Annotated in this window: 72 protein-coding genes, 1 rRNA gene and 1 pseudogene (1 of these 74 only partly in view); 46 read left to right on the forward strand and 28 right to left on the reverse strand. The window is 38.9% G+C overall.

The annotated features are described in order from the left end of the window. Nucleotides 1-2: 2 nt before the first annotated feature. The 7 genes from rrf (at nt 3) to mscL (ending at nt 5,757) form a co-directional block, all read left to right on the forward strand. Nucleotides 3-118 (forward strand): 5S ribosomal RNA (rrf, locus tag DPV81_RS04805). A 122-nt stretch (nt 119-240) separates the two neighbouring features. Beyond that, complete coding sequence (def, locus tag DPV81_RS04810; protein WP_049384351.1) at nt 241-750, forward strand: peptide deformylase; 510 nt, start codon at nt 241-243, stop codon at nt 748-750. A gap of 59 nt (nt 751-809) precedes the next feature. Next, nucleotides 810-1,766, forward strand: coding sequence for a methionyl-tRNA formyltransferase (fmt, locus tag DPV81_RS04815; protein ID WP_111387043.1), 957 nt, complete (start codon nt 810-812; stop codon nt 1,764-1,766). Then, nucleotides 1,766-3,103: a 16S rRNA (cytosine(967)-C(5))-methyltransferase RsmB gene (rsmB, locus tag DPV81_RS04820; RefSeq protein ID WP_111387045.1), complete on the forward strand. Its 1,338-nt coding sequence runs from the start codon at nt 1,766-1,768 to the stop codon at nt 3,101-3,103. The genes fmt and rsmB overlap by 1 nt, the downstream gene beginning before the upstream one ends. Beyond that, nucleotides 3,104-3,919 (forward strand): glycosyltransferase family A protein, encoded by an 816-nt coding sequence (locus DPV81_RS04825; protein ID WP_111387046.1) that lies wholly within the window; start codon nt 3,104-3,106, stop codon nt 3,917-3,919. After that, nucleotides 3,916-5,292, forward strand: coding sequence for a Trk system potassium transporter TrkA (gene trkA / locus DPV81_RS04830; RefSeq protein ID WP_070582861.1), 1,377 nt, complete (start codon nt 3,916-3,918; stop codon nt 5,290-5,292). The genes DPV81_RS04825 and trkA overlap by 4 nt, the downstream gene beginning before the upstream one ends. 78 nt (nt 5,293-5,370) lie before the next feature. Beyond that, the gene (gene mscL / locus DPV81_RS04835; protein ID WP_111387048.1) at nt 5,371-5,757 is read left to right on the forward strand and encodes a large-conductance mechanosensitive channel protein MscL; all 387 of its coding nucleotides are present in this window, start codon (nt 5,371-5,373) and stop codon (nt 5,755-5,757) included. A gap of 58 nt (nt 5,758-5,815) precedes the next feature. Here the strand turns inward: mscL and ispF are convergent, their stop codons facing one another. Genes ispF through ftsB form a run of 3 tightly spaced genes read right to left on the reverse strand, consistent with a single transcriptional unit; the run spans nt 5,816 to nt 7,250 of the window. Beyond that, on the reverse strand, nt 5,816-6,292 hold the full coding sequence (gene ispF, locus DPV81_RS04840) for a 2-C-methyl-D-erythritol 2,4-cyclodiphosphate synthase (protein ID WP_111387050.1): 477 nt from the start codon (nt 6,290-6,292) through the stop codon (nt 5,816-5,818). Then, a complete protein-coding gene (ispD, locus tag DPV81_RS04845; RefSeq protein WP_111387052.1) occupies nt 6,289-6,972 on the reverse strand; it encodes a 2-C-methyl-D-erythritol 4-phosphate cytidylyltransferase in 684 nt (227 codons plus the stop codon). Before ispD ends, ispF begins: the two co-directional genes overlap by 4 nt. Continuing rightward, entirely contained in the window at nt 6,972-7,250 is a 279-nt protein-coding gene (gene ftsB, locus DPV81_RS04850; protein WP_111315217.1) for a cell division protein FtsB, read from the reverse strand. The genes ispD and ftsB overlap by 1 nt, the downstream gene beginning before the upstream one ends. Before the next feature lie 250 nt (nt 7,251-7,500). On the opposite strand from ftsB, the gene DPV81_RS04855 reads away from it, so the two are divergent. Beyond that, nucleotides 7,501-8,319, forward strand: a complete 819-nt coding sequence (locus DPV81_RS04855; protein WP_111387053.1) for a 5'-nucleotidase, lipoprotein e(P4) family — start codon at nt 7,501-7,503, stop codon at nt 8,317-8,319. Nucleotides 8,320-8,386: 67 nt separating this feature from the next. On the opposite strand, the gene fabR is transcribed toward DPV81_RS04855, so the two are convergent. After that, nucleotides 8,387-9,010 carry an HTH-type transcriptional repressor FabR gene (gene fabR, locus DPV81_RS04860; RefSeq protein ID WP_014064558.1) on the reverse strand — a complete coding sequence of 208 codons (624 nt, stop codon included), beginning with the start codon at nt 9,008-9,010 and terminating at the stop codon, nt 8,387-8,389. Nucleotides 9,011-9,035: 25 nt separating this feature from the next. Then, nucleotides 9,036-9,941, reverse strand: coding sequence for a DNA-binding transcriptional regulator OxyR (gene oxyR, locus DPV81_RS04865; RefSeq protein WP_049364684.1), 906 nt, complete (start codon nt 9,939-9,941; stop codon nt 9,036-9,038). Nucleotides 9,942-10,072: 131 nt separating this feature from the next. On the opposite strand from oxyR, the gene pgdx reads away from it, so the two are divergent. Then, entirely contained in the window at nt 10,073-10,798 is a 726-nt protein-coding gene (pgdx, locus tag DPV81_RS04870) for a hybrid peroxiredoxin PGdx (RefSeq protein ID WP_049364685.1), read from the forward strand. Nucleotides 10,799-11,171: 373 nt separating this feature from the next. Continuing rightward, nucleotides 11,172-13,232 (forward strand): LacI family DNA-binding transcriptional regulator, encoded by a 2,061-nt coding sequence (locus tag DPV81_RS04875; RefSeq protein ID WP_070712539.1) that lies wholly within the window; start codon nt 11,172-11,174, stop codon nt 13,230-13,232. A gap of 2 nt (nt 13,233-13,234) precedes the next feature. On the opposite strand, the gene galT is transcribed toward DPV81_RS04875, so the two are convergent. The 5 genes from galT to DPV81_RS04900 form a co-directional block, all read right to left on the reverse strand. Continuing rightward, nucleotides 13,235-14,284: a galactose-1-phosphate uridylyltransferase gene (gene galT / locus DPV81_RS04880; RefSeq protein ID WP_232087613.1), complete on the reverse strand. Its 1,050-nt coding sequence runs from the start codon at nt 14,282-14,284 to the stop codon at nt 13,235-13,237. Nucleotides 14,285-14,328: 44 nt separating this feature from the next. Next, nucleotides 14,329-15,048, reverse strand: coding sequence for an MgtC/SapB family protein (locus tag DPV81_RS04885; protein WP_070712536.1), 720 nt, complete (start codon nt 15,046-15,048; stop codon nt 14,329-14,331). A 42-nt stretch (nt 15,049-15,090) separates the two neighbouring features. Then, a complete protein-coding gene (locus tag DPV81_RS04890) occupies nt 15,091-16,293 on the reverse strand; it encodes an MFS transporter (protein WP_070712534.1) in 1,203 nt (400 codons plus the stop codon). A 16-nt stretch (nt 16,294-16,309) separates the two neighbouring features. Continuing rightward, the gene (locus DPV81_RS04895; protein WP_005695075.1) at nt 16,310-17,131 is read right to left on the reverse strand and encodes an MBL fold metallo-hydrolase; all 822 of its coding nucleotides are present in this window, start codon (nt 17,129-17,131) and stop codon (nt 16,310-16,312) included. Between the two features lie 313 nt (nt 17,132-17,444). Next, nucleotides 17,445-17,762: a DUF5389 domain-containing protein gene (locus DPV81_RS04900; RefSeq protein WP_111382918.1), complete on the reverse strand. Its 318-nt coding sequence runs from the start codon at nt 17,760-17,762 to the stop codon at nt 17,445-17,447. 49 nt (nt 17,763-17,811) lie between these two features. On the opposite strand from DPV81_RS04900, the gene DPV81_RS04905 reads away from it, so the two are divergent. Both DPV81_RS04905 and DPV81_RS04910 read left to right on the forward strand, forming a co-directional pair. Next, on the forward strand, nt 17,812-18,438 hold the full coding sequence (locus tag DPV81_RS04905; RefSeq protein ID WP_070712531.1) for a rhomboid family intramembrane serine protease: 627 nt from the start codon (nt 17,812-17,814) through the stop codon (nt 18,436-18,438). A gap of 21 nt (nt 18,439-18,459) precedes the next feature. Beyond that, nucleotides 18,460-19,215 (forward strand): DeoR/GlpR family transcriptional regulator, encoded by a 756-nt coding sequence (locus DPV81_RS04910; RefSeq protein ID WP_049373094.1) that lies wholly within the window; start codon nt 18,460-18,462, stop codon nt 19,213-19,215. A 425-nt stretch (nt 19,216-19,640) separates the two neighbouring features. Here DPV81_RS04910 and trmL read toward each other — a convergent pair whose 3' ends face one another. Both trmL and rsmD read right to left on the reverse strand, forming a co-directional pair. Next, nucleotides 19,641-20,117 (reverse strand): tRNA (uridine(34)/cytosine(34)/5-carboxymethylaminomethyluridine(34)-2'-O)-methyltransferase TrmL, encoded by a 477-nt coding sequence (trmL, locus tag DPV81_RS04915; protein WP_005695079.1) that lies wholly within the window; start codon nt 20,115-20,117, stop codon nt 19,641-19,643. Between the two features lie 9 nt (nt 20,118-20,126). After that, a complete protein-coding gene (gene rsmD / locus DPV81_RS04920) occupies nt 20,127-20,711 on the reverse strand; it encodes a 16S rRNA (guanine(966)-N(2))-methyltransferase RsmD (protein ID WP_111387056.1) in 585 nt (194 codons plus the stop codon). A gap of 98 nt (nt 20,712-20,809) precedes the next feature. Between rsmD and ftsY the strand changes: the two genes are divergently transcribed. The 31 genes from ftsY to rplQ all read left to right on the forward strand — a co-directional run bounded on the left by ftsY (nt 20,810) and on the right by rplQ (nt 37,917). Further along, nucleotides 20,810-22,267, forward strand: a complete 1,458-nt coding sequence (gene ftsY, locus DPV81_RS04925; protein ID WP_111387058.1) for a signal recognition particle-docking protein FtsY — start codon at nt 20,810-20,812, stop codon at nt 22,265-22,267. A 14-nt stretch (nt 22,268-22,281) separates the two neighbouring features. Further along, complete coding sequence (gene ftsE / locus DPV81_RS04930) at nt 22,282-22,938, forward strand: cell division ATP-binding protein FtsE (RefSeq protein WP_049364690.1); 657 nt, start codon at nt 22,282-22,284, stop codon at nt 22,936-22,938. Nucleotides 22,939-22,947: 9 nt separating this feature from the next. Then, entirely contained in the window at nt 22,948-23,880 is a 933-nt protein-coding gene (gene ftsX / locus DPV81_RS04935; protein WP_005698904.1) for a permease-like cell division protein FtsX, read from the forward strand. A 320-nt stretch (nt 23,881-24,200) separates the two neighbouring features. Continuing rightward, nucleotides 24,201-24,512 carry a 30S ribosomal protein S10 gene (gene rpsJ, locus DPV81_RS04940; RefSeq protein WP_001181005.1) on the forward strand — a complete coding sequence of 104 codons (312 nt, stop codon included), beginning with the start codon at nt 24,201-24,203 and terminating at the stop codon, nt 24,510-24,512. A gap of 16 nt (nt 24,513-24,528) precedes the next feature. Next, a complete protein-coding gene (gene rplC / locus DPV81_RS04945) occupies nt 24,529-25,155 on the forward strand; it encodes a 50S ribosomal protein L3 (protein ID WP_005632753.1) in 627 nt (208 codons plus the stop codon). Between the two features lie 15 nt (nt 25,156-25,170). Next, nucleotides 25,171-25,773, forward strand: a complete 603-nt coding sequence (gene rplD / locus DPV81_RS04950) for a 50S ribosomal protein L4 (RefSeq protein ID WP_005695085.1) — start codon at nt 25,171-25,173, stop codon at nt 25,771-25,773. Then, the gene (gene rplW / locus DPV81_RS04955; protein ID WP_005632756.1) at nt 25,770-26,069 is read left to right on the forward strand and encodes a 50S ribosomal protein L23; all 300 of its coding nucleotides are present in this window, start codon (nt 25,770-25,772) and stop codon (nt 26,067-26,069) included. The genes rplD and rplW overlap by 4 nt, the downstream gene beginning before the upstream one ends. A gap of 17 nt (nt 26,070-26,086) precedes the next feature. Continuing rightward, the gene (rplB, locus tag DPV81_RS04960; RefSeq protein ID WP_005640979.1) at nt 26,087-26,908 is read left to right on the forward strand and encodes a 50S ribosomal protein L2; all 822 of its coding nucleotides are present in this window, start codon (nt 26,087-26,089) and stop codon (nt 26,906-26,908) included. A 24-nt stretch (nt 26,909-26,932) separates the two neighbouring features. Continuing rightward, nucleotides 26,933-27,208, forward strand: coding sequence for a 30S ribosomal protein S19 (rpsS, locus tag DPV81_RS04965; protein ID WP_005539416.1), 276 nt, complete (start codon nt 26,933-26,935; stop codon nt 27,206-27,208). 11 nt (nt 27,209-27,219) lie between these two features. Beyond that, complete coding sequence (rplV, locus tag DPV81_RS04970) at nt 27,220-27,552, forward strand: 50S ribosomal protein L22 (protein WP_005625897.1); 333 nt, start codon at nt 27,220-27,222, stop codon at nt 27,550-27,552. 17 nt (nt 27,553-27,569) lie between these two features. Further along, the gene (gene rpsC / locus DPV81_RS04975) at nt 27,570-28,277 is read left to right on the forward strand and encodes a 30S ribosomal protein S3 (protein WP_005640982.1); all 708 of its coding nucleotides are present in this window, start codon (nt 27,570-27,572) and stop codon (nt 28,275-28,277) included. Nucleotides 28,278-28,290: 13 nt separating this feature from the next. Beyond that, a complete protein-coding gene (gene rplP / locus DPV81_RS04980; RefSeq protein WP_005695088.1) occupies nt 28,291-28,701 on the forward strand; it encodes a 50S ribosomal protein L16 in 411 nt (136 codons plus the stop codon). After that, the gene (rpmC, locus tag DPV81_RS04985) at nt 28,701-28,892 is read left to right on the forward strand and encodes a 50S ribosomal protein L29 (RefSeq protein ID WP_005695090.1); all 192 of its coding nucleotides are present in this window, start codon (nt 28,701-28,703) and stop codon (nt 28,890-28,892) included. Before rplP ends, rpmC begins: the two co-directional genes overlap by 1 nt. After that, nucleotides 28,892-29,149, forward strand: coding sequence for a 30S ribosomal protein S17 (gene rpsQ / locus DPV81_RS04990; protein ID WP_005695091.1), 258 nt, complete (start codon nt 28,892-28,894; stop codon nt 29,147-29,149). The genes rpmC and rpsQ overlap by 1 nt, the downstream gene beginning before the upstream one ends. A 238-nt stretch (nt 29,150-29,387) precedes the next feature. Next, nucleotides 29,388-29,759, forward strand: coding sequence for a 50S ribosomal protein L14 (rplN, locus tag DPV81_RS04995; RefSeq protein ID WP_005619403.1), 372 nt, complete (start codon nt 29,388-29,390; stop codon nt 29,757-29,759). A gap of 13 nt (nt 29,760-29,772) precedes the next feature. Next, nucleotides 29,773-30,084, forward strand: coding sequence for a 50S ribosomal protein L24 (gene rplX / locus DPV81_RS05000; RefSeq protein ID WP_005695092.1), 312 nt, complete (start codon nt 29,773-29,775; stop codon nt 30,082-30,084). Between the two features lie 17 nt (nt 30,085-30,101). Continuing rightward, nucleotides 30,102-30,641 carry a 50S ribosomal protein L5 gene (rplE, locus tag DPV81_RS05005; protein WP_005695093.1) on the forward strand — a complete coding sequence of 180 codons (540 nt, stop codon included), beginning with the start codon at nt 30,102-30,104 and terminating at the stop codon, nt 30,639-30,641. Between the two features lie 11 nt (nt 30,642-30,652). After that, entirely contained in the window at nt 30,653-30,958 is a 306-nt protein-coding gene (gene rpsN / locus DPV81_RS05010) for a 30S ribosomal protein S14 (protein ID WP_005695094.1), read from the forward strand. 36 nt (nt 30,959-30,994) lie between these two features. After that, nucleotides 30,995-31,387, forward strand: a complete 393-nt coding sequence (gene rpsH / locus DPV81_RS05015; RefSeq protein WP_005625877.1) for a 30S ribosomal protein S8 — start codon at nt 30,995-30,997, stop codon at nt 31,385-31,387. 15 nt (nt 31,388-31,402) lie between these two features. Then, nucleotides 31,403-31,936: a 50S ribosomal protein L6 gene (rplF, locus tag DPV81_RS05020; protein ID WP_005695095.1), complete on the forward strand. Its 534-nt coding sequence runs from the start codon at nt 31,403-31,405 to the stop codon at nt 31,934-31,936. Nucleotides 31,937-31,949: 13 nt separating this feature from the next. Then, complete coding sequence (gene rplR, locus DPV81_RS05025; protein ID WP_005695097.1) at nt 31,950-32,303, forward strand: 50S ribosomal protein L18; 354 nt, start codon at nt 31,950-31,952, stop codon at nt 32,301-32,303. Nucleotides 32,304-32,317: 14 nt separating this feature from the next. Beyond that, a complete protein-coding gene (gene rpsE, locus DPV81_RS05030) occupies nt 32,318-32,818 on the forward strand; it encodes a 30S ribosomal protein S5 (RefSeq protein WP_005695098.1) in 501 nt (166 codons plus the stop codon). 6 nt (nt 32,819-32,824) lie between these two features. Then, nucleotides 32,825-33,004, forward strand: a complete 180-nt coding sequence (gene rpmD / locus DPV81_RS05035) for a 50S ribosomal protein L30 (protein ID WP_005543631.1) — start codon at nt 32,825-32,827, stop codon at nt 33,002-33,004. A 4-nt stretch (nt 33,005-33,008) separates the two neighbouring features. After that, a complete protein-coding gene (rplO, locus tag DPV81_RS05040) occupies nt 33,009-33,443 on the forward strand; it encodes a 50S ribosomal protein L15 (protein WP_005695100.1) in 435 nt (144 codons plus the stop codon). Between the two features lie 7 nt (nt 33,444-33,450). After that, entirely contained in the window at nt 33,451-34,776 is a 1,326-nt protein-coding gene (secY, locus tag DPV81_RS05045; RefSeq protein ID WP_005695101.1) for a preprotein translocase subunit SecY, read from the forward strand. 28 nt (nt 34,777-34,804) lie between these two features. Beyond that, entirely contained in the window at nt 34,805-34,918 is a 114-nt protein-coding gene (gene rpmJ / locus DPV81_RS05050; protein ID WP_005625868.1) for a 50S ribosomal protein L36, read from the forward strand. Nucleotides 34,919-35,059: 141 nt separating this feature from the next. After that, nucleotides 35,060-35,416, forward strand: coding sequence for a 30S ribosomal protein S13 (gene rpsM / locus DPV81_RS05055; RefSeq protein WP_005548758.1), 357 nt, complete (start codon nt 35,060-35,062; stop codon nt 35,414-35,416). A gap of 16 nt (nt 35,417-35,432) precedes the next feature. After that, on the forward strand, nt 35,433-35,822 hold the full coding sequence (gene rpsK, locus DPV81_RS05060; RefSeq protein ID WP_005543603.1) for a 30S ribosomal protein S11: 390 nt from the start codon (nt 35,433-35,435) through the stop codon (nt 35,820-35,822). 29 nt (nt 35,823-35,851) lie between these two features. After that, entirely contained in the window at nt 35,852-36,472 is a 621-nt protein-coding gene (gene rpsD / locus DPV81_RS05065; RefSeq protein ID WP_005625866.1) for a 30S ribosomal protein S4, read from the forward strand. A gap of 31 nt (nt 36,473-36,503) precedes the next feature. Next, complete coding sequence (locus tag DPV81_RS05070; protein ID WP_005695102.1) at nt 36,504-37,493, forward strand: DNA-directed RNA polymerase subunit alpha; 990 nt, start codon at nt 36,504-36,506, stop codon at nt 37,491-37,493. Nucleotides 37,494-37,533: 40 nt separating this feature from the next. Continuing rightward, on the forward strand, nt 37,534-37,917 hold the full coding sequence (gene rplQ, locus DPV81_RS05075) for a 50S ribosomal protein L17 (RefSeq protein ID WP_005695104.1): 384 nt from the start codon (nt 37,534-37,536) through the stop codon (nt 37,915-37,917). 58 nt (nt 37,918-37,975) lie between these two features. On the opposite strand, the gene rluA is transcribed toward rplQ, so the two are convergent. Together rluA and rapA are read right to left on the reverse strand one after the other, a co-directional pair. After that, nucleotides 37,976-38,635: a bifunctional tRNA pseudouridine(32) synthase/23S rRNA pseudouridine(746) synthase RluA gene (rluA, locus tag DPV81_RS05080; protein ID WP_111387060.1), complete on the reverse strand. Its 660-nt coding sequence runs from the start codon at nt 38,633-38,635 to the stop codon at nt 37,976-37,978. Nucleotide 38,636: 1 nt separating this feature from the next. Beyond that, entirely contained in the window at nt 38,637-41,399 is a 2,763-nt protein-coding gene (gene rapA, locus DPV81_RS05085; protein WP_111387062.1) for an RNA polymerase-associated protein RapA, read from the reverse strand. A 198-nt stretch (nt 41,400-41,597) separates the two neighbouring features. Here rapA and pnuC point away from each other — a divergent pair, with 198 nt between their 5' ends. Next, nucleotides 41,598-42,281, forward strand: a complete 684-nt coding sequence (pnuC, locus tag DPV81_RS05090; protein WP_111387064.1) for a nicotinamide riboside transporter PnuC — start codon at nt 41,598-41,600, stop codon at nt 42,279-42,281. A gap of 34 nt (nt 42,282-42,315) precedes the next feature. Here pnuC and DPV81_RS05095 read toward each other — a convergent pair whose 3' ends face one another. Beyond that, the gene (locus DPV81_RS05095) at nt 42,316-43,014 is read right to left on the reverse strand and encodes a tRNA1(Val) (adenine(37)-N6)-methyltransferase (RefSeq protein ID WP_165818964.1); all 699 of its coding nucleotides are present in this window, start codon (nt 43,012-43,014) and stop codon (nt 42,316-42,318) included. A 70-nt stretch (nt 43,015-43,084) separates the two neighbouring features. On the opposite strand from DPV81_RS05095, the gene srmB reads away from it, so the two are divergent. Then, on the forward strand, nt 43,085-44,413 hold the full coding sequence (gene srmB / locus DPV81_RS05105; protein ID WP_014064578.1) for an ATP-dependent RNA helicase SrmB: 1,329 nt from the start codon (nt 43,085-43,087) through the stop codon (nt 44,411-44,413). 42 nt (nt 44,414-44,455) lie between these two features. Here the strand turns inward: srmB and DPV81_RS05110 are convergent, their stop codons facing one another. Beyond that, nucleotides 44,456-44,659, reverse strand: coding sequence for a YMGG-like glycine zipper-containing protein (locus tag DPV81_RS05110; RefSeq protein WP_049369905.1), 204 nt, complete (start codon nt 44,657-44,659; stop codon nt 44,456-44,458). 212 nt (nt 44,660-44,871) lie between these two features. Here DPV81_RS05110 and DPV81_RS05115 point away from each other — a divergent pair, with 212 nt between their 5' ends. Further along, nucleotides 44,872-45,681, forward strand: a complete 810-nt coding sequence (locus DPV81_RS05115) for a transferrin-binding protein-like solute binding protein (RefSeq protein ID WP_111387068.1) — start codon at nt 44,872-44,874, stop codon at nt 45,679-45,681. Nucleotides 45,682-45,705: 24 nt separating this feature from the next. Here the strand turns inward: DPV81_RS05115 and DPV81_RS05120 are convergent, their stop codons facing one another. The 12 genes and pseudogenes from DPV81_RS05120 to DPV81_RS05175 all read right to left on the reverse strand — a co-directional run. After that, on the reverse strand, nt 45,706-46,029 hold the full coding sequence (locus DPV81_RS05120; RefSeq protein WP_049369903.1) for a DUF4298 domain-containing protein: 324 nt from the start codon (nt 46,027-46,029) through the stop codon (nt 45,706-45,708). Between the two features lie 79 nt (nt 46,030-46,108). Next, entirely contained in the window at nt 46,109-47,563 is a 1,455-nt protein-coding gene (gnd, locus tag DPV81_RS05125; RefSeq protein WP_111387070.1) for a decarboxylating NADP(+)-dependent phosphogluconate dehydrogenase, read from the reverse strand. Between the two features lie 82 nt (nt 47,564-47,645). After that, complete coding sequence (locus DPV81_RS05130; protein WP_111387072.1) at nt 47,646-48,077, reverse strand: toxin-antitoxin system YwqK family antitoxin; 432 nt, start codon at nt 48,075-48,077, stop codon at nt 47,646-47,648. A 157-nt stretch (nt 48,078-48,234) separates the two neighbouring features. Beyond that, a pseudogene (locus DPV81_RS05135) lies at nt 48,235-48,393 on the reverse strand (GNAT family N-acetyltransferase); the annotation flags it as partial. Between the two features lie 16 nt (nt 48,394-48,409). Continuing rightward, complete coding sequence (locus tag DPV81_RS05140; protein WP_111387074.1) at nt 48,410-48,742, reverse strand: avidin-fold protein; 333 nt, start codon at nt 48,740-48,742, stop codon at nt 48,410-48,412. Between the two features lie 32 nt (nt 48,743-48,774). Continuing rightward, nucleotides 48,775-49,191, reverse strand: coding sequence for a hypothetical protein (locus DPV81_RS05145; protein ID WP_165818965.1), 417 nt, complete (start codon nt 49,189-49,191; stop codon nt 48,775-48,777). A 26-nt stretch (nt 49,192-49,217) separates the two neighbouring features. Next, nucleotides 49,218-49,610: a GNAT family N-acetyltransferase gene (locus tag DPV81_RS05150; protein WP_111387078.1), complete on the reverse strand. Its 393-nt coding sequence runs from the start codon at nt 49,608-49,610 to the stop codon at nt 49,218-49,220. 33 nt (nt 49,611-49,643) lie between these two features. Continuing rightward, on the reverse strand, nt 49,644-50,342 hold the full coding sequence (gene pgl / locus DPV81_RS05155) for a 6-phosphogluconolactonase (RefSeq protein ID WP_111387080.1): 699 nt from the start codon (nt 50,340-50,342) through the stop codon (nt 49,644-49,646). Between the two features lie 61 nt (nt 50,343-50,403). Further along, nucleotides 50,404-51,885, reverse strand: a complete 1,482-nt coding sequence (gene zwf / locus DPV81_RS05160; RefSeq protein WP_049369898.1) for a glucose-6-phosphate dehydrogenase — start codon at nt 51,883-51,885, stop codon at nt 50,404-50,406. Between the two features lie 72 nt (nt 51,886-51,957). Then, nucleotides 51,958-52,764: a 3'(2'),5'-bisphosphate nucleotidase CysQ gene (gene cysQ, locus DPV81_RS05165; RefSeq protein ID WP_111387082.1), complete on the reverse strand. Its 807-nt coding sequence runs from the start codon at nt 52,762-52,764 to the stop codon at nt 51,958-51,960. 9 nt (nt 52,765-52,773) lie between these two features. Continuing rightward, nucleotides 52,774-53,178 (reverse strand): HI_0559 family membrane protein, encoded by a 405-nt coding sequence (locus DPV81_RS05170; RefSeq protein ID WP_111387084.1) that lies wholly within the window; start codon nt 53,176-53,178, stop codon nt 52,774-52,776. Between the two features lie 50 nt (nt 53,179-53,228). Further along, nucleotides 53,229-54,372, reverse strand: partial view of an OPT family oligopeptide transporter gene (locus DPV81_RS05175; RefSeq protein WP_111387086.1) — the 3' portion only. It continues 857 nt past the right edge of the window; 1,144 of the gene's 2,001 nt are visible here — the last part of the coding sequence; its start codon lies off the right edge, out of view — the gene reads right to left on this strand; its stop codon occupies nt 53,229-53,231.

Genomic DNA, 54,372 nt, shown 5'->3' on the forward strand with positions numbered 1-54,372 from the left:
ATCCTGGCGGCGATAGAGCGGTGGTCCCACCTGACCCCATACCGAACTCAGAAGTGAAACGCCGATGCGCCGATGGTAGTGTGGGGCTTCCCCATGTGAGAGTAGGACACCGCCAGGTACTGAATGTGAACCCCGAGCTGAAGAGCTTGGGGTTTTTGTTTATGGAGTTTTCAATATTTTAGCAAAGCGTTGATTCTATGATACAATCACCGCCGTAATTTTAATAAAACAAGAGAAAATATGACCGCACTTAATGTATTAATTTATCCAGATGATCACCTTAAGATTGTTTGTGAGCCAGTTGCAGAAGTCAATGATGACATTCGCAAAATTGTAGATGATATGTTTGATACGATGTACCAAGAAGAAGGCATTGGTCTTGCAGCACCGCAGGTAGATATCTTGCAGCGTATTATTACGATTGATATTGAAGGTGACAAACAAAATCAATTAGTGTTGATCAATCCAGAAATTTTGGCTTCTGAAGGTGAAACAGGCATTGAAGAAGGTTGTTTATCTATTCCTGGATTCCGTGCTTTAGTGCCTCGTAAAGAAAAAGTCACGGTAAAAGCGTTAGACCGTAATGGAAAAGAATTTACGCTTGATGCAGATGGTTTATTGGCGATCTGCATTCAGCATGAGATCGACCATTTGAACGGTATTTTATTTGTGGATTATCTTTCACCGTTGAAACGTCAACGTATCAAAGAAAAATTAGTGAAATATAAAAAACAAATTGCAAAACAATAATCAAAAGTGCGGTATAAAATGACCGCACTTTTCCGATCAACGCCATAACGTAGAACATTATGAAACCATTGAATATCATCTTTGCCGGTACGCCGGACTTCGCAGCACAGCATCTTGCTGCACTCTTAAATTCTCATCACAATATTATTGCTGTTTATACGCAGCCAGATAAACCGGCTGGTCGCGGTAAAAAATTGCAGGCGAGTCCTGTAAAGCAATTAGCAGAACAGCATCAAATTCCTGTTTATCAATCAAAATCCTTATGTAAAGAAGACGCACAAGCAGATCTTAAAGCGTTAAATGCCGATGTAATGGTTGTTGTCGCTTATGGTTTGATTTTACCTCAAGCAGTGTTGGATATGCCTCGTTTAGGTTGTTTAAATGTGCATGGTTCTCTCTTGCCACGTTGGCGTGGTGCTGCACCTATTCAGCGGTCTATTTGGGCTGGCGATCAACAAACTGGTGTGACAATTATGCAGATGGATGCAGGCTTAGATACTGGCGATATGTTACACAAAGTGTATTGCGATATTGATGAGCAAGAAACCTCAACCTCGCTTTACCATAAATTAGCTGAAATTGCGCCAGCTGCATTGATTGATGTTTTGGATCATTTGGAAGAAGGGAAATTCATTGCAGAAAAACAAGATGATAGCCAAAGTAACTATGCAGAGAAACTTTCCAAAGAAGAGGCTAAATTAGATTGGTCGCTATCGGCAGCCCAGCTTGAACGTAATATTCGAGCATTTAATCCTTGGCCAATTAGTTTCCTACAATTAACTGATGAGCAGGGTAATGAACAAACCTTAAAAGTTTATGCTGCAGCCGTGTTGCCACATGTAGATAAACCAGCTGGGACGATTTTAAGTGTCGATAAAAAAGGTATCCAAATTGCCACGAAAGAAGGCGTTTTAAATTTATTGCAACTTCAGCCTGCAGGTAAGAAACCTATGTCTGTGCAAGACTTTCTCAATGGTCGAGCAGATTGGTTCCAGGTTGGTAAGGTTCTAAACTAATGGTATTTCAACGAAAAAAAACGGGAAAATCGACCGCACTTTCGGTACGCGCTATTGCTGCTCAAGTGATTTTACAGGTTTTAGATCAAGGTAAGTCCTTGTCAACGTTGCTTCCTGAAGTGCAATCGCAGGTAAAGCCACAGGATTTACCTTTATTACAGGAAATCACCTTTGGTATTTGTCGCGTATTGCCTCGTTTAGAAAATATTATAAAAAAACTATTAGATAAGCCATTGAAGGGGAAAGCCCGCATCGTGCACTGCTTGCTATTGGTGGGATTGTACCAATTACTTTATATGCGCGTGCCCGCTCATGCGGCGGTAGATGAAGTGGTGAACGCCACAAAATCATTAAAATCAGATAGTTTCCGTGGTTTGGTTAACGGTGTATTGCGTCGTTTCTTACGGGAGCAAGAGGATATTCTTGCTGTAGTAGATAAGCATTGGCAAACGCTTCATCCTGAATGGTTTGTGAATAAACTCAAAAAAGCTTATCCGAATTGGCGTGAAATTATTGAGGCGAATAACCAAAAGCCACCAATGTGGTTAAGGGTCAATCAACAGCAAAATAACACGAAAACTTACCGCACTTTATTGGAAGAGCAAGAGATAGTCTCATTTGAATGTGATAATCCACATGCTTTGCGTTTAGCACAACCACTTTCTGTCTCGAAACTACCGAATTTTGAACAAGGTGCGGTGACTGTTCAGGATCTTAATGCACAATGGTCTGCTTTATTGCTTGAGCCAGAAAATGGTGAATTAATTTTAGATGCTTGTGCGGCTCCCGGTGGGAAGACTACACATGTTTTAGATATGGCGCCACAAGCGAAGGTAATAGCGCTTGATGTGGAGGCTCATCGCTTAAAACGTGTCGAGGAAAATCTTACTCGTTTGAATCAGCAGGCGACAGTTGTTTGTGGTGATGCGACCGAGCCAGAAAAGTGGCTCTCAGAAATAGGTTTAAGTGGTGCATCCTTTGATCGTATTTTATTAGATGCACCTTGCTCAGCAACGGGCGTGATTCGTCGTCATCCGGATATTAAATGGCTGCGTCAAGAAACGGATATTGCCCAATTGGTTGCCTTGCAAGGACAAATTCTAAAAGCACTTTGGGCAAAATTGAAACCTAATGGCATTTTGCTTTATGCGACTTGCTCGGTGCTTCCCGATGAGAATAGTCAGCAAATACAGCATTTTTTAGCTGAAACATCCGATGCAGAATTAATGACATTGCCGTTTGAACAAACGGAAAATACGATTGGAATCCAATTCCTGCCACAAGAGAATGGCGGGGATGGGTTCTATTATGCAAAATTGAGAAAACGGTCAGCTTAAATGAATTTGCCTTTAATTGATGTCGTTATTCCTTGCTATAACACTGAACAAACACTTATTCGTGCAGTAGAGTCTGTGTTGCAGCAAAATAATCTTGGTCACCTTTGGCTGATTGATGATGCATCGACAGATAATACATTTGCATTAGCCTTACAGCTTGCAGAGCAATATCCAAACAGAATTTCTATCGAGCAATTGCCAAAAAATAGCGGTGTCGCAATGGCTCGAAATTGGGGCGCAATGCTCTCTGCTAAAAGTGCGGTCGATTTTGTCGCATTTTTAGATGCGGATGATGCATACGAACCTGGAGCATTAGAAGTGGCGGCGGCAACCTTTTATTTTCAGCCAGATACTTCGCTAGTGAGATTAGCGTTAAAGCCGATAAATTTAGCTCAACGGTATGCGGAACACCCTAATTTTGAGCAGGCATGGCAATATATGCGCATGACCTGCGGGGGAAATATCGTTTTCAATAAAGCTTTTTTCTTAGCGTGTGGCGGATTTCCAACACATCAATTATTTCGAGAGCTCGGCGGTGAAGATGGAGCCTTGGGCATCGCGACCACTAAAACGGCAAAAGTGGCAACATTATTTGAAGATGTAGGCGTGTTGCATTTTTGTCGTGAAGGCATGCATGCGGAACGTTTACTCGATGGCCTGTTATTTGGTAAACAAGATCCAGCGATTACAGCCGAAAAAATGGCAGAAGCTGAACAAGTAACATCGACCATTTGTCACCGTATTGAGGCATTAAAGTGCGGTCTAAATTCAGCTGAAATTGGCATCCGACCTTTGGTTGTGGAGAGAACAGAATGAAAATAATCATTTTAGGAGCAGGGCAAGTAGGCACAACACTTGCGGCAAATTTAGTGAGTGAAGATAACGACATCACACTGGTAGATAATGAATCTCAACATTTGCAGAATTTGCAAGATAAGCATGATTTACGCGTAGTTAAAGGTTCCCCTTCTTCCCCCAAGGTTTTGCGTGATGCAGGAGCCGCTGATGCAGACTTGATGGTTGCAGTAACGGCATCAGATGAAATCAATATGATTGCTTGCCAGTTGGGATATACTCTTTTCAATACCCCAACACGTATTGCACGTATTCGTAATGCGGAATATTTGCGTGAGAAAGATAAATTATTTAATGATGAAAACGTACCAATTGATCATCTGATTTCACCAGAAAATTTAGTTACGGATGAGATTACACGTTTAATTGCTTATCCAGGCGCGTTGCAAGTGGCACATTTTGCCAATAATCGAATTAGCATTGTGGTTGTAAAAGCCTATTACGGTGGCCCATTAGTGGGTTATGCGCTATCTGCTTTTAAAGAGCATATGCCACACATTGATTGCCGTATCATTTCGATTTTACGTAATGATAGATTAATTCGTCCGCAAGGTTCGACCATTATTGAGGCGGGCGATGAAATTACCTTTATTTGTGCGACGGAACACATTAAAGCGGTGATGAGTGAGTTGCAACGCCTTGAGAAAACCTACAAACGTATCATGATCGTTGGCAGCGGGAATATTGCCTCAGGTGTGGCAAAACAGTTAGAAGATAAGTATCAAGTAAAACTCATTGAGCGAGATGGAGAAAAAGCGAAAGTTTTAGCAGAAAGACTCTCTAAAACCCTGGTTTTCCATGGTGATGCTTCTGATCAAAATTTACTTTTTGAAGAGCATATTGAGAGCGTTGATGTCTTTTTATCTCTAAGTGCGGATGATGAGGCCAATATTATGTCGGCGTTACTGGCAAAACGCCTAGGGGCTAAAAAAGCCATGGTGCTTATTCAACGAATGGCATATATCAATTTGATTCAGGGCGGAACCATTGATATTGCGGTTTCACCACAACAAGCGACAATCTCAGCTTTATTAGGACATGTGCGTAAAGGGGATATCAAAAATGTGGCCTCTTTGCGTCATGGTACCGCGGAAGCCATTGAACTTGTTGTGCATGGCGATGCGACAACATCCAATGTGGTAGGAAGACAAATTGGCGATATTAAGCTTCCAGTTGGAGCGATGATTGCGGCAATTTTACGTAAAAATGAAGTAATCATTGCTCGTCGCCAGGTTGTTATTGAAGAAGGCGATAATGTGATTGTTTATATTAATGACAAGAAATCCGTGTCAGAAATTGAAAAATTATTCCAACCAAGTGCATTTTTTATTTAAATAACAGTTTACTTTTTAATCTGAAAACCTATAATACGCACTCTTTTAATTTTTTAAACCAACACAAAAGGAAATTTTATGAGCTTTCTTAAAGAATTCCGCGAATTCGCAATGCGCGGCAACGTAGTAGATATGGCAGTCGGTGTGATCATCGGTGGTGCTTTTGGTAAAATCGTAAGTTCACTTGTCGGTGACGTAGTAATGCCTGTATTAGGTATTTTAACAGGTGGCGTGGATTTCAAAGATTTGAAAATCACGTTAGCTCAAGCTGTAGGTGAAACTCCAGCAGTAACCTTAAACTACGGTGTATTTATTCAAAACGTTTTTGATTTCATCATCGTTGCATTTGCAATCTTCATGATGATCAAAGGTATCAACAAAGTGAAAAAACCAGTAGAAGAAGTAAAAGGTCCTTCACAAGAAGAATTACTTACTGAAATTCGCGATTTATTAAAAAAACAATAAGAATTTAATTCAAATGAAAAAGGTTGGTATTTTACCAACCTTTTCTTTTACCTAAAATTTAAGCTTTTAATAATAATGCGACAGCCTCGCAAGCAATGCCTTCACTTCGACCTGTAAAGCCAAGTTTTTCTGTTGTGGTTGCTTTCACGTTGACTTGCTCAATATCACAATGTAAATCTTCTGCAATCTTCGCTCGCATTGCATCGATATGAGGACGCATTTTAGGGGCTTGAGCAATAATGGTTACATCCACATTACCGACCTTATAGCCTTTTGCTTGTACTTGGCGGAATGCTTCTCGTAATAAAACACGGCTATCTGCATTTTTATATTGCATATCGGTATCAGGGAAGAGTTTACCAATATCACCTAATGCTGCTGCACCTAATAAGGCATCCGTTAAAGCATGTAAGGCGACATCACCATCAGAATGGGCAATAAACCCAGTATGGTAAGGCACTTCAACGCCACCAATAATTAAAGGGCTGTCTTCACCAAAGGCATGAACATCAAACCCATGTCCAATTCGTATCATAGAATTTTCCTTGTTAAATAAAATTCGGCTAAAGCTAAATCTTCTGGACGCGTGACTTTAATATTATCACTTCGTCCTGAAACTAAGTGCGGTTGAAATCCGGCAAGTTCCATCGCAGAGGCTTCATCTGTAATATTGGCGCCTTGAGAAAGCCCCTGTTTAAGTGCATTTCTTAATAGATCGCAACGGAAAAATTGAGGCGTCTGAGCTAGCCAAAGTTCGGAGCGATCTTCTGTTTTAATAATATTTTGTTGTTTATTCGCGCGTTTAATCGTATCGACCGCTGGAATAGCTAAAATAGCACCTTGCTCATCATCGATTTGGAGCAATTTATCTAAATCTTGATGTGTTAAACAAGGTCTGGCTGCATCATGCACCAACACCCAAGCATGGTCATTTTTGATTGCGTTTAGTCCATTTAGAACTGATTCAGCGCGTGTTTCTCCCCCTTCAACAAGGGTGATGTTTTGATGAGGAAATAAAGTCATTTCAGAAAGATAGGGATCATTTTTTCCTACTGCAAGAATAACGTGATTGATTGCAGGGTGGGATAAAATGACAGAGAGTGTATGTTCCAGAATCGTCTTGTCTAGGATTTTCAGATATTGCTTAGGTTTGTTTGCCTGCATACGGCTTCCAACACCCGCAGCAGGAATGACGGCAATAATTTCACGGTTCATTATTTATGCTCTTTGACGATGTGATAGAACACTTCGTTTGGTTTGACCATGTCATGGCTCATGCGTGCACGCTCTTCAATCGATTCAAAGCCTTTTGTTAATCCTTGAATTTCTGCAGAAATCATTTGATTTCTTTGTGAGAGCTTTTCATTTTCAGCTTTATTCTCTTTGATTTGAGCTGCGACATCTTTGTAATCAAAATATCCGTTTTTACCAAACCAAAGATCGTACTGAAATAGCACGAGAACACCCACTAAAATTCCAATGAAAAGACGCATAAATTACCTATTATTTCTGAAAACTTGGGATAGTTTACCGTGAAATACAGCGAAATGCGATGAAAAAGTGCGGTTAAAAATAAGATGATTTTTGAAGTGATCTTATTCGGCTTATCAGGTAACTTAAAACTTAAAAATGTGATCTCTCTCACAAATCAGTTATAAAGTTTGATAAACCCATAGTCACTGCCCGAATAGGCTTGTTATACTTTTACCTGTCATTATGACTTTTTAACAGAAGGAACAATCAATGAAAACAACATTAAAACTTACCGCTATTGCAGCGATGTCAGCATTTATTTTAACTGGTTGTGCGACTCAAGATAAGAGTGCAGAAGCGGATGCGCAGCTTCAACAACAAGCGGTATTAGGTCTTAACTGGATTCAACAATCAGGTGAATACCAAGCCCTTTCTTACCAAGCATACAATGCGGCAAAAGTGGCATTTGATCACGCTAAAGTGAAAAAAGGTAAGAAAAAAGCTGTTGTGGTGGACTTAGATGAAACCATGTTAGATAACAGCCCTTATGCAGGTTGGCAAGTTCAAAACAATAAACCATTTGATGGCAAAGACTGGACTCGTTGGGTAGAAGCTCGTCAATCAGGTGTGGTACCAGGTGCAGTAGAATTCAATAACTATGTAAATACCCATGGCGGTAAAATGTTCTATGTTTCTAATCGTAAAGACAGCAATGAAAAAGCAGGTACGATTGATGACATGAAACGTTTAGGTTTTAATGGTGTTGAAGATTCAGCGTTTTACTTGAAAAAAGATAAATCACCAAAAGCAGCACGTTTTGAAGAAATTGAAAAACAAGGTTATGAAATCGTCGTTTATGTGGGTGATAACCTAGATGACTTTGGTGATGCGATCTACGGCAAACAAAATGCAGAACGTCGTGATTTCGTTGCACAAAACAAAGCGAAATTTGGTAAAACATTCATCGTTTTACCTAACCCGAACTACGGCGGTTTTGAAGGTGGTTTAGCAAAAGATTACTTCAAAGGTGATTCAAGCAGCAAAGTGAAAGCACGTTTAGATGCGATTAAAGCTTGGGATGGTAAATAATCTCCTGTTTTAAATAAAGCAACACCCGCAGAGATGCGGGTGTTTTGTTTTAGTCGAAAAGTGCGGTTTATTTTCGCATCATTTTTTCTTTATGCGCGGCGAAATCGCCACCTTTGGCAAGCATACGAAGTTGTAAGATAACACGCTCTTTGAGCAAATCTTGTTCAGCTTTAGTCATATCTAAGGCATTGGAGCCTGCTGTGAATACGATGGTTACCATGCCTTCTGCCTGAACATAAGAGACATATTGAGAGTAGTGATTTTTCTTCGCAATATATTCGGCCAATTCATCGACAAAGTGTTTGATTTCGCGGGCAGCTGCGGTACGGAAAGCTTGAGAAGTCCCCGAACTTTCACGTAAGAGCAAACGGAACACGTTGGTGCTGTGAGTGATAAATTCAAAAAAGGTTTCCACGGATACGCGGATCACACTACCACCTGCATCAATACGCTTACGAGCTTGGCGCATTAATTGACGGAGGGTTAAACCTGCTTCATCTACCATTTCTAATCCGAGCTCATCCATATCGCTAAAATGGCGATAGAAAGAAGTTGGTGCTATGCCTGCTTCACGCGCAACTTCACGTAAGCTTAAATTAGAAAAGCTTTTTTCTGCACTCAACTGATTGAACGCTGCGTCAATTAAGGCTCGACGGGTTTTTTCTTTTTGAATTGCTCGAACGCCTGCCATTTGGTTTTCCTCAGTCTATGATGAATTATTTTTTATTCGCTAAAATTGATTTAACTTGTTCACTGATCGCATTTGCAACGCGTTCGTAACGATTACGTAATGGTGAGCCTGGGCGGTAAACAAGCGCAATAGTACGAGCGGGTTCTGGTGAATGACAAGGAATATATTTTACGCCTTTACGCGTGCCTTCATTTAATACAGCAAGTTCTGGCATAAAGGTAATACCGGCATTGGCTGCCACCATATTACGTAAGGTTTCTAGACTCGTTGCTTGGAAGTGAGAGTCCTCTTTCGCTCCTGCCGTAAAACAATAATCTAACGCTTGATTACGTAAGCAGTGCCCATCATCTAACATGAGCATTTCTTGACCTTTTAGGGTGTTCATGGCAATTTTGCTTTCTGAAGCCCATGGATGTTCTTCTGAAACAGCGAGTAACATTTTTTCATCAAAAATGGGTACTTCGATAAAGGCTTCAGTTTCGGGGACACGAGCCACAATCGCACAATCTAAGCGACCTGTTTCTAATTGTTCTAATAATTGATGCGTTTGAGCTTCGTAAAGAAATACTTCAAGATCAGGGAAAGTTTCTTTTAATGTTGGTACAATGTAAGGAAGTAGATAAGGGCCAACAGTAGGGATGAGTCCAATGTGTAATGGACCGGTCATTTCTTTACCTTGATTGCTTGCCATTTCTTTGAGTAATTTTACTTCACGTAATACAGTGCGAGCTTGCTCAACAAGCAACATACCTGATTGCGTGAAAAGCACTTTACGGCTAGTACGTTCAAGTAAAATAATGCCTAACTCATCTTCGAGTTTGCGGATTTGACCACTTAAAGTCGGTTGGCTAACATTGCAAGAATCCGCTGCACGACGGAAATGTTTGAATTCAGAAAGGGCAACTAAGTATTCTAAATCACGAATATTCATAGGGTTCTCACTTTATAGAATATGTCAATTAAAAGGATAGAATTAATTGATTGTAACTATATCACAAAACTTTCTATAATGCCTATCAAGTTTTTAAGGCAAATTCATTTAACTAACAGAGGAGACACATTATGTCTAATATGGAAGGAAAAAAAGTCCCACAAGTTACATTTCGTACTCGTCAAGGTGATCAATGGGTTGATGTGACTACATCTGAATTATTTGATAACAAAACAGTTGTTGTTTTCTCATTACCGGGTGCGTTCACGCCAACTTGTTCATCATCTCACTTACCACGTTATAACGAGCTTGCGCCCGTTTTCAAACAACATGGTGTAGATGATATTTTAGTTGTATCAGTAAATGATACGTTTGTGATGAATGCGTGGAAAGAAGCTGAAGAAGCACATAACGTAAAATTCATTCCAGATGGTAACGGTACCTTCACTGAAGGTATGGGCATGTTAGTTGGAAAAGATGATTTAGGTTTTGGTAAACGTTCTTGGCGTTATTCTATGCTTGTGAAAAATGGCGTAGTTGAAAAAATGTTTATTGAACCAAATGAACCAGGCGATCCATTTAAAGTATCAGATGCAGATACCATGTTGAAATACATTGCACCAAATTACCAAGTGCAAGAATCAATTTCAATCTTCACTAAACCTGGTTGCCCATATTGTGCGAAAGCAAAACAACTTTTACGCGATAAAGGTTTAAGCTTTGAAGAAATCGTATTAGGTCACGATGCAACAATCGTGAGTGTACGTGCAGTTTCTGGTCGCTCAACTGTGCCACAAGTATTCATTGGTGGTAAACACATCGGTGGTAGCGACGATTTAGAAAAATACTTTGCATAATTGATTGCAGGTAGGAATTTTTTATATTTTTGATTATTAGGAACATAATGTAAAAGGGAGCGAAAGCTCCCTTTTTTGTTTTTTATCATAAGGATATAAGTTTTATATGATATTAGTAGAAGGAAATTATCATAGAATCTTTAAAAGTGCAGTTATATTGAGCGATATTTTTTATTCAGTTGTATAACTATATAGTTGAGCAAACGGCATGCCAAAATCATATTTATTAGGTGTTTAGCAGAAAGGATTAGCCTTTGACTAGAATACTACTTGTACTACTTAGATTTCATTCATATCCAAATTCTGAAAGCGTTGATGATTTTTATGACTTGATCCCCTACAATACAAGTTAAACAATCAGGAGTAGAGAATTATGGCGACGATAAAAGATATAGCGAAAGAAGCTGGAGTGTCGTTAGGTACTGTTTCCAATGTGCTAAACAAAAAGCATAACGTCAGTTTGGAAAAAATTAATTTGGTAAACGATGCAATAAAAAAACTGGGTTATCAGAAAAATATTCAAGCTAGTTTTTTAAAGTCTGGCGGAAGTAATCAGATTGCAGTTATATTTCCTTCTATCTCATCACCTGAATATTATTTACTTTATGAATCTTTAGAAGGGTATTTTTCTCAGAAGGGTTATCAATTAAATCTTTATTTAACTGATAATAATCCAAGTAAAGAGCGTTTGTTTCTCGAGAAAATTTCAGGTGAGAATACTACATTTGTGATTGTTGTATCTTGTTTACCTGATGCAAATGAATATAAGCAATATTTTGATATTGAATTAGTTAAAATTATCTTTCTTTATAGAGAGATAAAAAATGCCAAATATTATCTTGGGCTTGATTATGAATCTATTCTAACTAATGTTGTTAAGGAAGCTAAAGGAAATGGAGATAAGCGAATTGGTATTGTTTCAAATCAAAAGTATAAAATAAAAGAAGCTGTTGAATTAGTTTATTGTTTTTTAAAACATCCATTTGAAGTTGTGAAATTTATTGAGGATGAGCATCTTTCTTCAATTGTTACGCTAAATATTTTGCATGCTGAAGAGATTTATAATGCATTTTACTTTTGTAATCAATCCCCTCCAAAAATTTATACGATTAATCATCAATTTAGTCATGATGAGAGGTTCATTTCCTATTATATTAGTTATGATTTTATTGTTAGGAACATTATTCATATTATAGAAGGTGAATGTCTTGAGTTATTTTATCAAGATAAGGGGTTTTTATTTAAAAAATCAGATATATTGCATAGTTCATTGCGTATTTTAGCAATATCGAGCCCTTCTATTGAGGCGTTAAAGAAAATACTCCCACATTTTAAACGGCAAACAGGTATTCAAGTACAGATTGATACAGTACCTTTTGTCAGTATTTCCGAAGTTTTGACGAATCCAAAACAAGCTAAACAATATGATATTGTGCGTCTTGATATGGAGCGTTTACCGCTATTGGCCAGTTATCTTCAACCATTTAATTTTATTCAGCAAGAAGAACTAGCTTCTCACTATTCTAATAATTTGATTAAACGATTTTGTTTGGTTAATGACCAGCTCTATGCAATTCCATTTGATCCGAGTATTCAGGTTCTATTTTATCATAAAGCCATTTTTGACGATATGATTACGCAGCGGCTTTTTTATGAACAATATAAGACTGATTTAATGCCTCCAAGAACATTCGAGGAGTTTAATCGTATTGCACGTTTTTTTGACCATAATCTTATGCTTAAGTCACCTATTCGTTATGGAACAGCATTAATTGATAATCCTGAGATTCTAGCACTTGAATTTTTAGTTCGTTATTACTCGTTAGCAAACAAGCCAATTCTTGCACAGGATGTATCGGCATTTAGTAGAGAAATTGCATTTTGTGTCTTAGAAAATTTAGCAGAGTTAAAAGATAATGCGGTATTGTTACACGGCAGTTGGTGGGATAAAGCAGTAGAATGTTTTGAGAAAAAAGAAACAGCAATGTTAATGATTTATTCCAATCATTATTCTCATTTATCTCACAATATGCCGAGTTCAATTGGTTGTGCACCAGTGCCTGGAAATATGCCTCTTATTGGTGGAGGAAGTTTAGCAATAGTGAAAGGATGTGAAAAATACGAAGAAGTGCGGTTGTTTTTTGAATGGTTTTTAAATGATGAAATACATGAACGTTATGTTCGTCTTGGTGGTGTTTCGGCAAGGAAAAATGTATTAATGAATCAAGCATTGATTAGACAGTCTCCTTGGATTTCTCTAATTGAGAAAATAAATTTTAATGGTGTTCGTGAAAATGTGGATGCAAAAGGTCATGCTATTGATTTGGTGAAAATTGAAAAGCAAATCGGATTAATCCTTTTTGCTTTTCTTAATAATCAATTTAATACAGATGTTGCAGTTGAAAAAATAGCGAATATTTTTCGTAATATCTAGCTTTATAGATATTCTTTATAATGTTTAGTATCGCTTACAGAATTCAAGCGTTCAGCAGCTTGTTCAGGCGTTAGATCACGTTGATTTTCCGCCAGCATTTCGTAGCCTACCATAAACTTACGAATGGTTGCTGAACGTAAAAGTGGGGGATAGAAGTGAGCGTGTAACTGCCAATGAGAATTATCCTTACTATTAAATGGGGCGAAGTGGAAACCCATAGAATAAGAAAAACTTATTTTGAATAAATTATCGTAACGAGTTGTGAGTTTTTTTAATACAAGAGCTAAATCTTCACGTTCTGTCTGGTTTAATTCTTCAATCGATTTAAATTGTTTCGATTTTGGAAGTAATAAGGTTTCAAAGGGCCAGGTTGCCCAATAAGGGACTACGGCTACCCAATCCTCAGTTTCAGCTACGATGCGTTCACTTTTTTCTAATTCACGTTTTACATAATCAAGTAATAATTGTGTTCCATATTTTTGATAGTATTCTGCTTGGTATTTATCTTCAATTATTATTTCATTTGGTAAGAAATTACTTGCCCAAATTTGACCATGAGGGTGTGGATTTGAACATCCCATTATTGCACCTTTATTCTCAAAAATTTGAACCCATTGATAACGTTGTTTTAGTTCATAAACCTGTTCTTGCCATACTCGGATAATCAGTTCGATTTCAGGTATGGTAAGTTGTGGCAGTGTTTTACTGTGATCAGGTGAAAAGCAAATCACTCTACTTTCACCTTGCGTAGTCGAAATTTTGAATAGAGGGTCATCATTTTTTTCATGGGAGGGGGTATCACTAAGTAAAGCAGAAAAGTCATTTTTGAACACAAAAGGTTTGGTATATATTGGGTTCAATTCGCCAGTGATACGTTTATTACCAGGACAGAGATAGCATTCAGGATCATAGCTTGGTTTATTATCATCAATGACTTCTTCCTGTTGCCCTTGCCATGGTCGTTTGGCACGATGGGGTGAGACTAAAACCCATTGATTTTTTAAAGGATTAAATCGACGGTGTGGATGTTCAGTTAAAATAAATGTACTCATAATATATTCTCTTTTATAAATAATTAATCTGAATAGTTTTTGAATTAAGCATAATTCATTTCAATATCACGAATATCATGGAGATTTTTAAGATATTGATAAATTTCTAAATAAGAATTTCTATCAGTAAGGTTTGCTGAGATTGATAATATAGTACAATTTTGCGATTGCTCTTTAATGTTAATGCTATCAATATCACATTGGTGATTTTCTAGGTCATTAATTACGCGTTCTATATTATTGTTTAATACTTTTAAAATAATGGTTGCTCGATTATTCGTCTGCTTTTTAGGTACAATAAGTTTTAAATAATGGCTGTATTTTAATGTGAGTAAAATTACTAAAGCTACTGCAATGGCATCACCATAGAATCCTGCACCAATGGTTATGCCAATGCCTGCGGAGCTCCAAATCATTGCCGCAGTAGTAATACCTGAAACAACATCATCGCTTTTGTGTAATATAACACCTGAGCCAATGAAACCAATACCACTAATCACTTGAGCAGCAAGCCGCATTGGGTCTGTACGGATATTGTTAGAAAGAGAGGCGTAATATTCGGCCGAATGAATGGATACAGTAGTTAGAATGCAAGTGGTAACTGCAATAATAATACAAGTTTTAATTCCCACTGGTTTTCGCTTACTTTCTCGCTCAAATCCAATCATTCCTCCTAATAATGCAGCAAATAATAATTTTATCCAGGCAGATAGATGATAAATATCGGATAAATTTTGTTGTAAAAAGTCTAAAGAAAGCCACATAACTTTTCCTAAAAGGGTGCAAAGTTGCACCCTATCATTTTATTATTTTTTAAATTCTTCTGTATCTTTAAAGAAGATCCAGAATAAAATTCCAACAATTAAGGCGACAACGGCAGGGTATAACCAGAATTCAGACCATTGTGGGGCTGCAAGTGGCATGCTTTTTTCGGTGACAACATGATTATTAATTGCCCCGATAACAGAGGATGCCATAAATACACCAAATCCATTAGAGACTATAAAACGTAACCCCTGTGCTTGGGCTTTAATGCTTTCATGGGCTTTAGAATTCACATATACATCGCCTGCAGTAAAGAAGAAGTCCCAGCAAACTCCTTGTAATAATAAGCCAATAAGAATATATGTGAAATAATCATCAGAAGTAGCAGCATGAGAGAAAATAAACATTCGGATAACCCATCCAATAATACCTAGCATGATTACTACTTTAAAACCAAATTTTTTCAGCATGCTGACTAGTAAGACCATAAATAGAACTTCTGCACCTACAGCAATTTGCATCATATTAGCTGAGTTCATATCCAAAACTTTTAAATAGACTGGAATATAGGCACTATAAGCTGTTTTGGTAATCATGAGAACAAATGTTGCCAACATAAAGATTGTAAAATAGCGATCTTTAAAGAGAGACAGAGCATCTAAGCAGAAAATAGTACGAAGATCTAATTTTGAACCTTTAGCTGTTGGTGGTGTGTTTGGTAATGTAAGGCAATATAGTCCGCAAATAATTGCTGAAATTGCAGCTACTTTAAAGACAATCACATTATCAAAAATCTTGTAATAACCCATAATGAGGCCAATTACAATAAAACCGATATTGCCGAATACTCGGATATATGGGAACAGTTTTTGTTCTGAAATATGGTGAAAGGCAATGCTATTGGAGAGTGCTGTGGTTGGATAGTATAGCAAACCAACAATGAAAATAATGAATAAAAATGCTGTGACATTACCTTCTAAAATATAAGTAGGTAGTAGCAACATAACTAAGCCATTTAAGATGTGTAAAATTGAAATTACTTTTTGTGAAGCAAAGAAGCGATCGGCAATCATACCAATAAATAATGGCGAAATAATTGTTGCGAGTCCCAGTAAAGAATAAGTTGTTCCAATACTTTCTTTCATATTGTAGGTAGCAAGTACAGCTCCGATAGTCATATTCCAAGCACCTTGCACAAAATATTGCATAAACATCATCACGAAAAGACGGGGAATTTTAAACATGATCCGTTCTCCTAATTTAAATATTTTTAATTAATCCATCATAGGCGACTTCAATTTGGTGAGGTTTAAAAATTTCTACCAAACTTTGATAATCAAACCCGCAACTATGAGAATGATGAGATGTTAGAATTTGTGTTTGTTGTGATAAATTATTGTTCTCCTTGAATTTTTGTTTCATATTGATTACGGTTTCAATACTCATATGATTATTGGTTTTGTCATTTTGACGATAGCCATATGTACACTCTAATACGATTAAATCGATTTTTTTATTTTCTAACCAGTTCCATGTTAAATCTCCATAATAGCCAGAGTCATGTCCGTATAGCAGTGTTTTGCCATTTTTCTCAATAAAATAGATATAGCACATTTCCCATTTTTCATGATTAGCGATAAGTGGAGTAATTTTTGCACCGCTGCTAGTAGTAATGGTGACAAATGGAATAAGAATAGAAAGATTAAAACGATCTGGAGTCAGATCAACAATGCCATTTAAACAGCCGTTAATTGCTTTATCGCTACCGTATATGTACATAGGATGTTCAACATTGAATGCAAAATTTCTTACACGATTATGTAGTTCTCCTACATTAAAATGATCAGGATGAGTATGAGTGATGAGTAAATCTTTAATTTTTGTTACATCAATATGATTTACATTGGCTTGATGAAAAAATTCAGGAGAAATATCGATTTGAATTTCATCATCAATAATTGCAGAAGAACGAGTTCTTACATCACGTCCTCCTGTTTTCCTAACTTGTTCGCATAACTCACATTTACAATAAGGGTTTGGAATGCCTTCTGAGGCACCGGTACCAAGAAAGTGTAGTTTCATTGCAGGTCTCCTATTTTGAAACGTATTAATATTTCAGGTTAATTATTGATCTTTTTATTGAAACGTTTCAAACTAAGAATGTTTGTTTTGTGATAGCTGTCACAAAATATTTTTATCTTCTGTTAGTGTAATAAAATGTGATTGGTTTAATTTATACTAAAAGATGATTTATTGATGATATCTGGAAGGGGTTATGGCGGTTAAGTGTAGTTAAAATCTACAGGGTTTTTAAGTTATATTTTTGATTATTAGGAACATAATTTAAAAGGGAGCGAAAGCTCCCTTTTTTGTTGTCTATTGTCTTGTTATGTTCTTAAGCGTTAAAACCAATGTAGCAAACTGAGATTAAAACGACATAAAAAATGATCGCACTTAACAGTAATAATTTTACGGCGAGTTTTGGTTTATGTTGATGCAATTTATAAAGTAAACGCGCAATTAAGACTAAAACAAAGGGATAAACCCAAAAGATAATCGAGAAAAGATCGATCTGAAAGTCGCTCAGTGTAGGGTTTTTCACAAAAGCAGTGGAAAGCAGAGAGGCCATAGGCCACAGTAAAATGGGTAAACAAAATGCCGCAAGTCCCCAAGCGAAGCCACTAAATCCTGTCGGCATAGTTTGTTTTTTCATAATGAACCTTATATGATGAACAAAATTAAATGAAAAAGGAATATAGCAAATGCAGCCTTTATTTGGTAGCGAAACTGATGGGATTCAAGAGAGAAAATTGGTGAAACGTCTATTAAGAAAGAAAAAAATTACGTTTATTTTGACCGCACTTTGTGCGTTGATTTATCTCTTGCAGAATATCGGATTTGAAGAGCCAATTATGGATTTATTCCATTATCCGGCTTATTCTTGGGAAGATCAGGAAGTATGGCGCTATTTCACTCATGCTATTGTTCATTTGTCGGTACCGCATATTTTATTTAACCTTTCGTGGTTTTGGTTATTTGGTGGCGCGATTGAACGCCGATTTGGTTCTCTCCATTTTTTATTATTAGTTTTAGTCTCAGCTGCAGTGAGTGGCGCTGTACAGAATTATTTTACCGGTCCCGCCTTTTTCGGGCTATCTGGTGTGGTTTATGCCGTGTTAGGTTATGTGTTGGTGGTGGACAAATTGCACCCGCATAGTTTTGACTTACCAGAAGGCTTTTTTACAATGTTACTGGTAGGGCTTGTATTTGGCTTTATTAGTCCGCTTTTTGGTATTAATATAGGGAACGCTGCTCACATTTCAGGCTTTATCTTAGGATTGGTTTGGGGATTTCTGCAGAGTAAAATTAGAGCTAAATCGTTTAGCTAATTCAAATTTATAGGCATTTATATGAAGCAATCATTACGCCATCAGAAAATAATTGAGCTTGTAAAGCTAAAAGGATATGCCAGCACAGAAGAGCTGGTTATCGAACTGGAAGTCAGCCCACAGACTATTAGACGAGATCTGAATATCCTTGCAGAACAAGATTTAATTCGTCGTCATCATGGTGGTGCCGCTCCTTCTTCTACCGCAGAAAATTCTGATTACATTGAACGTAAACAATTTTTCCCTTCCCAAAAAAGCGCCATTGCTCGTGAAGTGGCAAAACGTATTCCAAACGGTGCATCCTTATTTATTGATATTGGTACCACGCCTGAAGCGGTAGCTAGTGCCTTGTTAAATCATGAACGGTTACGCATTGTGACGAATAATATCAATGCAGCTCATTTATTACGACAAAATGAAACCTTTGATATTACGATGGCAGGTGGTTCCTTACGTAAGGATGGTGGAATCATTGGTGAGGCAACGGTTAATTTTATTTCGCAATTCCGTTTAGACTTTGGGATTCTGGGCATTAGTGCAATAGACCTTGATGGTTCATTGTTGGACTATGATTATCATGAAGTTCAAGTAAAACGTGCCATTATAGAAAGCTCTCGCCAAACCTTATTAGCAACTGACCATTCGAAATTCTCTCGACAAGCGATTGTGCGATTAGGGGAACTTAAAGATGTAGATTATCTTTTCACCGATGATGTGCCAAAACAAATTGCGGATTATTTAGAAAATAGCAACACAAAGCTAGTGATTTGCAAATGATGGAAATAGGAAGTGCGGCCAAAATTGACCGCACTTTTTTTGTAAGCATCCATGCTTAGCCACTGCTGTTTCGACCAATTCAAAATTAACTTCATTCACCCAACCTCCTTATTGATGTGAGATGAAACTAATTTTGCTGCAATAGTTGTTAAATTTTAGGGATACAAATGGAAGGCAAATCATTCGACTGCCAATTCTTTATTTAGGACAACGGGGAAGGTTTGCTTGAAGAGTCAAGAAAGACTAGAGCTTGATAGATCAAGTGAGTACATCGAGATCCCTCTCTAAATGTAATTTATTTATACTGCTGTTTTGGTAAAAAGGGAACCTTGAAATTATAAATGTGTGATCAAGATCACAAATTAAATGCAAAAAGAAAGCTGCTTATTTTTGTTTAGAAAACAAGCAGCTATTTTATAGGTTCTTTATCGATTTAAATTCACCGCGCCTTCGTAACCAAGTTGTCGCCAAGCTTCATAAACTGCAACAGCTACCGAGTTAGATAAGTTCATACTGCGGCTATTTGCTGTCATTGGGATACGGATTTTTTGTTCCATTGGCATTTTATCTAAAATAGACATGGGAATACCACGGGTTTCTGGACCAAACATTAAATAATCTCCTAATTCAAATTGCACTTCGCTATGCGCAGGGCCGCCTTTAGTAGTGAGTGCAAAAAGACGTTTCGGTTTTTCACTTTCTAAAAAGGCTTCGAAGGTTTTATGTTTTTTGATTTCGGCAAATTCATGATAATCCAAGCCGGAACGTCGTAATTTTTTATCATCCCAGGTAAAGCCAAGTGGCTCAATCAAATGAAGGCGAAAGCCAGTGTTCGCACAAAGACGAATAATATTTCCCGTATTTTGTGGAATTTCAGGTTCGTATAACACAATATCTAACATAATGATTTCCTAATCTTTTTGATACAGGCGGTAACTCACCATACCTGTGGTTTTTTCTTTTAGTAATTGCCAATTTTCAGGCACGCTTAGCGGTTTGTCTTTTTCTGTTTCAACATAAATCAACGCATGAGGTAAGAGCCAATTCTTTTCTTCTAAGAGGGCAATTGCTTGTTCAGCTAAACCAAAATGAAAAGGTGGATCCAAAAATACCACATCAAAGTGCGGTTGATTTTGCACTTGTTTTAAAAATTCTAAGCTATTTTGATTGATTATTTGAGCTTGTTCAGTCGTCGTTTTTAGCGTTTGTAAATTTTTCTTTAATTGATTTGCCACATTTTTATCTAACTCTAAAAACGTCACCTGTTTCGCTTGGCGAGAAAGGGCTTCAAAACCAAGTGAGCCACTGCCCGCAAAGCAATCAAGACAATGGCTATCCACAATATAAGGCATCAACCAATTGAATAAGGTTTCTTTTACGCGATCGCCTGTTGGACGCAAACCTTCCGCATTTAAAACCGGTAATTTTCGCCCACGCCAAAGACCTGCGATGATTCGAACTTCGCCTTTAGCATTTTGAACTTGCATTTTTTTCATAAAGAAACAGATTTTTAGTGAAAATTGTGCTTAGTTTAGACGATTTTTTGCTAGAATAGGCAGTATTTTTTAAAGATTTGTGTTTAAGAGAAGAATTTATGTCAGAAGAAAAGAAAAAAGGCGGGTTTTGGGCCTCTCTTTTTGGTCGCAATAAAAAGCAAGAAGAACAAAAAATTGAGCCAACTATTGAAGAGTCATCTGTTGAATCTGCCGATGTTTCGCCTACGGAAGAGATTGTTCACAATAGCGAGAACGTTCAATTAGAAAAAGTTGAACAGGAAGAATTACAGGAGTTAGCAGAACAGCTGCAAGAGGATAAAGCTGAGAATACCATTGTTGCGCATATTGAACCTGTTGTAGAAGAAGTGATTTCACCTGAAAGTGCGGTCAATATTGAGCCAGTTTTAGATACACCGGTGATTGAGGCAACGGCTGAAGAGACAGAAAAAATAGAAGAAATTTCTACCGCACTTCCTGTGGAAGAACCAACAGAAAGCATTATTGAGCAAGATAATGTCGTTGAAGATCTTCCTGTTGTTGATGCTAAGATTGAGCCTGAAATTGTTGAAGATGTTAAAGATGAATTCCGTTCAGATATTAATACCGAAACGCAAGAAAAGCCAAGTGAAGGTGGCTTTTTCAGTCGTTTAGTCAAAGGCTTACTCAAAACTAAACAAAATATTGGTGCAGGTTTCCGAGCGTTCTTTTTAGGTAAAAAGATTGACGACGATTTATTTGAAGAGTTGGAAGAGCAACTTTTAATTGCGGATATTGGTGTGCCAACAACCAATAAAATCATTAAGAATTTAACGGAGCACGCAAGTCGTAAGCAGTTACAAGATGCGGAATTGCTTTACCAACAACTTAAAGTTGAAATGGTAGAAATTCTAAAACCAGTTGCAAAACCATTGGTCATTGATACGACTAAAAAACCTTATGTTATTTTGATGGTTGGCGTAAACGGTGTAGGTAAAACAACCACAATTGGTAAGTTGGCTCGCAAATTCCAAAATGAAGGAAAATCAGTCATGTTAGCGGCAGGGGATACCTTCCGTGCTGCTGCAGTAGAACAACTTCAAGTATGGGGTGAACGTAACAACATTCCGGTTGTGGCACAAAGTACGGGGTCAGATTCGGCGTCAGTAATTTTTGATGCGATGCAATCTGCTGCTGCGCGTAATATTGATATTTTAATTGCGGATACGGCCGGTCGTTTACAAAATAAAAATAATCTCATGGATGAATTGAAGAAAATTGTTCGTGTCATGAGAAAATACGATGAAACCGCACCGCACGAAATCATGCTTACCTTAGATGCGGGTACAGGGCAGAATGCAATTAGCCAAGCCAAACTCTTTAATGAGGCGGTTGGGTTAACAGGTATTACATTAACCAAATTAGACGGAACAGCAAAAGGTGGGGTAATTTTCGCCATTGCAGATCAGTTTAATTTACCAATTCGTTATATTGGTGTGGGTGAAAAAATTGAAGATTTACGCGAATTTAATGCAGAAGAATTTATTGAAGCATTGTTTGTTCACGAAAATGAAGAATAAAAAGGAATAATAAAGTGATTCGATTTTCAAATGTCTCTAAAGCTTATCACGGTGCGACTCAGCCGGCCTTGCAAGGCTTGAATTTTCATCTTCCTGTTGGAAGTATGACTTATCTTGTTGGGCATTCTGGCGCGGGTAAAAGTACCTTGCTTAAATTAATCATGGGAATGGAAAAGGCGAATGCCGGTAATATTTGGTTTAATGGTCATGATATTACGCGTTTGTCTAAATATGAAATCCCATTTTTACGTCGTCAAATTGGCATGGTTCACCAAGATTACCGTTTATTAACGGATCGTAGTGTGGCAGAAAATGTGGCATTGCCATTGATTATTGCTGGCATGAATCCGAAAGAAGCACATACGCGCGCATTGGTTGCACTAGATCGAGTGGGCTTACGTAGTAAAGCGAATTATATGCCGCCACAAATTTCAGGTGGGGAGCAACAACGCGTAGATATCGCGCGTGCAATCGTACATAAACCGCAACTTTTATTAGCGGATGAGCCTACAGGTAACCTTGATGATGAACTTTCTTTAGGGATTTTCAATCTGTTTGAAGAGTTTAATCGTTTAGGCATGACGGTGTTAATTGCGACACACGATATCAATTTAATTCAACAAAAACCAAAACCATGTCTTGTGCTTGAACAAGGCTACTTACGCTATTAAGGATAAAAAATGACAAGACGTATTGATGCTTCTTTTGGCGTGCAAACTGCTTATACTTTGCGTTCTGTTTTGAACGATTTAGTAAAACGTAAATTTGGTACATTACTAACAATTCTTGTGATTGCCGTATCTCTCACGATTCCAACGGTGAGCTATTTGTTATGGAAAAATTTACACTTAGCGACAACTCAATTTTATCCGGAAAGCGAACTCACAATCTATTTACACAAAAATTTAAGTGAAGAAGATGCTAACTTAGTGGTGGAAAAAATTCGTCAGCAAGAAGGTGTTGAATCGTTAAATTATGTTTCTCGCCAAGACAGTTTGAAAGAATTTAAAAGTTGGTCTGGTTTTGGTGAAGAGTTAGAAATTTTAGATGATAATCCATTACCGGCCGTGGTGATGGTGAAACCGTCTAAAGCGTTTAATGAATCAGAAAAACGAGCGGAGTTACGCGCAAATTTAAATAAAATTAAAGGGGTGCAAGAAGTTCGTTTAGATAACGATTGGATGGAAAAATTGACCGCACTTTCGTGGCTTTTCGCACACGTGGCAATTTTCTGTACAGTGTTAATGACAATAGCCGTATTCCTTGTTATCGGAAATAGCATTCGATCCGATGTTTATAGCAGTCGTGCAAGTATTGATGTGATGAAGCTATTAGGTGCAACGGATCAATTTATTCTTCGTCCTTATCTTTACACTGGAATGATTTATGCAGTGTTAGGTGGATTTGTCGCAGCCGTATTTAGTAGTCTTATTGTGGGTTACTTTACTTCAGCCGTGAAGTATGTGACGGATATCTTTGCGGTCACCTTTGAGCTCAATGGATTAGGTGTGGGCGAGCTGATCTTCTTATTAGTGAGCTGCTTGATTATGGGCTATGTAGGTGCTTGGATTGCCGCAACAAGACATATTGCAATGTTAGATAACAAGCTGTAGATTTCATTTTATAAAAGTGCGGTCATTTTTTCAGGTGAAAAATACTCGAGAAAATGATCGTACTTTTTTATTTATGGAAATTAATTGAACAAAAAGCTTGCATAATTAGGTGTTTTTGTGTAATATCCACGGGCTTTCAGATATTGAAAGCCGTTTAATGTAATCATTTATTAAACGAGTATTACGATATGTAATACTAACAATGTTTCCGATTTGGAGACTATATAACAGGTAACTTACACCTCCTTTTCTATTTTGAAGTTAGAATTGTGATTGGTGTTAGTTTTTTATTAGCTAAATTTTATTGGAGCTCTGGTCTAATGCAGAACCAAAGAATCCGTATCCGCTTAAAAGCTTTCGATCACCGTTTGATCGATCAATCTACTGCGGAGATCGTAGAAACAGCTAAACGTACTGGTGCACAAGTTCGTGGTCCAATCCCTTTACCAACTCGTAAAGAGCGTTTCACCGTGTTGATTTCTCCACACGTGAACAAAGACGCGCGTGACCAATACGAAATTCGTACACACAAACGTTTAGTAGATATCGTAGAGCCAACAGAAAAAACTGTTGATGCATTAATGCGTTTAGATTTGGCTGCCGGCGTGGACGTGCAGATCAGCCTAGGTTAATTAAGAGGTTATTACAATGATTGGTTTAGTCGGTCGTAAAGTTGGTATGACCCGTATCTTCAATGAAGACGGTGTTTCTGTACCAGTTACCGTTATCGAAATCGAAGCCAACCGCGTAACTCAAGTTAAAACTCTTGAAAACGATGGCTATACTGCAGTTCAAGTTACTACTGGTTCTAAAAAAGCGAATCGTGTAACTAAACCTGAAGCAGGCCATTTCGTGAAAGCAGGTGTTGAAGCTGGTCGCGGTTTATGGGAATTTCGTACTGAAGGTGAAGAATTCACTTTAGGTCAAGAAATCAATGTTGACATCTTTGCAGATGTTAAAAAAGTAGATGTTACTGGTACTTCTAAAGGTAAAGGTTTCCAAGGTGGTGTCAAACGTTGGAACTTCCGTACTCAAGATGCTACACACGGTAACTCTTTATCACATCGTGTACTTGGTTCTATTGGTCAAAACCAAACTCCAGGTCGTGTGTTTAAAGGTAAAAAAATGGCAGGACATTTAGGTGCTGAGCGTGTAACCGTTCAATCACTTGAAGTTGTTCGTGTAGATGCTGAGCGTAAATTGCTATTAGTAAAAGGTTCTGTACCTGGTGCTATCAATGGCGATGTTATCGTTAAGCCGGCAGTTAAAGCATAAGTCTAGGAGATAGAGATGGAATTACAAGTTGTAGGTGCAAACGCACTAACTGTTTCTGAAACTACCTTCGGACGTGAGTTTAACGAAGCTTTGATTCACCAAGTTGTTGTTGCTTATGCAGCAGGTGCTCGTCAAGGTACTCGTGCGCAAAAAACTCGTGCTGAAGTGTCTGGTTCAGGTAAAAAACCTTGGCGTCAAAAAGGTACAGGTCGTGCTCGTTCTGGTGATATCAAATCACCAATCTGGCGTTCTGGTGGTACAACCTTCGCGGCTAAACCACAAGATCACAGCCAAAAAGTGAACAAGAAAATGTACCGTGGTGCTATCAAAAGCATTCTTTCTGAATTAGTTCGTCAAGACCGTTTGGTTGTTGTTGAGAAATTCGAATTAGATGCACCAAAAACTAAAGTATTAGTACAAAAATTAAAAGATTTAGCAGTTGAAGATGCGTTAATTATCACAGCAAGTTTAGATGAAAATCTATTCTTAGCGGCACGTAACTTATATAAAGTTGATGTACGTGATGTTCAAGGTATCGATCCAGTTAGCTTAATCGCTTTCGATAAAGTGATTGTTACTGTTGACGCTGTGAAACAAATTGAGGAGATCCTAGCATGAGTCAAGAACGTTTGCTAAGCGTGCTACGTGCACCGCACATCTCTGAAAAAGCAACTAACAATGCTGAAAAATCTAACACTGTTGTACTTAAAGTTGCTTTAGATGCGAACAAAGCTGAAATTGCTGCTGCTGTTGCTCAATTATTTGAAGTAAAAGTTGACTCAGTTCGTACTGTGGTTGTTAAAGGTAAAACTAAACGCCGTGGTAACAAAATGGGTCGTCGCAGCGACTGGAAAAAAGCTTATGTAACTTTAGCCGAAGGCCAAAACTTGGACTTCGTGGACAGTGCAGAGTAATCGGAGGAAATTAGAGAATGGCTATCGTTAAATGTAAGCCGACCTCCGCTGGTCGTCGTCACGTTGTTAAAATCGTGAACCCTGAATTATACAAGGGTAAACCTTACGCGCCTCTTCTAGATACTAAATCTAAAACTGGTGGTCGTAACAATTATGGTCGTATTACCACTCGCCACATCGGTGGTGGTCATAAACAACATTACCGTTTAATCGATTTCAAACGTAACAAGTTAGATATCCCAGCGGTTGTTGAACGTTTAGAATATGATCCAAACCGTTCAGCTAACATTGCTTTAGTGCTTTATAAAGATGGTGAACGCCGCTATATCTTAGCACCTAAAGGTTTGTCAGTTGGCGATCAAATCCAATCTGGCGTTAACTCACCAATTAAAGTGGGTAACTCATTACCAATGCGTAATATCCCAGTTGGTTCAACAGTACATAACGTTGAGTTAAAACCAGGTAAAGGCGGTCAAATCGCTCGTTCTGCTGGTGCTTATGTACAAATCATCGCTCGTGAAGGCAACTACGTAACTTTACGTTTACGTTCAGGCGAAATGCGTAAAGTATTAGCTGAATGTGTTGCTACAATCGGTGAAGTTGGTAACTCAGAACATATGCTTCGCGTATTGGGTAAAGCTGGTGCTAACCGCTGGAGAGGCATTCGCCCTACAGTTCGTGGTACAGCAATGAACCCAGTAGATCACCCACATGGTGGTGGTGAAGGTCGTAACTTTGGTAAACACCCAGTAACTCCTTGGGGCGTTCAAACTAAAGGTAAGAAAACTCGTCACAACAAACGTACTGATAAATATATCGTACGTCGTCGTGGCAAATAATTTAAATTAATAAGAGGATAAGCCATGCCACGTTCTCTCAAGAAAGGTCCTTTCCTTGACCTACACTTGTTGAAGAAGGTAGAGAAGGCGGTGGAAAGCGGGGATAAAAAACCAATCAAAACTTGGTCCCGTCGTTCAATGATCATTCCTTCAATGATCGGATTGACCATCGCAGTCCATAATGGTCGTCAGCACGTTCCTGTTTATGTATCTGATGAAATGATCGGCCATAAATTAGGTGAATTTGCACCGACTCGTACATACCGCGGTCACGCGGCAGATAAGAAAGCTAAGAAATAAGAGGTAAATAGATGGAAACTATCGCAAAACATCGTTACGCTCGCACTTCTGCCCAAAAAGCTCGCTTAGTTGCCGATTTAATTCGTGGTAAAAAAGTTGCGCAAGCATTAGAAATCTTAACTTTTACTAACAAAAAAGCTGCGGCTTTAGTGAAAAAAGTATTAGAGTCAGCTATTGCTAACGCAGAGCATAATGATGGTGCAGATATCGATGATCTTAAAGTTGCTAAAATCTTCGTTGACGAAGGTCCTAGCATGAAACGTGTTATGCCACGTGCTAAAGGTCGTGCAGATCGTATTTTAAAACGTACTAGCCACATCACTGTGGTTGTGTCAGATCGTTAATAAGTAGAGGAATAGCAATGGGTCAAAAAGTAAATCCAAATGGTATTCGCCTAGGTATTGTAAAACCTTGGAACTCTACTTGGTTCGCGAATACACAAGATTTTGCCGACAATCTTGACGGTGACTTCAAAGTACGCAAATTCTTAACTAAAGAATTAGCAAACGCTTCGGTTTCACGTATTACTATTGAGCGTCCAGCGAAAAGTATTCGTGTAACAATTCACACAGCTCGCCCTGGTATCGTTATCGGTAAAAAAGGTGAAGATGTTGAAAAATTACGTAACGCAGTATCTCAAATCGCTGGCGTTCCGGCTCAAATCAACATTGCTGAAGTGAAAAAACCGGAATTAGATGCAAAATTAGTTGCAGACAGCATCGCTTCTCAATTAGAACGTCGTGTAATGTTCCGTCGTGCTATGAAACGTGCGGTACAAAGCGCAATGCGTTTAGGTGCTAAAGGTATCAAAGTTGAAGTTAGCGGTCGTTTAGGTGGTGCAGAAATCGCACGTTCTGAATGGTATCGTGAAGGTCGTGTACCTCTACATACTCTTCGTGCGGACATCGATTATAACACTGCAGAAGCTCATACTACATACGGCGTAATCGGCGTTAAAGTATGGATCTTCAAAGGTGAAATTTTGGGTGGAATGGCTGCAGTTGCGCAATCAGAACAACAACCTGCCGACAAGCCTAAAAAGGCTCCGCGTGGCAAAGGTCGTAAGTAAGGAGAAACGCTAAATGTTGCAACCAAAACGTACAAAATTCCGTAAAGTTCACAAAGGCCGTAACCGTGGTATCGCGGGTGGTACTGAAGTTAGTTTCGGTACATTCGGGTTAAAAGCAGTTGGTCGTGGTCGTTTAACCGCTCGTCAAATTGAAGCGGCTCGTCGTGCAATGACACGTGCAGTTAAACGTCAAGGTAAAATCTGGATCCGTGTTTTCCCAGATAAACCAATTACTGAAAAACCATTAGAAGTCCGTATGGGTAAAGGTAAAGGTAACGTTGAGTACTGGGTAGCCTTAATCCAACCGGGTAAAGTACTTTATGAAATGGATGGTGTGTCAGAAGAGATCGCAAGACAAGCATTTGCATTAGCAGCTGCTAAATTGCCAATCAAGACTACCTTCGTAACTAAGACGGTGATGTAATGAAAGCTCAAGATTTACGTACAAAAAGTGTTGAAGAGCTGAATAATGAGTTAGTGAACCTTTTAGGTGAACAATTCAAATTGCGTATGCAAACAGCCACCGGTCAGCTTCAACAAACCCATCAGGCTAAACAAGTGCGTCGTGATATCGCACGCGTTAAAACCATTTTAACTGAGAAGGCGGGTGAGTAATGACTGATAAAATTCGTAGCGTACAAGGTAAAGTTGTTAGCGACAAAATGGAAAAATCTTTCGTTGTTGCTATTGAACGTAAGGTAAAACACCCGTTATACGGTAAATTTATCCGTCGTACAACTAAATTACACGTACACGATGAGAACAACGAAGCCAAATTAGGTGATGTAGTAGAGATTCGCGAATGTCGTCCTCTCTCTAAAACCAAATCTTGGACTTTAGTTCGTGTTGTTGAGAAAGCAGTTATTGCTTAATTGACAAATTAAAAAATAAAAGCCAATGGTTATGCCGTTGGCTTTTTTCTTTCCAAGACTTGCTAAAAAGTCATAAAAATTTGACCACACTTTAAATGTGCTAACTTAAGTATAAAATTTTGATTGCGTTTATAGCTTGATTTTGGTAAACTCCGCCACCTATCCGCCATATATCTTTATAAGGCATGGATAGGTTCGTCCCGCAAGGGTGTATTATTAACTTAACGGAGCATAAAATATGATCCAAGAACAGACTATGCTGGATGTTGCCGATAACTCTGGTGCTCGCAGCGTAATGTGTATCAAGGTTCTAGGTGGATCGCACCGTCGTTATGCTGCTATTGGTGATATCATCAAAGTTACTGTGAAAGAAGCAATTCCACGCGGTAAAGTTAAAAAAGGTGATGTATTAAAAGCAGTTGTTGTGCGCACCAAGAAGGGTGTTCGTCGCCCAGACGGATCAGTCATTCGCTTCGATGGTAACGCTTGTGTAATTTTAAACAATAACACAGAGCAACCAATCGGTACTCGTATTTTTGGACCGGTGACTCGTGAACTTCGTTCTGAGAAATTCATGAAGATCATTTCTTTGGCACCAGAAGTACTGTAAGGAGAAGTGAGAAATGGCTGCAAAAATTCGTCAAAACGATGAAGTAATCGTACTTGCCGGTAAAGACAAAGGCAAGCGTGGCAAGGTAACTAAAGTGTTACCAAACGGTAAAGTGTTTGTTGAAGGTATCAACATCATCACTAAACATGAAAAACCAGTTCCTGCTTTAGGACAAGCTGGTGGTTTAGTGAAAAAAGAAGCGGCTATCGATGCTTCTAATGTTGCGATTTTCAATCCAAAAACAAACAAAGCTGACCGTGTAGGTTTTAGATTCGAAGACGGCAAAAAAGTACGTTTCTTCAAATCTAACAATGAAATTATCTAACAAACTGGAGTAATGCGATGGCGAAACTGCATGATTACTACAGAGATCAAGTAGTAAACGAGTTAAAAAATAAATTCGGCTACAAATCTGTCATGCAAGTCCCACGAATCGAAAAGATTACCCTGAATATGGGTGTGGGTGAAGCATTGACCGATAAGAAATTGCTAGACAACGCAGTAGCGGACTTAGCAGCAATTAGCGGTCAAAAACCTTTAGTAACTAAAGCTCGTAAATCTGTTGCTGGCTTTAAAATCCGTCAGGGATATCCAATCGGTTGTAAAGTAACACTACGCGGTGAGCGTATGTGGGAGTTCTTTGAACGTTTAATTACAATTGCTGTTCCACGTATTCGTGACTTCCGCGGTTTAAGCGCGAAATCATTTGATGGTCGTGGTAACTACAGCATGGGTGTGCGTGAACAAATCATCTTCCCTGAAATCGATTACGATAAAGTAGATCGTGTACGTGGTTTAGATATCACTATCACAACTACTGCTAAGAATGATGAAGAAGGTCAAGCACTACTTGCTGCCTTTAATTTCCCATTCCGTAAATAAGGCAGGTTATAATGGCAAAACAATCAATGAAAGCACGCGATGTAAAACGCGTTAAATTGGCTGAAAAATTCTTCGCTAAACGTGCAGAATTAAAGAAAATCATTTCTGATGTCAATGCCTCTGACGAAGATCGTTGGAATGCAGTGTTAAAATTACAAACTTTACCACGTGATTCTAGCCCTAGTCGTCAACGTAACCGTTGCCGCCAAACTGGACGTCCTCACGGCGTTTTACGTAAGTTTGGTTTAAGCCGTATTAAGGTTCGTGAAGCTGCTATGCGCGGCGAGATCCCTGGCCTTAGAAAAGCGAGCTGGTAATATACCACTTTATTTTGGAATCGGAGAAAAAGTACAATGAGTATGCAAGATCCAATCGCAGATATGTTGACCCGTATTCGTAACGGTCAAGCTGCGAACAAAGTTGCAATCAATATGCCTTCTTCCAAGCTAAAAGTGGCAATTGCCAACGTATTAGCTGCTGAAGGTTATATCGAAAGCGTTAAAGTTTTAGAAGGTGCAAAACCTGAATTGGAAATTACTTTAAAATATTTCCAAGGCAAACCGGTTGTAGAAAGCATCCAACGTGTAAGCCGTCCTGGTCTTCGTATTTACAAACGTAAAGACGAATTACCAAAAGTTATGGGTGGTTTAGGTGTTGCTGTAATTTCTACATCTAAAGGTGTTATGACTGACCGTGCAGCTCGTCAAGCGGGCTTAGGCGGTGAGATCATCTGTTACGTAGCTTAATAGAGGGGTAGGAAAATGTCTCGTGTTGCAAAGGCACCTGTTAATATTCCTGCCGGCGTTGAAGTTAAACTCGACGGTCAGCTATTAACAGTAAAAGGAAAAAATGGCGAGTTATCTCGCACAATTCATCACTCAGTTGAAGTTAAACAAGATAATGGTCAATTTACTTTCACTCCACGTGAAGGTTTTGTTGAAGCGAATGCTCAATCGGGTACAGCTCGTGCATTAGTTAATGCAATGGTTATCGGTGTTACTGAAGGCTTCACTAAGAAATTACAACTAGTGGGTGTTGGTTACAGAGCTCAAATTAAAGGCAACGCAGTTGCATTAAGTTTAGGTTTCTCTCACCCTGTGGAGCACACTTTACCAGCAGGTATTACTGCAGAATGCCCTTCACAAACGGAAATCGTTTTAAAAGGTGCTGATAAGCAGTTAATTGGTCAAGTTGCAGCAGATATTCGCGCTTATCGCCGTCCTGAGCCTTATAAAGGTAAAGGTGTACGTTACTCTGATGAAGTAGTACGTATGAAAGAGGCTAAGAAGAAATAATTAAGGTAACACTATGGATAAGAAATCAGCTCGTATCCGTCGTGCAGCTCGTGCACGTCATATGATGAGAGAGCAAGGTGTAACTCGTCTAGTTATTCACCGTACTCCGCGTCATATCTACGCACAAGTTATTGCACCAAACGGTTCAGAAGTGCTTGCCGCTGCTTCAACTGTTGAAAAAGCAATTCGTGAGCAAGTTAAATATACCGGTAATAAAGATGCCGCAGCAGTAGTAGGTAAACTTGTTGCTGAGCGCGCATTAGCAAAAGGCGTTAAAGACGTTGCTTTTGACCGTTCCGGTTTTAAATATCATGGTCGTGTCCAAACTTTAGCGGACGCTGCACGTGAAGCTGGTCTACAGTTCTAATGAGGTAAATTGAGATGTCAAACATCGAAAAACAAGCTGGTGAACTGCAAGAGAAGCTAATCGCAGTAAACCGTGTATCAAAAACTGTAAAAGGTGGTCGTATTATGAGCTTTACTGCTTTAACAGTAGTAGGCGATGGTAACGGTCGCGTAGGTTTTGGTTATGGTAAAGCTCGTGAAGTTCCGGCAGCGATCCAAAAAGCGATGGAAAAAGCACGTCGCAATATGATTAATGTCGCTTTAAACGAAGGTACATTACAACACCCAGTTAAAGGTGTTCACACTGGTTCTCGCGTATTTATGCAACCAGCTAGCGAAGGTACAGGTATCATCGCCGGTGGTGCAATGCGTTCAGTGTTAGAAGTTGCTGGTGTACGTAACGTTCTTTCTAAAGCGTATGGTTCAACCAACCCAATCAACGTTGTTCGTGCAACTATTGATGCATTAGCAAATATGAAATCACCAGAAATGGTTGCTGCTAAACGTGGCAAAACCGTTGATGAAATTTTGGGGTAATTGATAATGGCTAAAACTATTAAAGTAACTCAAGTTCGTAGCTCAATTGCTCGTTTACCGAAGCACAAAGCTACCTTGCGTGGTCTTGGTCTTCGCCATATGCACCATACTGTTGAGTTAATCGATACTCCGGCAGTACGTGGTATGATTAACCAAGTTTCATACATGGTTAAAGTGGAGGAGTAAGAGAATGCGTTTAAATACTCTATCTCCGGCTGAAGGTGCTAAGCACAGTGCAAAACGCCTTGGTCGTGGTATTGGTTCAGGTTTAGGAAAAACTGGTGGTCGTGGTCATAAAGGTCAAAAATCTCGTACTGGCGGCGGTGTTCGTCGTGGTTTTGAGGGTGGCCAAATGCCATTATACCGTCGTTTACCAAAATTTGGTTTCACTTCAATGAAATCAGCGGTAACTGCTGAAGTTCGTTTAAATGAATTAACAAAAGTTGAAGGGAATGTTGTCACTTTAGAAGCATTAAAAGCTGCAAACATTTTAACTAAAGATATTCAATTCGCTAAAGTTATCTTAGCTGGTGAAGTGAAATCTGCAGTTACTGTACGTGGTTTACGTGTAACTAAAGGTGCAAAAGCAGCAATCGAAGCTGCTGGCGGTTCAGTTGAGGAATAATTAGCAAATGGCTAAACAACCAGGTTATCAAAGCAGAAGTACTAATAGTGGTACTGGTGAACTAAAAAGCAGATTGCTTTTTGTATTAGGTGCACTTATCGTTTATCGTATTGGTTCTTTTATTCCGCTTCCTGGTATTGATGCCGCCGTGCTAGCTCAATTAGTTGAACAACAAAAAGGCACCATCATTGATATGTTAAACATGTTCTCTGGTGGTGCATTGAGCCGAGCATCAATTTTAGCATTAGGTATCATGCCGTATATCTCGGCATCTATCGTAATGCAATTGCTTGCTACGGTTTCACCTGCTTTAGCAGAATTGAAAAAAGAAGGCGCAGCAGGGCAAAGAAAAATCACCAAGTATACTCGTTATGCAACGGTGGTTTTTGCTACTATCCAAGCTATCGCAATTTCTACCGGTTTACCGAATATGTTGCCACAATTAGTGCCAAATATCGGTTTTACTTTTTACTTCACTGCAGTAGTGAGTCTTGTGACCGGAACCATGTTCTTAATGTGGTTAGGTGAGCAAATTACTGAAAGAGGTATTGGTAACGGTATCTCAATTCTTGTTTTTGGTGGTATTGTTGCAGGATTGCCACATGCAATCATCGAAACAGTTGAGCAAGCTCGTCAAGGACAAATGCATCCTTTAGTTCTTCTACTAATCGCTGCTATTGTTTTTGCAGTAACTTACTTTGTTGTCTTCGTAGAACGTGGACAACGTAGAATTCGTGTTGAATATGCTAAGCGTCAACAAGGACGTCAAATTTTAGGTGGTCATTCAACTCACTTACCATTAAAAGTTAATATGGCAAACGTAATGCCAGCAATTTTTGCTTCAAGCATTATTTTATTCCCTGCCACATTGACACAATGGTTTGGTCAAAATGATAAGTTTGAGTGGTTAAATGACTTATCAATGTTGTTGAATCCTGGACAACCTTTATATCTTCTTGTTTATGCGGTAGCGATTATTTTCTTCAGTTTCTTCTATACTGCAATGCAATATAATCCACGTGATACAGCAGATAATCTAAAAAAATCTGGTGCATTTATCCCAGGAATTAGACCAGGTGAACAAACATCTCGTTACATCGATAAAGTAATGACTCGCTTAACATTAATTGGCGGTCTTTATGTAACGTTCGTATGTTTAGTCCCTTATATTATGACATCAGCATGGGATGTTAAATTCTACTTCGGTGGAACTTCCTTATTAATCGTTGTTGTTGTAATTATGGATTTTATCGTGCAAGTTCAGAGTCACTTAATGTCGTCTCAATATGAATCTGCGTTAAAAAAAGCAAACCTTAAAGGTTTTGGACAGTAATTGTTCATTTAAGTAAAAAGGATAAGCAATGAAAGTTCGTGCTTCCGTTAAGAAGATGTGTCGTAACTGTAAAATTGTTAAACGTGAAGGTGTTGTTCGCGTATTATGCAGCGACCCTAAACATAAACAACGTCAAGGTTAATTAACATTTCTTCTTGCAAAGAACCGGTTGAGTAGTTATACTACTCAACTCATTTATGTCCTTGGTATTCTGTTTGAGTATCCTGAAAACGGGCTTTTCAAGATCAGAATACCAAATTAGTTAAAATAATAGGAGTGCATAGTGGCCCGTATTGCAGGCATTAACATTCCTGATCACAAACACGCTGTAATCGCTTTAACTGCAATTTACGGTATCGGTAAAACTCGTTCTAAAAGCATTTGTGCTGCAGCGGGTATTGCTGAAGATGTTAAGATCAGCGAATTGTCTGAAGAGCAGATTGACAAACTGCGTGACGAAGTTGGTAAATTTACCGTTGAAGGTGACTTACGTCGTGAAGTAACACTAAACATCAAACGTCTTTTAGACTTAGGTTGTTACCGTGGTTTACGTCATCGTCGTAGTTTACCGGTACGTGGTCAACGTACTAAAACTAATGCGCGTACCCGTAAGGGTCCACGTAAGCCGATCAAAAAATAGTCGGGGTAAATAAAGAATGGCTAAAACACCAGTTCGTGCACGTAAACGTGTAAAAAAACAAGTTGTAGATGGCGTAGCACACATTCACGCATCTTTCAATAATACAATCGTTACCATTACTGACCGTCAAGGTAATGCTTTAGCTTGGGCTACAGCAGGTGGTTCAGGTTTCCGTGGTTCTCGTAAATCTACCCCGTTCGCTGCACAAGTTGCTGCAGAACGTTGTGCTGAAATCGTTAAAGAATTCGGCTTAAAGAACTTGGAAGTTATGGTTAAAGGTCCGGGTCCGGGTCGTGAATCAACAATCCGTGCATTAAATGCAGCGGGTTTCCGTATCACGAACATCACTGATGTGACTCCGATTCCTCATAACGGTTGTCGTCCACCGAAAAAACGTCGTGTTTAATGGCGTAATAGGATAGTTGGAGAAAGAAAATGGCAAGATATTTGGGCCCTAAACTCAAGCTCAGCCGTCGTGAAGGCACTGATTTATTCCTTAAATCAGGTGTGCGTGCGATTGATTCAAAATGTAAAATTGATACAGCACCAGGTCAACACGGTGCTCGTAAACCGCGTTTGTCTGACTATGGTAGTCAATTACGTGAAAAACAAAAAGTTCGTCGTATCTATGGTATTTTAGAACGTCAATTCCGTAACTACTATAAAGAAGCAAACCGTTTAAAAGGTAATACTGGTGAAAACTTACTAGTATTATTAGAAGGTAGATTGGATAACGTTGTTTATCGCATGGGATTTGCTGCAACTCGCGCAGAAGCTCGTCAATTAGTGAGCCACAAAGCGATTGTCGTAAATGGTCGTGTTGTAAATATCCCATCTTTCCAAGTTTCTGTAAATGATGTCGTTGCTGTTCGTGAGAAATCTAAAAAACAAGCACGTATTAAAGCATCATTAGAATTAGCAGAACAAAGAGAAAAACCAACTTGGTTAGAAGTTGATTCTGCAAAAATGGAAGGTGTGTTCAAACGTGTTCCTGAACGTTCTGATTTATCAGCAGACATTAACGAACATCTGATCGTTGAGCTTTACTCTAAATAATAGTTAAGCTTAAAAGCAAAGAGAGGATAAAATGCAGGGTTCTGTTACAGAATTTTTAAAGCCACGCTTAGTAGATATCGAGCAAATTAGCTCTACTCATGCTAAGGTGATCTTAGAACCGTTAGAGCGTGGCTTTGGTCATACTCTAGGGAATGCATTACGTCGTATCCTTCTGTCTTCAATGCCAGGTTGTGCTGTAACTGAAGTAGAAATTGATGGCGTACTGCACGAATATAGTAGTAAAGAAGGTGTTCAGGAAGATATTCTTGAAGTTCTTTTAAACCTTAAAGGTCTAGCGGTTAAAGTACAGAATAAAGATGATGTTATTCTGACATTAAATAAATCTGGAATTGGCCCTGTTGTTGCAGCTGATATCACCCATGATGGTGATGTTGAGATTGTTAATCCATCACATGTAATCTGTCACTTAACAGACGAAAATGCATCTATTAATATGCGTATTCGTGTTCAACGTGGTAGAGGTTATGTACCTGCATCTGCTCGTACTCATTCACAAAATGAAGATCGTCCAATCGGTCGTTTATTAGTGGATGCTTGTTATAGCCCGGTTGACCGTATTGCTTACAATGTTGAAGCAGCACGTGTTGAACAACGTACTGACTTAGATAAACTAGTTATCGAGTTAGAAACTAACGGGACTATTGATCCGGAAGAAGCAATTCGTCGTGCAGCAACAATTTTAGCAGAGCAACTCGATGCATTCGTTGATTTGCGTGATGTTCGTCAACCTGAAGTCAAGGAAGAAAAACCGGAATTCGATCCGATTTTATTACGTCCTGTTGATGACTTAGAGTTGACAGTTCGTTCTGCTAACTGTTTGAAAGCAGAAACAATTCACTATATCGGTGACTTAGTACAACGTACAGAAGTTGAGTTATTAAAAACGCCTAATCTTGGTAAGAAATCTCTTACTGAAATTAAAGACGTTCTCGCTTCACGTGGCTTGTCACTTGGTATGCGCCTTGAGAATTGGCCACCAGCAAGTATTGCTGAAGACTAGTTTGGTCATAGGTTAAGATTTTTCTGAGAAGGATAAGATCATGCGCCATCGTAAGAGTGGTCGTCAACTAAACCGTAATAGCAGCCATCGCCAAGCGATGTTCCGTAACTTAGCAAGTGCTTTAGTTAGTCATGAAATCATCAAGACTACTTTACCAAAAGCTAAAGAATTACGTCGTGTAGTTGAACCGTTAATTACATTAGCAAAAGAAGATAGCGTTGCAAACCGTCGTTTAGCATTCGCTCGTACTCGTAACATCGAAACTGTTGCGAAATTATTCAATGAATTAGGTCCACGTTTTGCTCAACGTGCAGGTGGTTACACCCGTATCTTAAAATGTGGTTTCCGTGCAGGTGACAACGCTCCAATGGCATACATTGAGTTAGTTGATCGTCCAGAAGTTGCAGAAGCAGCAGCGGAATAATAATTTGTTATAAAATAAAAAGGCTCACTGATGTGAGCCTTTTTTATGTCTCGTATTCCTAAAATTCAGCTTTAGCTCTGAATGTCATTTTTTCACCTGTGATAGGGTGCGTAATCGTAAGTTCTTCTGCGTGTAAGCATAAACGAGGTGACATCGATTTAGCTTGTGGGTGAGAATAAAACTTGTCCCCTAAGATGGGATGTCCAAGAGCGAGCGTATGTAAACGAAGTTGATGCGAACGTCCTGTGATTGGAGTCAGTTTCACTCGAGTACAGTTAGTCGGTAATCTTTCTAAAACTTCATAAAAAGTGACCGCTCTTTTGCCAAATACAAAATCAATGCGTTGGCGCGGGCGATTTTCCCAATCACAAATCATGGGAAGATTAATTTCCCCACTATCTCGTTCTAAGTGTCCCCATACTAAAGCTTGATAATATTTCTTTGGCTCACGTTCACGGAATTGACGTTTCAACTCTTTATCTGCTGCTTTACTTAATGCAAACAGAATAATCCCACTTGTGGCCATATCTAAACGGTGTGCGGGTTCACAAAATCCAAATTTCTCTTTCACCCTGCTCATTGCACTGTCATAGTATTCTGGCTGATTGCCAGGAACTGAAAGTAAACCGCTTGGTTTATTTACCACGCAGATATGATTATCTTGGTAGATAATATCTAAATACGGTTCTAAAGGGGGATGGTATTCAATAAGTGCCATATTATTCCTTGTTTGTCACTATTACCCGAAGGCTATCTAATCGCCAGCTTGCTTTACTTAACTCTTCCAGAGAAAGCACGCGTTGTTTTTCTAATACATCGATTTCCGCCTGGCGAATATTTTTATTTACTGATTTCAAGGCTATAAGTCGATTGAGTTCAGTGCTCAATGTTTGATCTGCTAATTTACTGGCTTCTTGAATTTTAGCTTGTGCGATTTCAGTTATTTTGTGATCGCCTAGTTTAATTAATTGCTCAATATTTGGACGAGCCATTTTAACCATTTTATTCGCAATGTCTTTGCTTAGCGGCTTAAGTTTATTTTGCAATGTATCAAAATTAACTTGTCCGGCTAGATCGTTTCCTTTGCTATCCAGTAATAATCGAACAAGCGTAGGCGGAAGAAAACGATTCAGTTGTAAACCTTTTGGTGATTGGATTTCAATCATATAAATCAATTCAACCAAAAGAGTGCCAGCAGGTAGCTGTTTATTAACTAATAATGCCATGGCTGCTTTGCCGATGTCACCAGAAGCGATTAAATCAATGCCTTGACGTATCATTGGATGATCCCAGGTAAGAAATTCTAATTCCTCACGAGCAAGGGCAAGTTGTCGGTCAAAGGTTACTGTGACACCTTCTTCTTTTAGTCCTGGGAAATCAGGAACAAGCATGGTGCCCGTTGGTGTGATAACAATGCTGTTTTCACCTAAATCATCTTGTTCTACACCAATAATGTCAAATAAATTCAGTGCAAAATCGACTAATTGTGGGGAATTATCGGCTTGAGCGATTTCTGCCGCAAGTCGTTGTGCATTTTCGCCACCATTAGAATTTAACTCTAACAAACGATCGCGCCCTTTCTCTAAGGCTAAGCGCAATGCTTTTGCTTGTTTTTGTGTTTGGAGAATGAGTTTCTCAAAATCTGCTTTATTTTCTGACCGCACTTTCAATAAAGCTTCATATTGTTCAAACAATGCCATACCAATCGGACAAGTTTGTTCAAAGGCATTTAAACCTTCATGATACCAACGCGCTAAATCTTGCTGCGCAGAGTTTACGAGGCAAGGTACATAAATTTGTACATCTCGCGTTTGTCCGATACGATCTAAACGGCCGATACATTGCTCAAGTAAGTCAGGATTTTCTGGTAAATCGAAGAGTACGAGATGACAAGCAAATTGGAAATTTCTGCCTTCAGAACCAATGCTAGAACTCAGTAAAACTTGAGCACCATTTTCGTTATCAGAAAAATAAGCCGCCACGCGATCTCGTTCAATAATCGACATTCTTTCATGGAAAACCGTACTGCGAATGGCTTCTTTTTCTCGTAAAATTTGCTCAAGTTGAATTGCCGTTTGTGCTGTTTTACAAATGACTAAGATTTTTTCATTTCGGTGTGATTTTAGAAAATCAATTAACCAATGAATTTTTTCGTCTACTTCAGCCGCATCAATCGTTACTTGGTGATAAACCCTGTGCGGAAAACCTTTTACACCTTGGCGTGTATTGCGAAATAAAATACGGCTTGTGCCATGTCTGTCGATGAGATTTTGAATGAGTTCTTGTCGCGCAGCTTGTTTCTCCTCATCATTATGACAGGCTAAAGCTTTGAATAATGGTTCGGCATCCTGCTCATTGAGTAAATCAGAAATATGATTTTTTTCGACCGCACTTAGCGGCTTCTCTGAGAGTAAAGATTGCACAGCATCCGCAACAGGCTGATAGTTTTCTTGCTCCTTCAAGAATGCTTGATAATCGTAAAAACGCTCAGGATCAAGTAAGCGTAAACGTGCAAAATGGCTTTCCAAGCCCAGTTGTTCAGGCGTTGCGGTAAGTAATAAAACAGATGGAATAGCGTTCGCTAATTGTTCTACTAATAAATAAGCGGCACTTGGCGCATTTTCGGACCAAGCTAAATGATGCGCTTCATCGACAATTAAACAGTCAAATTCAGCTTCAATAGCTTGTTGTATGCGATGAGGATGTGCTTTCAACCAGTCTAATGCACAGATAATTAAGCTTTCTGTACTAAATGGGTTGATAGCTTGTTCGGCAAAATCTTCACAACGTTCTTCATCAAATAATGAAAAATGTAAATTAAAACGGCGAAGCATTTCGACAAGCCATTGATGTTGCAAGGTTTCCGGTACAATAATTAACACACGTTGTACTTTTTCAGCAAAAAGCTGGTTTTGCAAAATCATGCCTGCTTCAATGGTTTTACCTAATCCTACTTCATCTGCCAAGAGCACGCGAGGATTGACACGGTTTCCTACCTCTTGCGCAATATGAAGCTGATGGGGAATTAAACCTGCACGATTGCCTCGTAACCCACGCAAAGGCGATTGAAATTGAGCTTGTTGATGCAGAAGAGTTTGATAACGCAACGCAAAATGTTCACTACGGTCAATTTGCGATGAAAAGAGGCGATCTTTCGCTTGGCTAAAGGAAATAATCGGAGAAAGTTCTTTTTCATTGACGATAATCTCTTCGCCTTGCGCATTTTTGGCTAAATAAAATAAGAGACCATTCATTTCTTGAACATCAAGAACTTCACCTTGCCAACCTGCCTGGTGATGAAGTTGTTCCCCTTTATTCAATACAATTCGGGTTAATGGCGCTTGTGCCACCGCATAAATTCGGGTTTCATCTGTCGCGGGAAAGTGAAGGGTAACTGAACGGAAATCTAAGGCGGTAATCATCCCTAATCCGAGGCTATTCTCTGTTTCGCTAATCCAACGTTGACCGATTGCAAATGACATCATCTTCCTCTTAATGAATCTCTTAAAATGGGGCGATATTGTAGTCTGATTATAAGGGAATGCAAGGCGAAGGCGAGTAAAAGCATGAAAAATAAAGTGTGATTTATCTCACAATAATCAAATTAAATACCTGCTATGCTTTACTTTAAAAAAGTGCGGTGTAAAAATGGCGTACTTTTTATAATACAGGAGTGTTCCATGAATTGGACTGAACGACTTAAAGAAGAATTTTTATCTGGTTGGAAGCCTTTTGAAGTGGCATGGGTAGTTATTTTCCTTGCTGCACAAATTATTGCTTATGTTCTTATGCCGGATAGCCCATTAGGCATGATTTCGGGTATTGCAGGTATTCTCTGTGTAGTATTGGTGAGTAAAGGAAAAATTAGTAACTATTTCTTTGGGCTCATTTTTGCTTATACCTATTTTTATGTCTCCTGGGGAAGCAATTTTCTTGGTGAAATGAACACCGCGCTCTATGTATATATCCCATCACAATTTATCGGTTACTTTATGTGGAAACAAAACATGCAAAACGATAATGGTGGTGAGAGTGTGATAGCCAAAGCTTTAACACCGAAAGGTTGGGCAATTTTGCTTTTGAGTGTTGGAATTGGTACCCTTTGTTTTGTACAGGCTTTAAAAGCAGCGGGTGGGAGCTCTACAGAGTTAGATGGTTTAACCACGATTATCACCGTAGCGGCGCAATTATTGATGATTTTGCGTTATCGTGAGCAATGGTTATTATGGATTGTCTTAAATGTGCTTTCCATTTTGCTTTGGAAAGGGCAACCAGCGATGTACTTAATGTATAGTGCTTACTTACTCAACTCATTATATGGTTATTACAACTGGACGAAACTCGTCAAAGCGGAAAGCCATTAATCACATCGATAGAAAAGGGCATAGTAATATGCCCTTACATTTTTAAATAAAATGTCTTCGTCAATGCAATAAATTCCTCTGTGTACTGATTGTTTTCGTTATAAATCACCAAGCTATCTTTTACCTGTGGTAAATGCTCTCGGCTAAACGTGAGTAACATTCGTTGTGGTGCTTTCCCTGTCTTTGTAATGACATCAGTCTGCTTAATACAATAAAGTGCGGTTGAATTTATCAATGTTTTTCCCGCCTCATAAGGCAAGACAAAACTGATTTTTCCTTTTTTGGATAAACAACTCGACGCCCAATTTAACCAATCTAAATGGCTTTGTTGAACATAACGAGCAAGTGCTCGTTCGTCATTTTTACATTCCACACCTTGCGCAAAATAAGGCGGATTTGCCACAATTAAATCAAATTGATGTGCTGTTTGTTGGCAATAAGTTTGCACATCTTGGTGTATTAAATGAAGGCGATTGTGCCATGGCGAAGCCTGAAAGTTTTCTTGCGCTTGTTGAGCGGCGAGGGGATCAAGTTCAACGGCTTCAATTTGGCAATGCTCATGACTTCGTTGGGCGAGCATTAATGCAACCAAGCCCGTACCAGTCCCCATATCTAGAATACGCTGACAATCAGACACATCCGCCCAAGCACCCAGTAAAATGCCATCTGTGCCGACTTTCATCGCACAATGTTGTTGATTAATATGGAATTGTTTGAAGATAAAGCTGCTCATAAAATCTTGCGGAAAATGACCGCACTTTCAGGTATAATCAGCCCCAATTTTAACAAATTAACGCAAAATAATGAATTTATCCCCATTTGAAGAATTCGATCTTTCCCCTGAATTATTAAAGGCCTTAGAAAAGAAAGGTTATACCCGCCCAACCGCCATCCAATTAGAAGCGATTCCTGCTGCCATGGAAGAGCGGGATGTGCTCGGTTCTGCACCAACAGGTACAGGTAAAACAGCCGCATTTTTATTACCTGCGATTCAGCATTTATTGGATTACCCTCGTCGTAAACCTGGTGCGCCTCGCATTTTAATTTTAACGCCAACTCGTGAGCTGGCGATGCAGGTTGCAGAGCAAGCGGAAGAGTTGGCGCAATTCACGCATTTGAAGATTGCAACCATTACTGGCGGTGTGGCGTATCAAAATCATGGGGAAGTATTTAATTCAAATCAGGATATCGTGGTGGCAACACCGGGGCGTTTATTGCAATACATTAAAGAAGAAAACTTTGATTGTCGTGCGGTAGAAATGCTGATTTTTGATGAAGCAGATCGCATGTTGCAAATGGGCTTTGGCCAAGATGCGGAGAAAATTGCCGCTGAAACACGTTGGCGTAAACAAACCCTCCTTTTCTCAGCGACATTAGAAGGGGAGTTATTAGTTGATTTCGCAGAACGTTTATTGAATGACCCGGTAAAAATTGATGCCGAGCCAAGCCGTCGTGAGCGTAAAAAAATCAACCAGTGGTATTATCACGCCGATAGTAATGAACATAAAATCAAGTTACTTGCACGTTTTATCGAAACTGAGAAAGTGAGCCGTGGTATTGTGTTTGTTCGTCGTCGCGAAGATGTACGTGAGCTGTCTGAAACCTTGCGTAAACGTGGCATTCGTTCTACTTATTTAGAAGGCGATATGGCTCAAACGCAACGTAATAACGCCATTGATAAATTAAAATCAGGTGTTGTTACTGTATTAGTGGCTACTGATGTGGCTGCTCGCGGGATTGATATTGATGATGTGACACACGTCATGAACTTTGATTTACCTTATAGTGCAGATACGTATTTACATCGTATTGGTCGTACCGCTCGAGCAGGAAAAAAAGGCACAGCGGTTTCTTTTGTGGAAGCGCATGATTACAAATTACTCGGTAAGATTAAGCGTTATACAGAAGAGCTTTTAAAAGCGCGTATTTTAGAAGGACTAGAACCTCGTACTAAACCACCAAAAGATGGGGAAGTAAAATCTATGTCTAAAAAGCAAAAAGCGCGTATTAAAGAAAAGCGTGAAGAAAAGAAAAAATCAGAGGTGAAGAAAAAAGCTAAACTGCGTCATAAAGATACGAAAAATATTGGCAAACGCCGTAAACCTAGCGCAGAAAAAACAGCCGAGAAATAATAAAAAACAACCGCACTTAATTAAGTACGGTTATTTTTTTGACTATTTATTGACTTGGCTACCGATTACGCCACCTAATGCGGCACCACCTAATGTGGTCGCGGTATTACCACCAAGCATATAGCCTGCTACGCCACCAATAGCTGCGCCAGCTGTTGTATTTTTTTGTGTACGGTTCATATTTCCACATGCAGCAAGGGAAATAACAGTCATCGCGATAACAAGTGATTTTCCAATTAATTTCATAGGATCTCTCCGTGTTTAACATATAAAACTATCCATATTGATAGTATTCTATAAGACAAACGGAGATGAATGAAAGTTCAGTAAATATATTTAATAGGATTGTTTATCGTATTTTTAATCGTATTTTTATAAGGGTGTTACATTTAATATATTGTTTTAAAATGATATAATTCCAATCTGGATTTATTTAATAACCCTAAGAGGAATCTACTATGAAAGTAAAACATACTTTATTATTAACTGTATTATCAGTTGCTTTAGCTGCTTGTGGCAGTGGTGGTGGCAGTGGTGATAGCAATAGCTCTAGCAATAGCTCTAGCCCTGCACCAAATAATTCTTCGAATAAAAAAGTTGAATTGAAGAAAGATAAAGTAACAGGCTTGAGTTTTACAGGAAACAATTCGATTTTCTTCGATTCTTATGAAAGAGACAATAATATTGATAAATTAAGTGTAAGAGGGAAAGATATTCCACTAGTTGGATCTGATATGATTCGTAATGATGGTTGGTTGCAAGATGCTAAGTCGACAACCTCTGGTGTTACAACTCGAATGATTGGTGATAACCTAAAAAATGCTCGTTATGGTTTGGTGGTTGATCAGATGTCGCATGAGGGTATTCTTTTTGCTCAGGGTAGAGAAACTGATGTAGAAAATATTCCAGCTAGTGGCTCAGCAAGATATGAAGGTCAACATTTGATTGAAGTAGATAATAAAGATAACAAGTTTAGCAACGCTAAATATTACCTTGTAACCGGTAAAGCAACACTTGACGTCAATTTCGGTGATAAGACTATTTCTGGCGCTTTTGAAGTTCCAGCTGAAGATGGTAAAGGTAAAGCAGATCTTCCTTTCAATGCTCAAATTAAAGGCAATAAATTTAGTAATGAAGACGCATCCTCAGTTAGAAGTTTAAGAGTTTCTGGTGGTTTTTATGGCAAAAATGCTGAAGAGGTTGCGGGAGTTTATAATAACTTCAATAGATATGGCGGAGCTTTTGGTGCTAAAAAAGTAAGCAATTAATTATTCTATTTGGTTTGGCCCTGTCTACTTGGCAGGGCCATTATCTAATACTTTCGCAACCACTTTCAAATATTCAATCGCCAATCCATGGTGTCCTGTACTCGCATTAAATACTAAATCTTCACTTAATACACCACAAGGCATATCCTCTGGGATTTTACCGTCCTCATAAGCTTGATAATCTTCTCGCCAGTCACCATCAAAATAATAGTGTTCTAAGGTTTTCATTTTTGGTAAGAAAGCCTGCCATTTTTCAAGAAATTGTTCTGCGTCGGCTAAGAAACTCTCTGCTTCATTAAGAAGGTTTTCCATTTCTGAAATTTTATCTAAGCGTGATTGAGGTAACATAGGTTTCTCCAAAATAAGGTAAAAATAAACCGCACTTTATGTGAACAAAGTGCGGTGAGTTTATCATACGTTTTTAGACTTACACATCATAAGTGGTAGAGGCTGTATTCCCACCGCGACCTGTCCAGTTGGTGTGGAAGAATTCACCACGTGGTTTATCTGTACGCTCATAAGTATGCGCGCCAAAGTAGTCACGTTGTGCTTGCAATAAGTTTGCTGGTAAACGGGCTGAAGTATAACCATCTAAGAAGGTGATTGCAGACGCCATACAAGGCATTGGAATACCTACTTCAATAGATTTTGCCACCACTTTACGCCAGTCACTTAATGCATTTTCTAAAATGCCTTTGAAATAACTATCTGAACCTAAGAAGATTAAATCGGGGTTTGCCTCATATGCACCACGAATGTTACCTAAGAAACGGCTACGGATAATACAACCTTCACGCCATAATAACGCTGTTGCACCGTAGTTGATGTTCCAGCCAAATTGTTCAGAGGCTTCACGAATCAGCATAAAGCCTTGTGCATAAGAGATGATTTTTGAAGCCAATAATGCTTTGCGCACTGATTCAATCCAAATTTTCTTATCACCTTCAACTGGCGTAACGGTTTTATTGAATAATTGATTTGCTGCAACACGTTGATCTTTAAATGAAGACACGCAACGAGCAAAGACAGATTCAGTGATTAAGGTTAATGGAATACCGAAATCTAATGCATTGATACCCGTCCATTTACCTGTCCCTTTTTGACCAGCGGTATCTAAGATTTTTTCAACTAATGGCTCACCATCGGCATCTTTATAACCAAGAATGTCAGTGGTGATATCGATTAGATAGCTATCAAGTTCAGTTTTTTTCCATTCTGCGAAGATAGATTGCATCTCTTCGTAGCTTAAGCCTAAACCTTCTTTTAAGAATTGGTACGCTTCACAGATTAATTGCATATCACCGTATTCGATACCGTTGTGAACCATTTTCACAAAGTGTCCAGCGCCTTCACCACCAACCCAGTCACAGCAAGGTTCGCCTTGTTCTGTTTTTGCTGAGATTGCTTGGAAAATAGGTTTAACATATTGCCATGCTTCTTGATTACCACCTGGCATGATAGATGGCCCATGACGCGCACCTTCTTCACCACCTGAAACACCCGAACCGATAAAGCGAATACCTTTTTCAGCCAATGCTTTAACACGGCGGTTGGTATCTGGATAGTTTGAGTTACCCCCATCAATGATGATGTCGCCTTCTTCCAAGTGCGGTAATAATGCCTCAATAAATTGATCCACTACATCACCCGCACGCACCATTAACATCACTTTACGTGGTTTTTCTAATTTAGAAGCTAAATCTTCTAAAGAGTATGCGCCGATAATATTCGTGCCTTTTGCCGCACCTTGTAAAAATTCATCCACTTTTGAAGTGGTACGGTTATATGCCACGACTTTAAAGCCATGATCATTCATATTTAAAATGAGGTTTTGCCCCATTACGGCTAAGCCGATAACACCGATGTCGCCTTTTACTGACATTGTTTTCTCCTGTTGTAGGGTACAAGTTGTTGTACCGATTTGAATATGTTGGTGCAATAAGTTGCACTCTACAAAATAAATTCTATTCTTTAATATCTTTAATCAAAGAACCTTTTTCATCATAGACTTGAAATCGAATTAGATGTCCATTTTTATAAAGAATTTTTGTTCTTAACTTACCTTCTTGCGTATAACCTTCAGACCATCCTTGAGCTAGTCCTTTTACCAATGGTGTATGAGAGTGCAATTTCCCATTAGGGTGATAAACATCAAAATATTTATCTACATACCCATTTTTTACAACTGTTTTAAAAGTTCGACCATTACTTGCAGTTCCTGTAAATTCACCATCTTTTATATTAGCAGGAACTTGTTTTTTAGAGATCGTTCTCATACTTTCAGGAATATCACTAATCTGATTAATTTCAGGCTGTGAAGAAGTAGTCTTGTTATTATCTGTCACACATGCGGTCAATATGAGAGATGCAAATAATGTTACTAATATTTTTTTCATATTTTTACCCTAAAAAATAAATGTTATTAAATTAAAAACCCTATGATAGCGCGTGTCTCCTGACGCGTGCCTTTATCTACAAGCATACGCTATGAAGCGTGCGCTATCAGTAATCCATCTTCTTTCTACGCAAAAGTGCGGCCACCTTTCCAAGTATTTACCTCTTCGTCCACGCACTCATATGTTGAGTAAATCCAATATATGGATAATAATCCACTGCTTGTGGAGCAGATAAAAGCACGATTTTGGCTTGTGGATGTAAGGCTTGCTTAGTGTATTCAATTAACTGCAAGATGATACCTTGTTTCAGATATTCTATAGCAAAACTTCTTTTAAATTTCTCTAATCAAAGAGCTACCTTGCTCTAACGTGTCTAGCCACTGCCACTTTTCATGACCGATGAGTTTGCTTTCTTCTAAAGAAAATTTTGTACAGCAACGCCCCAAACGATTTTCTAGAGATTGATTTAAATGTTGATACGTAAATTCAATTTGAGTATCGTTAATCCATTTCCCAATTAAAAAGCCTTTTAAAATTTCCCCACCACCATATTCGGCCCAAATCATTTTACCTTGTTGATGGTAATGAAATTCTGTTTGGCTACTCACCTCACCATTTGCGGTGTTTTCAACAGCAACAAATTTTTTATTATCTAAATTCAACATTAAAGTCACTCCGCATCCAATGTATCTATATCTTATTTTTGCATAATGTAATGCATTTCTACATTTTTCGCTTTTGCGGCTTTTTCTAGATCTGCTTTATCACTTTGACTATCTCCAACAAGGTATAAAGATACATCCTTACCGACCTTTTCTGCATTATTTAGTCCATACATAGCAACTGCTTTATTCACAGATTGACTGTTCCCTGCAATTCCAATGTGTAAATTATCTGTAGCTAAAAGAGATACGAGTCGTTTTCCTGAAGTACCACCTGCGGTTCTAATCGTTGCTACAAGCATTCCATTTGAAACTGGGTTTCCTGCTTCTGGAACTTGAAGCATTACTGAGCGATTATCTTTTGGCATTTGTGCCGCTAACTGATCTAAAGATGGACCAGATGAACAAGCAAATAACAAAGTTGAAGTAAGTATTACAAGCAGTTTTTTCATTTTTGTCACCATATCATTCTAATAAATTAACTCTTCGTCCATGCACTCATATGTTGAGTAAATCCAATATGCGGATAATAATCCACGGCTTGCGGAGCCGATAAAAGCACAATTTTAGCTTGTGGATGTAACGCCTGTTTGGTGTGTTCAATTAACTGCAAGCCGATACCTTGTTTTTGATATTGTTCATCAACCGCTAAATCAGATAAATAACAGCAGTAGGCAAAATCTGTCACGGAACGTGCCACACCCACTAATCGTTCACCATCCCAAGCGGTGATTAATAAATCCGCATGGTGCAACATTGCTGCGACACGCTTTTCATCCTCTAACGGACGGCGTGCCCCAAGCGTTGTTTTATTTAACAATTCAATAAATTGTTTAACTGAAATTGGTTCATTTACTTTGTAGTCTATCATTTTGCAATCCTATGATATTTGATACTCAACTTGTTATAGCAATTTTGCCGCCGCTTTATCCAAATACCATTCCGTCACCCCATTTTTTGCTTTAATTTTGGCAGCGGGATAAGGCAGATTTTCTGCAGGAGTCGTTTGGATTTCTTTTAAAATATCCGCTTTGCTTTCGCCAGTGACTAAATAGGTAATGCGTTTGGCTTGTTCAATCAGTTTGGCTGTTTTAGAAATACGAATTTGACCGCTTTCAGGGTGTTTTGCAATGACCGCAAGGTTTACATCATCAAAATGGGTTTGATGTGGGAAAAGAGAAGCGGTATGACCATCTGTTCCCATGCCTAAAATGATCCAATCAAAAATACCGTTTGGAATGACCGCACTTAATTCTTCTTCGAAGCGTTTTAGTTCAAAGTGCGGTTCATTTTCTCCACGAATTCTGTGGAGGTTTTCCGTTGGAATTTGAATATGATCGAATAAGAGTTTTTGCACTTCACCATAGTTGCTTTCTGAATCGGTTGGTGGAACCATGCGATCATCACCCCACCAAAAATGCAGATTTTTCCAGTTAATTTGTTCCGCATAAGGCGTTTGGGCTAAGGTTTTGAATAACAGCTTAGGCGTTGAACCGCCAGAAAGAGAAATATGCACAGGGTGATTTAATTGGCTATAAATCACAAATTCTTGAGCGATCTTTTCAACAGCGTGTTGAGCCGTTGGGAAGGTAATGGTGTTCATGTTTGTTTCTCTCTATTCGGTGATAAGCCTTCTTCTATTGAAGAAGGCGAGATGTTAATGATTAAACCTTTTTCTTCATTTTACCGCTTGGTTTACGCCATACGCGACCACTTTTCGCAATGAGTTTTTCGGCTGCAATCGGTCCCCAAGTGCCGGCTTCATATTCGTAGATTCGACCACCAGCTTCTTTGTAATCCAAAATCGGTTGCACAAATTTCCATGCAGCGTGCACAGCATCCGTACGCGCAAAGAGTGTGGCATCGCCCTTCATCGCATCAAGCAATAAGCGTTCATAAGCCGTGAGCACTTGCTCATCGGCCAAATCGGCATAACGGAAATCCATTGAGACTTCTTTCGCTTCAAAGCCTGCACCTGGTTTTTTCAAACCAAATCGCATTGAAATGGCTTCATCAGGTTGAATACGGATGATCAATTTATTCTCAGGCGCATTTTGACTGAATACCGGATGTGGTGTAGTTTTGAAATGAATCACAATTTCTGTCACACGTGCTGGTAAGCGTTTACCTGTACGCACGTAGAAAGGTACACCAGCCCAACGCCAGTTTTCGATTTCACAACGTAAGGCCATAAAGGTTTCTGTGCGAGAGTTAGCTGGAACGCCTTTTTCCTGTAAATAGCCTTTAACTTCTTTGCCATCAATTTCCGCTGCAGTGTATTGACCAAGCACTAAGTTGTGCTCAACGTCATCTTGCGTTAATGGACGTAAAGAATGCATGACTTTGGCCACTTCATCACGCATTGAGTTCGCATTGATGATTGCTGGGGGCTCCATGGCAACCATGGCTAAAACTTGTAATAAGTGGTTTTGGAACATATCACGCATTGCACCAGAGCCATCATAATAGCCACCACGTTCTTCTACACCAATGGCTTCGGCACCCGTAATTTCGACATAATCAATGTAATTACGGTTCCAAAGTGGTTCGAATAAGCCATTTGAGAAGCGTAAGACAAGTAGGTTTTGAACGGTTTCTTTACCAAGATAATGGTCGATACGATAGATCTGATGTTCTTCAAAGAAACGATGAATTTGAACGTCAAGTTCTTGTGCTGTTTTTTCATCGTAACCAAAAGGTTTTTCGACAATAATACGTTTCCAACCGTCTTTTTCTTCGTTTAAACCATGAGCCGCAAGACATTCTGGAATTACACCATATAAGCTTGGTGGCGTGGACATATAGTAAAGGGTGTTGCCATTTGTTTGATATTTAGTATGTAATTCTTCTAAACGAGGGACTAATTTACCGTAATCCGCAGCATCAGATGTGTTTACCGCTTGGTAATAGAGATGACTACAAAAAGCATCTAGCGTTTCAGGGGTGGTTTCTTCTGTTTCCAGTAACGCTTCACGCATTTTTTCACGGAAAGTCTCATCGTTTAATTCTGAACGCGCGACACCTAATACAGAAAATTTGTTTAAACGACCAAATTTGAAGAGATTATAAAGTGCTGGAATGAGTTTACGGTGAGTCAAATCACCGGAAGCACCAAAAATCACGATACAGTTATTATTAGTTTGCATATTATTCCTTATTGTTCCGAGTAGTATTTTTAAATAATGCAATATATTACTGCACTTTACCAATCGAACCAATCAATTAAATTGAAAGACAGATGCCCAATTTTGTGTATTATCTGCCACCATCACAAAGGGTGGATTAATTAAACTTTCACGCTGATTATAGGTGAGCGGCTGATACTGCGGATCGAAAATCATTCCATTGATTTCAGCTAATAAAATTTCAGCACCTGCTGTATCCCATTCGCCGGTTTTACCGAGGCGAACATAGCAATCAACAGCTCCTTCAGCAACCAAACCGCTTTTTAAACTACTCGAACCCACCACCGTAAATTCACATGGCAAATTCTTCGCTAAAATTGACCGCACTTTCTCTTGTGAGGTGGTGGCGCCAACGGCTATTTTTAACGGTTTTGTAAGATCGATTTTTCTTGGACGCAAGCGCGTTATCTCTTTATCACTTTGTTTGAATGCGCCGAAACCTTTCATGGCGTAATAGGTGATATTCAAAATAGGGAAATGAATCACACCTAGCACAGGTTGGTGGTTTTGCACGAGTGTAATTAATACCGAAAATTGATCCGTGCGATCAATAAATTGCTGCGTACCATCAAGGGGATCGATTAGCCAATAAGTTTGCCAAGTTTGGCGTTGTTCAAAGGGGATATTGCAGTTTTCCTCTGAAAGAACAGGAATATCAGGGAAAAGTGCGGTCAGTTTTTCGATTAAAAATTGGCTGACAAATAAATCTGCTTCCGTGACAGGGGTGTTATCCGATTTGGTTTGTATTGTCACGTCCTGTTGGTAAAAACGCGCTAAATGTTTTCCCGCTTTATTAGCGAGCGTGCGGACTTGATCGAGAAGAGATTGAGATAATTGCATGTTTATTTCCTACTTTGATTTCGGTAATAACAAGGAGAGGAAGACTGTCGTATAGATTGCCAGGATAACAGAACCCTCTAAGACGAATAATACACGGTCAGTCAGATATTGGGTATTTTGTGCGATGAGAAGATTGCCGATACTCCAATAACAAAAAAGAATGATGAATGAAAAAATGAGAATTTTATTCCACTGATGACGTAGATAGCCACGGTATTTAGCAAAATAAGCGTTGATTATTGCCGGCACGGTGAGTGGCCAGAATGTTAGAAAGAAACCAAATAATGCGGCATCGAAGTTACCTTCTTTGCAGTAGTCCATTCCGAAAGCGATATAAGCAATAATGCTACCTATTATCTGTGTAACCAATGGGAAGATGATAATTGCTTTTAGATAAGGGGATTGCGTTGACACCTTAAGCTCCTAGAAAAATAGGCTATCCGAGGACAGCCTATTTTAATCCATTATTTCGATTTCTTCGCACGTAATACACGAGAAACGAAAATAAAGATACCAAAGATAAATACGGCAAGACCAAGTAATTCGCCAATATTATCCCAATTTTCTAATCCTAAGGCTAATGGATCTTCAGAACCACCTGATGTAACAGACGCCGCAATAATGAAGGCTAAGATTACGCCCATCAAGCTTTCACCCACAATTAAACCCGCAGCGAAAAGTGTGCCGAAACGTTCTGCTTTTTTCTCCACTTCAGTATCGTTAGTGCGTTTTGCATAGTTTTTAATGTGACGAGTGATAAACCATGCCATTACTGCACCGACTACAACTGGCATATTGATTGATGGTGGAAGGTAGATACCAATCCCCACCGCTAATACCGGTAAGGCAAAGCGGCTGTCACTGGTTTTACGCATGAATGCATCCAAAATAATCAACACAATACCTAAACCTACACCAGTTAAAATGTAAGTCCATTCTAAATGGTTGGTGAAAATACCTTGTGAAATGGTAGTCATAAGGGTTGCTTGTGGTGCTGAAAGCGCTTGTGCAGGATCCATGTCTGGACGTGGTAATGCGCCAGTAAAACCATAAGCGTGGTATAGAATTTCTAATACCGGTGCAATGACTAATGCACCAACGAAACAACCGATAATCAATGCAACCTGCTGTCTCCAAGGGGTCGCTTCCACTAAAAGACCGGTTTTTAAGTCTTGTAAGTTATCGTTTGAAATAGTGGCTGTGGTTAAAACGATAGATGCCGTGAATAAGGTCAATGCGGTTAAGAATTTTTGACCGTCAGCTGTTTCAAATAAACCACTGCTTTTACCAATGGTCACTAAAACAAGTGAAATCACGATAACAGAAATGATCCCGATACCAGAAATAGGGCTAGAAGATGAGCCTACAAGTCCAGCCATATAACCAGACGCTGCTGCAACGAAGAAGCCAATTAATACTGCGAGTAGCGTACAAACCACCACTAATAATACGGCAAGTTCAGCAGAAATAGGCGCTGCTGCCACAAAGTGATATAAGGAAATCACGATTAACACGACAGTCGCCAATAAAATGTAAATGATGGTTTTTGGTGATAAGTCGATATCAATACGATGTTCTGATTCAGCTTGTGAGCCTTTTAGCATACGG

The sequence above is a fragment of the Haemophilus parainfluenzae genome (assembly GCF_003252795.1).
Lineage (GTDB): Bacteria > Pseudomonadota > Gammaproteobacteria > Enterobacterales > Pasteurellaceae > Haemophilus_D > Haemophilus_D parainfluenzae_K.

Bases quoted from the DNA above. Each gene is read 5' to 3' on its own strand.
- rplF (WP_005695095.1), top strand. From the start codon at position 31,403: ATGTCTCGTGTTGCAAAGGCACCTGTTAATATTCCTGCCGGCGTTGAA.
- rsmD (WP_111387056.1), bottom strand. From the start codon at position 20,711: ATGAAAAAAATGCAAGTTCAAAATGCTAAAGGCGAAGTTCGAATCATC.
- rpsJ (WP_001181005.1), top strand. From the start codon at position 24,201: ATGCAGAACCAAAGAATCCGTATCCGCTTAAAAGCTTTCGATCACCGT.
- gnd (WP_111387070.1), bottom strand. From the start codon at position 47,563: ATGTCAGTAAAAGGCGACATCGGTGTTATCGGCTTAGCCGTAATGGGG.
- rplV (WP_005625897.1), top strand. From the start codon at position 27,220: ATGGAAACTATCGCAAAACATCGTTACGCTCGCACTTCTGCCCAAAAA.
- rplP (WP_005695088.1), top strand. From the start codon at position 28,291: ATGTTGCAACCAAAACGTACAAAATTCCGTAAAGTTCACAAAGGCCGT.
- ftsX (WP_005698904.1), top strand. From the start codon at position 22,948: ATGACAAGACGTATTGATGCTTCTTTTGGCGTGCAAACTGCTTATACT.
- srmB (WP_014064578.1), top strand. From the start codon at position 43,085: ATGAATTTATCCCCATTTGAAGAATTCGATCTTTCCCCTGAATTATTA.
- DPV81_RS04855 (WP_111387053.1), top strand. From the start codon at position 7,501: ATGAAAACAACATTAAAACTTACCGCTATTGCAGCGATGTCAGCATTT.
- zwf (WP_049369898.1), bottom strand. From the start codon at position 51,885: ATGCAAACTAATAATAACTGTATCGTGATTTTTGGTGCTTCCGGTGAT.
- fmt (WP_111387043.1), top strand. From the start codon at position 810: ATGAAACCATTGAATATCATCTTTGCCGGTACGCCGGACTTCGCAGCA.
- DPV81_RS05095 (WP_165818964.1), bottom strand. From the start codon at position 43,014: ATGAGCAGCTTTATCTTCAAACAATTCCATATTAATCAACAACATTGT.
- DPV81_RS05140 (WP_111387074.1), bottom strand. From the start codon at position 48,742: ATGTTGAATTTAGATAATAAAAAATTTGTTGCTGTTGAAAACACCGCA.
- ftsB (WP_111315217.1), bottom strand. From the start codon at position 7,250: ATGCGTCTTTTCATTGGAATTTTAGTGGGTGTTCTCGTGCTATTTCAG.
- rpsN (WP_005695094.1), top strand. From the start codon at position 30,653: ATGGCAAAACAATCAATGAAAGCACGCGATGTAAAACGCGTTAAATTG.
- def (WP_049384351.1), top strand. From the start codon at position 241: ATGACCGCACTTAATGTATTAATTTATCCAGATGATCACCTTAAGATT.
- rplC (WP_005632753.1), top strand. From the start codon at position 24,529: ATGATTGGTTTAGTCGGTCGTAAAGTTGGTATGACCCGTATCTTCAAT.
- DPV81_RS04885 (WP_070712536.1), bottom strand. From the start codon at position 15,048: ATGTGGCTTTCTTTAGACTTTTTACAACAAAATTTATCCGATATTTAT.
- rpsQ (WP_005695091.1), top strand. From the start codon at position 28,892: ATGACTGATAAAATTCGTAGCGTACAAGGTAAAGTTGTTAGCGACAAA.
- DPV81_RS04895 (WP_005695075.1), bottom strand. From the start codon at position 17,131: ATGAAACTACACTTTCTTGGTACCGGTGCCTCAGAAGGCATTCCAAAC.
- mscL (WP_111387048.1), top strand. From the start codon at position 5,371: ATGAGCTTTCTTAAAGAATTCCGCGAATTCGCAATGCGCGGCAACGTA.
- rpmJ (WP_005625868.1), top strand. From the start codon at position 34,805: ATGAAAGTTCGTGCTTCCGTTAAGAAGATGTGTCGTAACTGTAAAATT.
- rplB (WP_005640979.1), top strand. From the start codon at position 26,087: ATGGCTATCGTTAAATGTAAGCCGACCTCCGCTGGTCGTCGTCACGTT.
- rplO (WP_005695100.1), top strand. From the start codon at position 33,009: ATGCGTTTAAATACTCTATCTCCGGCTGAAGGTGCTAAGCACAGTGCA.
- rpmD (WP_005543631.1), top strand. From the start codon at position 32,825: ATGGCTAAAACTATTAAAGTAACTCAAGTTCGTAGCTCAATTGCTCGT.
- pgdx (WP_049364685.1), top strand. From the start codon at position 10,073: ATGTCTAATATGGAAGGAAAAAAAGTCCCACAAGTTACATTTCGTACT.
- DPV81_RS04910 (WP_049373094.1), top strand. From the start codon at position 18,460: ATGAAGCAATCATTACGCCATCAGAAAATAATTGAGCTTGTAAAGCTA.
- rplE (WP_005695093.1), top strand. From the start codon at position 30,102: ATGGCGAAACTGCATGATTACTACAGAGATCAAGTAGTAAACGAGTTA.
- trmL (WP_005695079.1), bottom strand. From the start codon at position 20,117: ATGTTAGATATTGTGTTATACGAACCTGAAATTCCACAAAATACGGGA.
- galT (WP_232087613.1), bottom strand. From the start codon at position 14,284: ATGAGTACATTTATTTTAACTGAACATCCACACCGTCGATTTAATCCT.
- ispD (WP_111387052.1), bottom strand. From the start codon at position 6,972: ATGAACCGTGAAATTATTGCCGTCATTCCTGCTGCGGGTGTTGGAAGC.
- DPV81_RS04825 (WP_111387046.1), top strand. From the start codon at position 3,104: ATGAATTTGCCTTTAATTGATGTCGTTATTCCTTGCTATAACACTGAA.
- ispF (WP_111387050.1), bottom strand. From the start codon at position 6,292: ATGATACGAATTGGACATGGGTTTGATGTTCATGCCTTTGGTGAAGAC.
- DPV81_RS05110 (WP_049369905.1), bottom strand. From the start codon at position 44,659: ATGAAATTAATTGGAAAATCACTTGTTATCGCGATGACTGTTATTTCC.
- rplR (WP_005695097.1), top strand. From the start codon at position 31,950: ATGGATAAGAAATCAGCTCGTATCCGTCGTGCAGCTCGTGCACGTCAT.
- ftsY (WP_111387058.1), top strand. From the start codon at position 20,810: ATGTCAGAAGAAAAGAAAAAAGGCGGGTTTTGGGCCTCTCTTTTTGGT.
- pnuC (WP_111387064.1), top strand. From the start codon at position 41,598: ATGAATTGGACTGAACGACTTAAAGAAGAATTTTTATCTGGTTGGAAG.
- fabR (WP_014064558.1), bottom strand. From the start codon at position 9,010: ATGGCAGGCGTTCGAGCAATTCAAAAAGAAAAAACCCGTCGAGCCTTA.
- DPV81_RS04900 (WP_111382918.1), bottom strand. From the start codon at position 17,762: ATGAAAAAACAAACTATGCCGACAGGATTTAGTGGCTTCGCTTGGGGA.
- rpsC (WP_005640982.1), top strand. From the start codon at position 27,570: ATGGGTCAAAAAGTAAATCCAAATGGTATTCGCCTAGGTATTGTAAAA.
- rluA (WP_111387060.1), bottom strand. From the start codon at position 38,635: ATGGCACTTATTGAATACCATCCCCCTTTAGAACCGTATTTAGATATT.
- rplN (WP_005619403.1), top strand. From the start codon at position 29,388: ATGATCCAAGAACAGACTATGCTGGATGTTGCCGATAACTCTGGTGCT.
- rsmB (WP_111387045.1), top strand. From the start codon at position 1,766: ATGGTATTTCAACGAAAAAAAACGGGAAAATCGACCGCACTTTCGGTA.
- rplX (WP_005695092.1), top strand. From the start codon at position 29,773: ATGGCTGCAAAAATTCGTCAAAACGATGAAGTAATCGTACTTGCCGGT.
- DPV81_RS04905 (WP_070712531.1), top strand. From the start codon at position 17,812: ATGCAGCCTTTATTTGGTAGCGAAACTGATGGGATTCAAGAGAGAAAA.
- DPV81_RS05130 (WP_111387072.1), bottom strand. From the start codon at position 48,077: ATGAAAAAAATATTAGTAACATTATTTGCATCTCTCATATTGACCGCA.
- rpsH (WP_005625877.1), top strand. From the start codon at position 30,995: ATGAGTATGCAAGATCCAATCGCAGATATGTTGACCCGTATTCGTAAC.
- DPV81_RS05150 (WP_111387078.1), bottom strand. From the start codon at position 49,610: ATGATAGACTACAAAGTAAATGAACCAATTTCAGTTAAACAATTTATT.
- rplD (WP_005695085.1), top strand. From the start codon at position 25,171: ATGGAATTACAAGTTGTAGGTGCAAACGCACTAACTGTTTCTGAAACT.
- rpsE (WP_005695098.1), top strand. From the start codon at position 32,318: ATGTCAAACATCGAAAAACAAGCTGGTGAACTGCAAGAGAAGCTAATC.
- DPV81_RS04875 (WP_070712539.1), top strand. From the start codon at position 11,172: ATGGCGACGATAAAAGATATAGCGAAAGAAGCTGGAGTGTCGTTAGGT.
- rapA (WP_111387062.1), bottom strand. From the start codon at position 41,399: ATGTCATTTGCAATCGGTCAACGTTGGATTAGCGAAACAGAGAATAGC.
- oxyR (WP_049364684.1), bottom strand. From the start codon at position 9,941: ATGAATATTCGTGATTTAGAATACTTAGTTGCCCTTTCTGAATTCAAA.
- DPV81_RS05120 (WP_049369903.1), bottom strand. From the start codon at position 46,029: ATGTTACCTCAATCACGCTTAGATAAAATTTCAGAAATGGAAAACCTT.
- rpsD (WP_005625866.1), top strand. From the start codon at position 35,852: ATGGCAAGATATTTGGGCCCTAAACTCAAGCTCAGCCGTCGTGAAGGC.
- DPV81_RS05070 (WP_005695102.1), top strand. From the start codon at position 36,504: ATGCAGGGTTCTGTTACAGAATTTTTAAAGCCACGCTTAGTAGATATC.
- rpsS (WP_005539416.1), top strand. From the start codon at position 26,933: ATGCCACGTTCTCTCAAGAAAGGTCCTTTCCTTGACCTACACTTGTTG.
- DPV81_RS05145 (WP_165818965.1), bottom strand. From the start codon at position 49,191: ATGAAAAAACTGCTTGTAATACTTACTTCAACTTTGTTATTTGCTTGT.
- cysQ (WP_111387082.1), bottom strand. From the start codon at position 52,764: ATGCAATTATCTCAATCTCTTCTCGATCAAGTCCGCACGCTCGCTAAT.
- trkA (WP_070582861.1), top strand. From the start codon at position 3,916: ATGAAAATAATCATTTTAGGAGCAGGGCAAGTAGGCACAACACTTGCG.
- rplQ (WP_005695104.1), top strand. From the start codon at position 37,534: ATGCGCCATCGTAAGAGTGGTCGTCAACTAAACCGTAATAGCAGCCAT.
- DPV81_RS04890 (WP_070712534.1), bottom strand. From the start codon at position 16,293: ATGTTTAAAATTCCCCGTCTTTTCGTGATGATGTTTATGCAATATTTT.
- rplW (WP_005632756.1), top strand. From the start codon at position 25,770: ATGAGTCAAGAACGTTTGCTAAGCGTGCTACGTGCACCGCACATCTCT.
- rpsK (WP_005543603.1), top strand. From the start codon at position 35,433: ATGGCTAAAACACCAGTTCGTGCACGTAAACGTGTAAAAAAACAAGTT.
- DPV81_RS05115 (WP_111387068.1), top strand. From the start codon at position 44,872: ATGAAAGTAAAACATACTTTATTATTAACTGTATTATCAGTTGCTTTA.
- rpmC (WP_005695090.1), top strand. From the start codon at position 28,701: ATGAAAGCTCAAGATTTACGTACAAAAAGTGTTGAAGAGCTGAATAAT.
- secY (WP_005695101.1), top strand. From the start codon at position 33,451: ATGGCTAAACAACCAGGTTATCAAAGCAGAAGTACTAATAGTGGTACT.
- pgl (WP_111387080.1), bottom strand. From the start codon at position 50,342: ATGAACACCATTACCTTCCCAACGGCTCAACACGCTGTTGAAAAGATC.